This window comes from Algibacter lectus (assembly GCF_900112395.1).
Classification (GTDB): Bacteria; Bacteroidota; Bacteroidia; order Flavobacteriales; family Flavobacteriaceae; genus Algibacter; species Algibacter lectus.
Genome location: NZ_FOLN01000004.1, coordinates 288,358 through 346,028, shown reverse-complemented (window position 1 = coordinate 346,028; position 57,671 = coordinate 288,358). Strand labels below are relative to the sequence as shown.

At 34.4% G+C, this 57,671-nt stretch carries 36 protein-coding genes (2 of these 36 only partly in view); 21 read left to right on the top strand and 15 right to left on the bottom strand.

Annotation, left to right across the window (positions count from 1 at the left end):
- The 4 genes in view from BM246_RS09870 to BM246_RS09855 are tightly spaced (at most 25 nt apart) and all read right to left on the bottom strand, a layout consistent with a single transcriptional unit that may run on beyond the window.
- On the bottom strand, nt 1–827 hold the 5' portion of the coding sequence (locus BM246_RS09870; RefSeq protein ID WP_083415754.1) for a SusE domain-containing protein. Its footprint begins 640 nt before the window's first position; 827 of the gene's 1,467 nt are visible here — the first part of the coding sequence; its start codon is at nt 825–827; its stop codon lies beyond the left edge, outside the window.
- A 25-nt stretch (nt 828–852) separates the two neighbouring features.
- Nucleotides 853–1,980 (bottom strand): SusE domain-containing protein, encoded by a 1,128-nt coding sequence (locus BM246_RS09865; protein WP_074937533.1) that lies wholly within the window; start codon nt 1,978–1,980, stop codon nt 853–855.
- 21 nt (nt 1,981–2,001) lie between these two features.
- The gene (locus BM246_RS09860; protein ID WP_074937531.1) at nt 2,002–3,603 is read right to left on the bottom strand and encodes a RagB/SusD family nutrient uptake outer membrane protein; all 1,602 of its coding nucleotides are present in this window, start codon (nt 3,601–3,603) and stop codon (nt 2,002–2,004) included.
- A gap of 11 nt (nt 3,604–3,614) precedes the next feature.
- Nucleotides 3,615–6,536 (bottom strand): SusC/RagA family TonB-linked outer membrane protein, encoded by a 2,922-nt coding sequence (locus tag BM246_RS09855; RefSeq protein ID WP_074937529.1) that lies wholly within the window; start codon nt 6,534–6,536, stop codon nt 3,615–3,617.
- A gap of 238 nt (nt 6,537–6,774) precedes the next feature.
- Between BM246_RS09855 and BM246_RS09850 the strand changes: the two genes are divergently transcribed.
- The 15 genes from BM246_RS09850 to bglX all read left to right on the top strand — a co-directional run bounded on the left by BM246_RS09850 (nt 6,775) and on the right by bglX (nt 35,131).
- Entirely contained in the window at nt 6,775–7,848 is a 1,074-nt protein-coding gene (locus BM246_RS09850; RefSeq protein ID WP_042499472.1) for a LacI family DNA-binding transcriptional regulator, read from the top strand.
- A 164-nt stretch (nt 7,849–8,012) separates the two neighbouring features.
- Nucleotides 8,013–9,380, top strand: a complete 1,368-nt coding sequence (locus BM246_RS09845) for an MFS transporter (protein WP_074937527.1) — start codon at nt 8,013–8,015, stop codon at nt 9,378–9,380.
- Nucleotides 9,381–9,388: 8 nt separating this feature from the next.
- The gene (gene pgmB, locus BM246_RS09840; protein WP_074937524.1) at nt 9,389–10,045 is read left to right on the top strand and encodes a beta-phosphoglucomutase; all 657 of its coding nucleotides are present in this window, start codon (nt 9,389–9,391) and stop codon (nt 10,043–10,045) included.
- Nucleotides 10,046–10,123: 78 nt separating this feature from the next.
- Nucleotides 10,124–12,430 (top strand): glycoside hydrolase family 65 protein, encoded by a 2,307-nt coding sequence (locus tag BM246_RS09835; protein ID WP_074937520.1) that lies wholly within the window; start codon nt 10,124–10,126, stop codon nt 12,428–12,430.
- 15 nt (nt 12,431–12,445) lie between these two features.
- Nucleotides 12,446–14,557, top strand: coding sequence for a glycoside hydrolase family 97 protein (locus BM246_RS09830; protein ID WP_074937575.1), 2,112 nt, complete (start codon nt 12,446–12,448; stop codon nt 14,555–14,557).
- Between the two features lie 19 nt (nt 14,558–14,576).
- Nucleotides 14,577–16,526, top strand: a complete 1,950-nt coding sequence (locus tag BM246_RS09825; RefSeq protein ID WP_074937573.1) for a glycoside hydrolase family 13 protein — start codon at nt 14,577–14,579, stop codon at nt 16,524–16,526.
- A 2-nt stretch (nt 16,527–16,528) separates the two neighbouring features.
- A complete protein-coding gene (locus BM246_RS09820) occupies nt 16,529–17,500 on the top strand; it encodes an alpha/beta hydrolase (protein WP_074937518.1) in 972 nt (323 codons plus the stop codon).
- 51 nt (nt 17,501–17,551) lie between these two features.
- Nucleotides 17,552–19,432, top strand: a complete 1,881-nt coding sequence (locus BM246_RS09815; RefSeq protein ID WP_042504062.1) for an alpha-amylase family glycosyl hydrolase — start codon at nt 17,552–17,554, stop codon at nt 19,430–19,432.
- Nucleotides 19,433–19,499: 67 nt separating this feature from the next.
- A complete protein-coding gene (locus BM246_RS09810; protein ID WP_074937516.1) occupies nt 19,500–21,161 on the top strand; it encodes an alpha-amylase family glycosyl hydrolase in 1,662 nt (553 codons plus the stop codon).
- A 196-nt stretch (nt 21,162–21,357) separates the two neighbouring features.
- Nucleotides 21,358–24,171 (top strand): helix-turn-helix and ligand-binding sensor domain-containing protein, encoded by a 2,814-nt coding sequence (locus BM246_RS09805; protein ID WP_074937514.1) that lies wholly within the window; start codon nt 21,358–21,360, stop codon nt 24,169–24,171.
- A 375-nt stretch (nt 24,172–24,546) separates the two neighbouring features.
- Nucleotides 24,547–27,561, top strand: coding sequence for a SusC/RagA family TonB-linked outer membrane protein (locus BM246_RS09800; protein ID WP_074937510.1), 3,015 nt, complete (start codon nt 24,547–24,549; stop codon nt 27,559–27,561).
- A gap of 12 nt (nt 27,562–27,573) precedes the next feature.
- Entirely contained in the window at nt 27,574–29,043 is a 1,470-nt protein-coding gene (locus tag BM246_RS09795; protein ID WP_074937508.1) for a RagB/SusD family nutrient uptake outer membrane protein, read from the top strand.
- Nucleotides 29,044–29,055: 12 nt separating this feature from the next.
- A complete protein-coding gene (locus BM246_RS09790; protein WP_139221873.1) occupies nt 29,056–31,149 on the top strand; it encodes a hypothetical protein in 2,094 nt (697 codons plus the stop codon).
- Between the two features lie 12 nt (nt 31,150–31,161).
- A complete protein-coding gene (locus BM246_RS09785; protein WP_042504056.1) occupies nt 31,162–32,835 on the top strand; it encodes a family 16 glycosylhydrolase in 1,674 nt (557 codons plus the stop codon).
- Nucleotides 32,836–32,839: 4 nt separating this feature from the next.
- Complete coding sequence (bglX, locus tag BM246_RS09780) at nt 32,840–35,131, top strand: beta-glucosidase BglX (RefSeq protein ID WP_074937504.1); 2,292 nt, start codon at nt 32,840–32,842, stop codon at nt 35,129–35,131.
- A 118-nt stretch (nt 35,132–35,249) separates the two neighbouring features.
- Here bglX and BM246_RS09775 read toward each other — a convergent pair whose 3' ends face one another.
- The 5 genes from BM246_RS09775 to BM246_RS09755 form a co-directional block, all read right to left on the bottom strand.
- Nucleotides 35,250–35,969, bottom strand: a complete 720-nt coding sequence (locus tag BM246_RS09775; protein WP_042499481.1) for an NUDIX hydrolase — start codon at nt 35,967–35,969, stop codon at nt 35,250–35,252.
- 92 nt (nt 35,970–36,061) lie between these two features.
- The gene (locus BM246_RS09770; protein ID WP_074937502.1) at nt 36,062–36,904 is read right to left on the bottom strand and encodes an alpha/beta hydrolase family protein; all 843 of its coding nucleotides are present in this window, start codon (nt 36,902–36,904) and stop codon (nt 36,062–36,064) included.
- Nucleotide 36,905: 1 nt separating this feature from the next.
- The gene (locus BM246_RS09765; protein WP_231961838.1) at nt 36,906–39,668 is read right to left on the bottom strand and encodes a PD-(D/E)XK nuclease family protein; all 2,763 of its coding nucleotides are present in this window, start codon (nt 39,666–39,668) and stop codon (nt 36,906–36,908) included.
- A 78-nt stretch (nt 39,669–39,746) separates the two neighbouring features.
- Nucleotides 39,747–41,141: an OmpA family protein gene (locus BM246_RS09760; RefSeq protein WP_042504051.1), complete on the bottom strand. Its 1,395-nt coding sequence runs from the start codon at nt 41,139–41,141 to the stop codon at nt 39,747–39,749.
- A gap of 463 nt (nt 41,142–41,604) precedes the next feature.
- Nucleotides 41,605–44,745: a UvrD-helicase domain-containing protein gene (locus tag BM246_RS09755; protein ID WP_074937498.1), complete on the bottom strand. Its 3,141-nt coding sequence runs from the start codon at nt 44,743–44,745 to the stop codon at nt 41,605–41,607.
- Nucleotides 44,746–44,870: 125 nt separating this feature from the next.
- Here BM246_RS09755 and BM246_RS09750 point away from each other — a divergent pair, with 125 nt between their 5' ends.
- On the top strand, nt 44,871–45,479 hold the full coding sequence (locus tag BM246_RS09750) for a superoxide dismutase (RefSeq protein ID WP_042499487.1): 609 nt from the start codon (nt 44,871–44,873) through the stop codon (nt 45,477–45,479).
- Between the two features lie 583 nt (nt 45,480–46,062).
- On the opposite strand, the gene BM246_RS09745 is transcribed toward BM246_RS09750, so the two are convergent.
- The 4 genes from BM246_RS09745 to purN all read right to left on the bottom strand — a co-directional run bounded on the left by BM246_RS09745 (nt 46,063) and on the right by purN (nt 50,412).
- The gene (locus BM246_RS09745) at nt 46,063–47,961 is read right to left on the bottom strand and encodes an amidophosphoribosyltransferase (RefSeq protein WP_074937496.1); all 1,899 of its coding nucleotides are present in this window, start codon (nt 47,959–47,961) and stop codon (nt 46,063–46,065) included.
- A 145-nt stretch (nt 47,962–48,106) separates the two neighbouring features.
- Nucleotides 48,107–49,033: a PfkB family carbohydrate kinase gene (locus tag BM246_RS09740; RefSeq protein WP_042499491.1), complete on the bottom strand. Its 927-nt coding sequence runs from the start codon at nt 49,031–49,033 to the stop codon at nt 48,107–48,109.
- 121 nt (nt 49,034–49,154) lie between these two features.
- Nucleotides 49,155–49,793 (bottom strand): ribonuclease H1 domain-containing protein, encoded by a 639-nt coding sequence (locus BM246_RS09735; protein WP_074937492.1) that lies wholly within the window; start codon nt 49,791–49,793, stop codon nt 49,155–49,157.
- A 52-nt stretch (nt 49,794–49,845) separates the two neighbouring features.
- Nucleotides 49,846–50,412: a phosphoribosylglycinamide formyltransferase gene (gene purN, locus BM246_RS09730; RefSeq protein ID WP_042504042.1), complete on the bottom strand. Its 567-nt coding sequence runs from the start codon at nt 50,410–50,412 to the stop codon at nt 49,846–49,848.
- 185 nt (nt 50,413–50,597) lie between these two features.
- Between purN and BM246_RS09725 the strand changes: the two genes are divergently transcribed.
- The 5 genes from BM246_RS09725 (at nt 50,598) to pyk (ending at nt 54,899) form a co-directional block, all read left to right on the top strand.
- Nucleotides 50,598–50,831, top strand: coding sequence for an acyl carrier protein (locus BM246_RS09725; protein WP_007647141.1), 234 nt, complete (start codon nt 50,598–50,600; stop codon nt 50,829–50,831).
- 12 nt (nt 50,832–50,843) lie between these two features.
- Entirely contained in the window at nt 50,844–52,094 is a 1,251-nt protein-coding gene (gene fabF / locus BM246_RS09720; RefSeq protein WP_042504040.1) for a beta-ketoacyl-ACP synthase II, read from the top strand.
- A gap of 7 nt (nt 52,095–52,101) precedes the next feature.
- Entirely contained in the window at nt 52,102–52,842 is a 741-nt protein-coding gene (gene rnc, locus BM246_RS09715; protein ID WP_042504038.1) for a ribonuclease III, read from the top strand.
- Between the two features lie 129 nt (nt 52,843–52,971).
- Nucleotides 52,972–53,457 carry an IPExxxVDY family protein gene (locus tag BM246_RS09710; protein ID WP_042499498.1) on the top strand — a complete coding sequence of 162 codons (486 nt, stop codon included), beginning with the start codon at nt 52,972–52,974 and terminating at the stop codon, nt 53,455–53,457.
- A complete protein-coding gene (gene pyk / locus BM246_RS09705) occupies nt 53,457–54,899 on the top strand; it encodes a pyruvate kinase (protein WP_074937490.1) in 1,443 nt (480 codons plus the stop codon). The genes BM246_RS09710 and pyk overlap by 1 nt, the downstream gene beginning before the upstream one ends.
- Nucleotides 54,900–54,981: 82 nt before the next feature.
- Here pyk and BM246_RS09700 read toward each other — a convergent pair whose 3' ends face one another.
- Together BM246_RS09700 and BM246_RS09695 are read right to left on the bottom strand one after the other, a co-directional pair.
- Nucleotides 54,982–56,322, bottom strand: a complete 1,341-nt coding sequence (locus BM246_RS09700) for a hypothetical protein (RefSeq protein ID WP_074937488.1) — start codon at nt 56,320–56,322, stop codon at nt 54,982–54,984.
- 14 nt (nt 56,323–56,336) lie between these two features.
- Nucleotides 56,337–57,671, bottom strand: the 3' portion of a protein-coding gene (locus BM246_RS09695; RefSeq protein WP_074937486.1) for a TonB-dependent receptor. Its footprint extends 1,092 nt past the window's final position; the window shows 1,335 of its 2,427 coding nt (coding positions 1,093–2,427); the start codon falls outside the window, past its right edge; it ends in the stop codon at nt 56,337–56,339.

Genomic DNA, 57,671 nt, shown 5'->3' with positions numbered 1-57,671 from the left:
AAGTTAGGGAATGCAGAAAGGTAAGGTGTAACAGAAATGGTTAAAGCATCGGAAATTCTAGTTAATTCACTACCACCAGAATTTGTGTTTTTTGCTACAATTCTAATATCCATGTTGCCAGCAACTTCAGGAGTTAAACCAATGCCAATAGCAACTGCGTTTAATTCTGAATGTGTTGATGATACTGTACTTGCGTTAGTTGTTGTTCCAATAGAAACAGGACTTGCAAAATCAGTTCCTGCTGTAGCGGCTTCAATAATGTAATTGATGTCGGTGCCTAAAGAAGATTCTAGAACAGCGTCTGTCCAATTTACAGTTAAAACCGTGTCGTCAACAGATCCAATAGATAAAACAAAAGTATCGCCAGCCAAAGGGCTAGAAATTACAGGAGCATCGGTTGGATATCTAGTTGCTAGTAATAAAATACTATTAGAAATTTCGCTTCCCGCGGAAACTCTAATGTAAACGGGCACATCTCTAAATGTTGTTGCACCTGAATTTGCAATGGCATTGTTGAACTCAGCAACAGTCATTGAGAAGTTTTTAGCTTCGCTTGTACCTAGAGTGAACGGCGACGTGAATTCGGCGTCGGCCGCCATTTCAACAGTGTAAGAACTGCTTCCGGTTACCTCGTCTTCCCATGACAATGTAAATGCAGGGTTATCTGGCAATGCAAAATTTAAAAACACAGTGCTAATACCTGGTGTGTTTAGAACAAACTCAGCTTCTGGAGCTGTAATTGTTAGGCTTTCTTCTGTTTCGCAAGACGCGAAAAGCATTGTTGACAAAAGCAACAGAAAGCTTATTTTGGTTATATAAAATTTCATATTTTTTCTATTAAAAGGATTAATATTATAAGTTTAAAGGCACAAGAATGTAACGGCCAGTAAGGTCATTAAACCAAACATCGTAATCGTCTTCTACAATTACAGGGATTGATTCGCCACCATCTGTAGCAACTCCAGAAAATCCTGTTGAACCACCCCAAGCAGATCCCGTGTTTGTTACAAACGTAAGGTCTCCAGGTGTTAAATGTAAAGCTGCTGCATACCACATATGTGTGTCTATAGCTAATGCTGTTAAAGCTGTAGTTGTGGTACTTGAGCCTTGAACTTCAATACTAGAAAAACTTGTTGCTCCTGTAGTGCTGTAAGGTGTTAAAGTGTATTTTTTAGTAGAAAAATCTATGCTGAATTGATAGTAACCAGCTGTTTCTACTCCAAAACGTCCTGGGTCTCCAGATTGTGTTGTTGGGTTTCCGGCAATATCGCCAGCTGTTGCTGGTACATCGTCACCTTCATTTGGGGCAACACCCCATTGTGGTTGCCATAAACCTCTACTTTCTAAAATTTTAAATCGACCTTCATCAAATCCTCCAGGTGTTGTAAAATATCCTGTGTAATAGTAAAGGTTTTGGTTGGCAGCGTCTCTAAATAATGGTGGGTTATTCGCGTTGTTATTCCATCCTGCAGATGTACCGTTTCCTACTAAATAGTAATCATCAAATACATAGTTATAATATGGGTATACATCAAATTGTACTGTATTTGATGCTATAGATTCACTGCTTTGTGAACCTAAAGATGCTACAACTCTAGTGTATAAAGTACCCCAAGTAAAAGGATCTAAACCTGCGCTACCTGCAGCGGCGTTTATTTCACTAGTAGATAATGTTAGGTTGTTACGGCCTGTAACGGTAGATGCTGTAACAGGAGTTGTAAAAGCATCGTCGTTCGCAAATTGCACAGCATAATTAATAGCTGTTTGCTGTCCGTAATTAGATTCTACCCAGTTTAATGATAAAGCTGGGTTGTTTGTATTGTTTGCATCGAGTTCAATTTGGCTGAAGTTTAAATCGGCTAAAATTGGTGACGATGGTTCTGAAACAGAATATATATCAGTGGTGTCTTCGCAAGAACTCAGGCATAGTAAAACTAAACCAATAATGCTAAACACTGAAATGTTTTTAAATTTTTTCATGGTCTTAATTTGTTTTTAATTTTAGTACCCTGTGTTTTGAGTAAGGTTAGGGTTTGCTGCAATACTTCCGGTTGGAATTGGATATACATTAAAGTGTGATGGTAAAGAGATACCATTGCTTCCATTACCTTTCCATGCCCAGTTGTAGTTTCCACCAGTAAATTTATTGTAACGAATTAAATCTTGTCTTCGGTGTGCTTCCCAGTGTAATTCACGAGCGCGCTCATCTAAAATAAAATCTAAAGTTAAATCTCCAGAAGAAATAGTATTTGGGTTATGTGCTCTAGTTCTTAAAGCATTTACATAACCAACAGCATCGCTAATAGTACCGCCACCGCCTCTTAAATGTGCTTCTGCATACATTAAGTATACATCGGCCAATCTAAATAAAGGGAAATCGGTATCAACAAAAGTTTGATCGGCACCAGCGCTTCCTGTTGAGGTTGCGTTTGAATATTTTTTAATAATGTATCCAGTATCTTTATCGGATATTTCTGTAATATCAATTGGTCTATCTGCAGAGATAATAGTATTTCTATCATCGTCAGCAAAAGAAGCATCAAATAGATTAGCTAATTGTTTTCTAATTCTAAGTGCACCACCCCAACCAGGTTTACTAACACCAAGTTCTAGTCCGTTTTCTTCTAAACTTCCTACTTGGCCATTAACCATAACCGTTGTTGGTCCGTAATTTTGCGTTGTTGTACCATCTGAAACTATCGGGAAAATAATTTCGTTTACAGCAGAGTTTGTGTTGTTGTCTGCCATAAAATTGTGTAAATAATTAGGTGCTAATGTGTAACCACCGTCCATTATTTTTTCGCAATAGGTTAAGCATTCCGTGTAATGGTTCTCACCAATATAAACTTCAGCATTTAAATACATTTTAGCCAAAACCATATAAGCAACCGATTTATCGGCACGACCATATTCGTTTTGTCTAGAATCTATTAAATCAGTATCGATTGCTATTAATTCCGATTCAATAAAATCGAATAATTGACCTCTTTCATATACAGGAGGAAACGAGTTAAGATTATCATTTTCTGTAACGAAATTTGCTTTTCCAAAAATATCCATCATGTAGTAATAAGCCATGGCGCGCATTAAGCGAGCTTCAGCTCTATAAGCTACAATGTCGGTTCTTGTAGTTGTCGATACGTTTCTTGCATCTAGTTTAGCGTCTGTAGTTTCTCTTAAAAAATTGTTTGCTAAAGCAATAGAAAGGTGTGCTCTACTAAACATACCAAGTAATAATGGGTTTTGAGCTGTCCATGTATTTCTTTGAATTTCTCTAGCTCCAGGATCATTCTCGTAAGACCAAATCATTTGATCTGCCGATAACGTTTGTACATATAAAAGTACACGTCCAAATTGGCTAGTTCCAGCATCAATGTTTTTAAGGTTTGAATTCCCTGCACCATCGGTTCCTGTAAGTGCTAAGTTGGCATAAATACCTGCTAACACTTGTTTGTAAGCTGCTTCGTTAGTAAAAAGCTCTTCGCTTAATACTGTTTGATCGTCATTAGGAACAATATCTAAATCATCGGTACACGAAGTTAGTGTAGCGAATAAAAGTAGAGCGATCCCAATGGTATTTTGTATTTTAAATCTTGGTTTCATAGTTGTGTTTTTTAAAATTTAAAATTAGCTCCTGCCAAAATAGTTCTTGGCCTTGGGTATATATTATTGTCTATGCCTTGGTCTGTACCAACCGATACTTCTGGATCTAATCCGCTATAATTTGTAATAGTGAATACGTTTTGAATTCCGGCCCATAAACGAATGCTTTTTAATTTTTTAGAAACATTAGGAAAAGTGTAACCTAAAGTAATGTTATCTATTTTTAAGAATGAAGCATCTTCTACATAAATATCAGAAATGATAACATCTGCCGTACGTTGAAAGTTATTATCTAAAACCGATGTTGGTAGGTTGCCTAACACCGCATTATCTTGAAGTAATTGGTATTGTGATCGCGATGAGTTTACGTTATTATAAACGTAGTTTCCTAAATTAGCTCTCATATTGAAAGAGAAATCGAAATTTTTATAATTCACGTTAGATTGAAAACCTAAAATAGCGTCTGCACCTGGGTTTTCTTTTAAATAACGGTCGTCTTCATTAATTACGTTATCACCATTTAAATCTACATAAGCACCTTCAATTGGATTTCCAGATGTGTCGTAAAGTTGTTTATAAACATTAAATGAGTTAGGCGAAAATCCTTCGCTTAAGATTTGAATGTTGTTACCTGTACCGCCAGAAATACCACCGGTTTTAACATCCTGGCCTTGGGCAAGTTCTTTAATTTCTCTGTCTAAAAATGTTGCATTAAAATTGAAGTCTATAGTGAAGTCTTTTTGTTTAACCACATCGGCATTAACCGAGAATTCTATACCACGAGTTTGTAATTCGCCAATATTTTGGATGATGTTGTTTGAAAAGTTTGTACCATCGGCAACAGCAGCAGAGAATAATAAATCGGTAGAGTTTTTCTGAAAGAAGTTTAACGAACCAGAAACGCGATTGTCAAAAACACCATAATCAATACCAAACTCTATAGTTGCTGTTTCTTCCCACTTAATATCTGGGTTTATTTCTGAAGCAATAAGCGATTGGATCACTTGGTTCCCAAACTGGTATTGAGAGTTAGCATCGCCGCCTCTATACCTGTTTAAGAAAATATCTTTTTCGCTAATAGATTGTTGACCTGTAATACCATATCCTGCTCTTAGTTTTAAGTTTGAAATGGTTTTAGAATCTTTCAAAAAATCTTCATCACTAATATTCCAAGCTACAGCAGCAGCAGGAAAGTTGCCCCAACGATTTTCTTCGCTAAAACGAGATGTTCCATCGCGTCTGTAAGTTAGTGTTACTAAGTATTTTTCTAAAAATGTTAAGTTGGCTCTACCAAAAAAGCCAATTAAAACCACATCTGGATCTGCGTAAGTGTTAGCAAAAGTTTGTGGATCTCTTAAGTTACCTGTATCGTTTCCGTTAAAGGTGAATTTTTGATAAGAGTAACCTGCCATTAATTCGGTACGGAAGTTTTCAAATTCTTTTTTATAGTTTAAGTAACCATCTAGTAATTTGTTGGTTCTGTTTTCAAAACGACGTAAAGTATTTCCTTTTACTGGGTCGTTTGTTGGTACATTGTACGATGTAGATTGAATTTCTTTTGCCTTAGTTTCATCGTAACCAATATTTATTACCGCTCTTAAGTCTGGTAAAAAATGGAATTTATAATCCAAGTTTAAGTTACCATAAACTCTATTAGAATCTCCTAAATTATTAGTTTGAAGTAATGATGCTACTGGGTTTGTCGTTCCGTTTAAAACCGTTGTACCGTTGCGGTGTTGGTAATAACCATCAAAAGGAGATGTTGTATCGTAAACCGGTTGTGTAGGGTCGTAAGATAATGCAGCGCCTATTTGACCAGAATCTGCAAAGCGGTTATCTTCAAAACTCATGTTTGCATTTAAATTAATTTTTAAATGATCTTTAAAAAGTGAAGGGTTTAAGGCTAAGCCTAAGTTTCTACGTTCAAATTCCGAAGTCATTAAAGCGCCTTCTTGGTTGGTTAATCCAAAAGAGAAACGTGTTGGAATGGCTTGAAATAAAGAACCTTGCATAGAGATGTTGTGTTGAGATGATACGGTGTTTCTAAAAATCTCATCTTGCCAATCTGTGCTTGTTGCGCCTAATAAACTCTCGTCTAAAGTGGTTCCGTTAAGAGGTTGCGATGCAACAAGGTTTCTGTATTCATCTCCAGAAAACACATCAATACGGTTAGCGATTTCACCAAAACTGTATTGCGTATCATAAGTAGCGCTAAATGAAGATTTACCTTTTTTAGTTACAATAATAATAACCCCGTTTGATGCTCTAGAACCATAAATAGCGGTTGCCGAAGCATCCTTCAATACAGAGAAAGAATCAATATCATTTGGGTTAATACTAGCTAAAACTCCACGAGATCCTTTTACACTATTGTTATCTATTGGTAAACCATCGATAATAATAAGTGGGTCGTTAGATCCGTTTATAGACGAGCCTCCACGAATTCTAATTTGAGAGCCAGAACCTGGAGCGCCACTTGTAGTAACACTTACACCCGATACGCGGCCGCTTAATAAGTTTTCTGGAGTTACAATGTTTCCTCTTGTAAAGCCTTCCGAAGTAATAGCTTCTACGGAACCTGTGGCATCTTTTTTAGTTGTAGATCCGTACCCAATAACTACTATTTCGTTAAGTAGTGCAGCATCTTCATTAAGTTGAATATTTAATGTTGTTTGTCCTGAATAGGTGATTTCTTGTGATTGGAAGCCTATGTAAGTAACAACAAATATGTCGCCATTTTTGGCTTCAATTTGAAAATTACCGTCAAAATCTGTTGCTGTTCCTGTTGCAGTGCCTTTAATTACGACATTTACTCCGGGAAGCGGAATAGAAGTTGCTTTTTCTGTTACTGTCCCTTTTACTCTATTTTGCGCGAATATTAATGTAGGTGCAAATAGCAAAAAGAACAACAATCTTTTAATAGTTGTCTTCATACAAATTAGTTTAAATAATGTCTAAATTAGTTGTTTATACTTTCACTTCTCGTGTTAAAATTATGTAAAAGAAATTGTTAAACAGTGATTGTGAGTTACGAAATTCTTAACGAAAACGTTTTCGTGTTGATAAGTTTTCATTATTTAAGTCTTAAATTATCAATTTCACATAATTGAGCCGTGATAAATTATGCCGTAACTTTATGGTGTTAAGTATATTTTTTGTTAATTTACTTCAATGAAAAGAAAAATAACCCTTAAGCAAATTGCCCGCGAATTAGAGGTCTCCATATCTACGGTGTCCAAAGCTTTAAGCGGAAGCAAAGAGATTAGTGAAGATACCACGCAAAAAATACAAGCATTTGCTAAACTTTATAACTACCGGCCCAATAATATTGCGCTGAGTTTAAAAAATAGAAAAACAAAAACCATAGGGATTTTAATACCTGAGATTGTACATCATTTTTTCTCAACCGTTATTTTTGGTATTGAGCGTGTGGCCAATAAACGAGGTTATAATGTAATTGTAGGGCTATCTAACGAGTCGTTTACCAAAGAAATTATAAACATGGAAATGCTTGCCAATGGTAGTATTGATGGGTTTATTCTTTCTATTTCTAAAGAAACATTACTTAAACAAGATTATCACCATTTTCATGCTACCATTAACCAAGGCATGCCCATTGTTATGTTCGATAGGGTGGTGAGTGAGGTGGATTGTGATAAGGTTATTGTTGATGATTTTAACGGTGCAGTAAAAGCGGTAAACATGCTTATTAATAAAGGTTGCGAGAATATAGCGCTTTTAACAACTATGGATTATGTAAGTGTTGGCCGACTTAGAACACAAGGATATTTAGAAGCTTTGGAGCGTAATAATATTGAGCCGAATTCCGATTTAATTTTAAAAATTAACGATAGTTTGAATTCTGCAGATCATCTGGAGTTTTTAGAGAATGAAATTAATAAGTTTTTCGAATTAAACCCTAATATTGATGGTGTTTTTGCAGTAAACGAACTGTATGCTATTACAGCCATGAAGGTGGCAAAAAAAATAGGATTGAAAATCCCGGAAGATATTCAGGTTATTGGTTTTACCGATGGTGTACTTTCTAAACACGCCACACCAACTTTAACAACAGTGAGTCAACATGGACAAAGAATAGGGGAGCAAGCCGCTAATTTACTGATAGATAGATTGGAATCTGAAGATGTAGAACCAGACTCGTTTATTGTAAATAGTAACCCTAAATCGGACTTTATAAAACTAGTAATTGAGACCGAAATAATTGAAAGAGAATCTACTAAATAATTTTTTTTCTTTGAAAATTTAAAATCTTTCATATCTTTACACCGAAATCAAAACTTATATTTTCACTTCTCACTTAAGTTTTGATAAGTTATATCGATATCCTTTTTTATTGAAATTGGTATAAAACCGCTTATCAAATAGTATTAACTTTAATATACTATTTAATGGAAAAGCGTAAATTAAGTTTCTGGCAAATTTGGAACATGAGTTTCGGATTTCTAGGGATACAATTTGGATTTGCACTTCAGGGAGGCTTTATGTCTCGAATTTTTCAAACATTAGGCGCTAGTCATGATGACATTCCGTTGTTATGGATTGCTGCACCTTTAACAGGTTTACTTGTACAACCAATTATTGGTTATATGAGTGACAGAACATGGCATTCAAAATTAGGCCGCCGACGCCCTTACTTTTTAGTAGGTGCTGTGTTAAGTTCTATTGCTTTGTTTTTTGTGCCACATTCTTCTGCACTATGGATGGCTGCCGGATTTTTATGGATTTTAGATGCTTCCATTAATATTTCAATGGAACCCTTTCGTGCTTTAGTAGCCGATAAATTACCGGAATCTCAACGATCTTATGGTTTTGTAGTACAAACGCTTGTTATAGGTATTGGTACTTGGGTAGCTAGTAATTTACCTTGGATGGTTTCTCAGTTAGGAGTTTCCGATGCTGCGCCACAAGGTGTTGTGCCTATGTCGGTGAAAGTTGCTTTTGCTATTGGTGCTATTATCTTTTTGTTGAGTGTTTTGTATACCATTTTTACAACTTCAGAATATCCTCCTGAAGACATGGAAGCCTTTGAAAAGGAAAAGCAAAAGAAAAACCGGTTTATTCCAGACATTGTAAACAATATTGGTAACATGCCATTAACTATGAAGAAGTTGGGTGTTATCCAGTTTTTTTCTTGGTTTGCGTTTTTTACCATGTGGAGTATGGCAAACCCGGCATTAACCGAGCATGTTTTTAATGCACCTGCTCCCATCGAATCGAGTTATGATATGAGTGTTCTTGCTCAAGAAGAAGCTTTTAATGTCGCAAACACAACATTTCAAAAAGCATCGAATTTAGTAGGTTCCGCCATGGGGATTTACGGATTAACTTCTATGGTTTTTGCTTTGCTTTTAACGTTTTACACATCAAAAAGAAATATTAACCGAAAGTACGTGCACATGGGGTCTCTTATCTTGGGAGGCCTCGGTTTTATTGGTATGTATTATATTTCGAGTCCCGAAAATTTAAAGTATTGTTTCGCTTTAGTAGGTGTTGCTTGGGGTAGTATTCTCTCCATGCCTTATGCTATGCTGTCTAGTTCGGTAGATCCAAAAAAAATGGGAGTGTTCATGGGGATTTTCAATATGTTTATTGTTATCCCACAAATAATTGCAGCTCTTGGAGGCATCAATTATGTGTCGAGTTTAATTGGCGATCAAGCCATAAATGCCATGCTTGTGGCAGGAGGAAGTTTAATAATTGCAGGCTTATGTAATTTTCTAATTACAAACAAATCGGCCATTTCATATCAATCTTAAATATAAAAATGAATACAGTAGGAGTAATATTCGATTTAGACGGTGTTATTGTAGATACCGCGAAATATCACTATTTAGCATGGAAAAGCCTTGCCGATAGTTTGGGTTTTGAGTTTACAGAAGCAAGTAATGAACTGCTAAAAGGTGTGAGCCGCGTACGTTCTTTAGAAATTTTATTAGGACTTGGAAACGTTACGCTTTCCGAAGAAAAAAAACAAGAAGTTTTATTAAGTAAGAATGAGCATTATCTCAAGTATATCCATAAAATGGGAGCTGATGAAATTTTACCAGGTGCCGAAAAATTATTGGATAGTTTAGATGAACTAGGTGTTAAATACGTGCTAGGTTCTGCAAGTAAAAATGCACCATTAATTTTAAAACAAGTTGGCTTGTTTGATCGCTTTAAAGGTATTGTTGATGGAAATAGTGTTTCTAAAGCCAAACCAGATCCTGAAGTATTTTTAATTGGAGCCGAAAAACTAAACCTAAAGCCAGAGCAATGTATTGTTTTTGAAGATGCCATTGCAGGAGTAGAGGCAGCAAATAGAGCGCAAATGGTTTCTGTTGGTATTGGTGATAAAGACACGTTAAGTGAGGCCGATTATAACTTTAATGATCTTACGGAAATCCCTGCAGATTTTATTGAAAGTATAAGCAATAAGTAGTAAAATATAATTTAGAAAGAAGACAAAACAGAAAGGTGATACATTGCGGTTAAGCCTTTCTCTTAAAATATAAAACAGATGAATCAAGATTATATAAAACCAGATAATTGGTCCGTTATAGAAGAAGGTTTCAATGCCGAGCGCGTAAAATCTTCAGAAAGTTTATTCAGCATAGGCAACGGTGCTATGGGGCAACGTGCTAATTTTGAAGAGCAATATTCTGGACCAACGTTTCAGGGAAGTTATATTGCTGGCGTGTATTATCCAGATAAAACGCGTGTGGGTTGGTGGAAAAATGGATACCCCGAATATTTCGCAAAAGTATTAAACGCACCAAACTGGATTGGTATTAATGTTTCTGTAAATAGAGAACAATTGGATTTACATACTTGTAAAGTTGTTGATAATTTCAGGAGAGAGCTTAACATGAAAGCTGGTTGGTTGTCGCGTAGTTTTACAGCAACACTACAAAATAATGTGGTAATTGAGGTAGAAGCCAAACGTTTTTTAAGTTTGGAATTAGACGAAGTTGGAGCAATTGAATATAGTGTAAAACCAATAAGTACTGATGCAGAAGTGGTGTTTCAACCTTATTTAGATTCTGGAATTACAAATGAAGATACCAACTGGGATGATAAATTTTGGGATACTTTAAAGGTTTGTAATGAAAACAATCAGGCTTTTATCGAGGCTAAAACTATGAAAACCGAATTTCATACCTGTACTTTTATGGAGTCGGAGGTTTTTGTTAATGGAACTAGTGTTGCTATAAAACCAATAATTGAAAGTGATTCTAATAGTATTTCTTTTAGTTATTCTAATCAGGTTAAACAAGGTGAAACCTACGCTATCAATAAGTTTGGTGGTTATGTTGTAGATACTAATCACGATAAAAATGAACTTATTTCTGCTGCAATAAACGTATTGAATTTAGCAACAGAAAAAGGGTTTGATGTTTTGTTAGACGAACAAAAACAAGCTTGGGAGCGTATTTGGAGCATGTCTGATATTTCAATCTCCGGAGATGTGAAAGCGCAGCAAGGTATACGTTTTAATATTTTTCAACTAAATCAAACTTACTTAGGTAAAGATTCTCGATTAAATATTGGACCAAAAGGTTTTACCGGCGAAAAATATGGTGGTAGCACGTATTGGGACACCGAGGCGTATTGCATTCCGTTTTATATGGCTACCAAAGATCAAAACGTGGCGAGAAGCTTGTTAGAATACCGTTACAATCATTTGGAAAAAGCGATTGAAAACGCCGGAAAATTAGGTTTTACAAACGGGGCGGCTTTATACCCAATGGTAACCATGAATGGTGAAGAATGCCATAATGAATGGGAAATTACTTTTGAAGAAATACATAGAAATGGTGCCATAGCATTTGCTATTTTTAATTACCATCGTTACACGGGCGATTATAGCTATATCCCAGAAAAAGGTTTAGAAGTTTTAATTGGAATTGCTCGTTTTTGGCAGCAGCGCGCTACGTTCTCTTCAGCTAAAAACAAATATGTTATTTTAGGAGTAACAGGTCCGAATGAGTACGAAAACAACGTAAATAATAACTTTTACACCAATTATTTAGCACAATGGTGTATTAATTATGCTTTAGAAAATATCTCAAAAATTGAAAGTGAATATCCTTCAGATTTTGCTAGAGTAATGAATAAAGTAAAACTAGAAGAAGCGGAATTAAACAAATGGAAAGCGGTTGCTGAAAATATGTATTTTCCTTTTTCAGAAGAAAAACAAATATACTTACAGCAAGATGGTTTTCTAGATAAAGAATTAATTACTGTAGATCACTTAGAGAAAGCACAACGACCAATAAATCAAAAATGGAGTTGGGATCGTATTCTGCGTTCACCATACATTAAGCAAGCCGATACCTTACAAGGTTTTTACTTTTTTGAAGATCAGTTTTCTAACGAAGAGTTGGAGCGTCATTTCGATTTTTACGAACCTTTTACGGTTCACGAAAGTTCATTATCACCTTGTGTACACAGTATTCAAGCCGCAAAGTTAGATCGTATGGAGCAGGCGTACACGTTTTATTTAAGAACGTCTCGTTTGGATTTAGATGATTATAATAATGAAGTTCACGAAGGTTTACATATTACATCTATGGCTGGTACATGGATGAGTATTGTAGAAGGTTTTGGCGGTATGCGTGTTAAAGATGACATGCTTTCTTTCACTCCAAAAATCCCTAAGGAATGGGATGAATATTCATTTAAAGTGAATTTTAGACACCATATTTTAAAAGTGAATGTTAATCAATCGGGTGCTAAATTCGAATTAGAAGGCGATTCAGATTTACAAATTTTAGTAAATAATTCACCGGTAACCATTTCTCGAAATAGTTTGTTAACAGTTTAATTGAATAAAGAAATTATGAAGTTATTTATATTGATATATGCTGTTTTGTTTTCAGTAATAGAAGGGAATTCTCAAGAACTTAAATCGCCTAATGGAGATTTGGTGATGCAGTTTTCTTTAGAATTAAATGGTGTGCCAACTTATAAGTTAGCATACAAAAATAAAGCAGTAATAAAGCCAAGCCACTTAGGATTGGAGTTGAAAAATGATGAAAAATCGTTATTAAATAGCTTCGAAATTTCGAATACAGAAACAGTAATTTTCGATGAGACTTGGCAGCCTGTTTGGGGAGAAACCAAGGATATTCGCAATCATTATAACGAATTGGCGGTAGAATTAACTCAAATAGAAACGGAGCGTAAAATAATTATTCGTTTTAGGTTGTTTAATGATGGTTTGGGCTTTCGTTACGAGTTTCCTTCGCAAGAAAATCTGGTTTATTTTGTTATTAGAGAAGAAAAAACTCAGTTTGCTATGACGGGTGATCATACAGCATTCTGGATTCCGGGAGATTACGATTCTCAAGAATACGATTTTACGGAATCTAAATTATCAGAAATTAGAAGTTTGTTTGATACGGCTTTAACCGATAATGCCTCTCAAAAGCAGTATTCTAAAACAGGAGTACAAACGTCTTTAATGATGAAAACAGCCGATGGTTTGTATGTTAATTTACACGAAGCTGCGCTTGTTAATTATTCTTGTATGAATCTTAATCTAGATGATGAAAACATGATTTTCGAGTCTTGGTTAACACCCGATGCTAATGGAGATAAAGGTTATATGCAGGCGCCATGCACTTCACCCTGGAGAACCGTTATGGTAAGTGATGATGCTCGCGATATACTAGCATCTAATATCACTTTAAACTTAAATGAACCTTGCGCCATTGAAGATACATCTTGGATTAAGCCAGTAAAATATATTGGAGTTTGGTGGGAAATGATTACCGGAAAAAGTTCTTGGCAATACACCGATGAATTACCAAGTGTAGAGCTCGGAATTACAGATTATACTAAGGTTAAACCAAATAAAACGCATGCAGCAAACAATACCAAAGTAAAGAGATATATAGATTTTGCTTCGGAACATGGTTTTGATGGTGTTTTAGTTGAAGGTTGGAATGAAGGTTGGGAAGATTGGTTTGGAAAATCGAAAGATTATGTCTTCGATTTTGTAACACCATATCCAGATTTTGATATAGAGGCTATACATAGTTATGCGAAATCTAAAGGGGTTAAAATGATAATGCATCATGAAACTTCTGGCTCGGCACGAAATTACGAACGTCATCTTGATCAGGCTTATCAATTTATGAAAGATCATGGTTACGATGCCGTTAAAAGTGGATATGTTGGTGATATGTTACCAAGAGGAGAGCACCATTATGGACAATGGACGGTAAATCATTTTCAATATTGTGTAGAAAAAGCTGCAGATTATGAAATTATGGTTAACGCTCATGAAGCTGTAAGACCAACTGGAATTAGTAGAACTTATCCTAATTTAATAGGAAACGAGTCTGCACGTGGAACCGAGTTTCAGGCCTTTGGAGGCTCTAAGCCAAACCATGTTACGGTTTTACCGTTTACACGTTTAATTGGTGGCCCTATGGATTATACGCCTGGTATTTTTGAAATGGATATTAGTAAACTTAATCCTGATAATAATTCGCATGTAAATAGCACTATTGCTAATCAATTAGCGCTTTATGTTACTATGTATTCACCGTTGCAAATGGCGGCAGATTTACCGGAACATTACCAGCAATTTATGGATGCTTTTCAGTTTATAAAAGATGTCGCTTTAGATTGGGATGAAAGCACATATTTAGAAGCTGAACCAGGTTATTATGTTACTATTGCTCGAAAAGAAAAAGGAACAAATAATTGGTTTGTTGGTAATGTAAATGGTAACGAATCTAGAGTTTCAACCATTAAATTCGATTTCTTAGAAAAAGGAAAAAAGTATAAAGCTACTATTTATGCCGATGCTAAAGATGCGCACTACAAAACTAATCCGCAGGCATATAAAATAACTACAAAAACAGTAACAAGTAAGTCTAAATTATCACAGCTATCAGTTCCTGGAGGTGGTTATGCTATTAGTGTTATGGAAATTAAATAGTTTTAAAATACATGTTATTATGAATTGTCTAAATATTAATAAATGGTGTTCTGCACTTTTAGTGGTTTCTTTTTTCGTTTTAAATACATCGTGCAAACAAAACAGGGAAGTTTCTGTTTTAGAAGTAGATGAGGTATCTAGTGTTAAAATTAAAAATGAAATTGAACGGGTTGAACCAATGCATTGGTGGGTAGGTTTTAAAAATACTGAATTGCAATTGTTGGTTAAACATCCAAATATTTCCGGAGCTACTCCAGAAATTTCATATAAAGGAGTTTCAATTAAAAAAGTAAATAAAGCCGATAGTCCAAACTATCTTTTTATCGATTTAGATATTTCAAAAGAAACTAAAGCAGGACAATTTAATATTGTTTTTAAGTTTAAAGATGGGAATGAATTAACTCAAACCTATCAATTAAAAACTCGTGAAACTCCAGCGGAAGATTTTGTTGGTTTTGATAGTAGTGATGCGGTTTATTTAATAACGCCAGATCGTTTTGCAAATGGTGATACGAGCAATGATATTGATGAAACGCTAAACGAGAAAACAATTAATAGAGAAGATAATTATGCGCGCCACGGTGGAGATATAAAAGGCATAACACAGCATTTAGATTACATAAACGATATGGGGTTTACTGCTATTTGGCCTTGTCCATTACTTACCAATGATATGGCAAACTCTTCGTATCACGGTTATGCAATGACCGATTTTTATCAAATAGATCCGCGATTTGGGAGCTTAGACGATTATCGAGAATTGGCTGATAAAAGTAGGGCTCGTGGTATAAAGTTGATAATGGATCAAGTTGCTAATCACTGCGGAAGCGAGCATTGGTGGATGAAAGATTTACCTTTTAAAGATTGGCTTAACTATCAAGAAAATTTTGAAAATGGAGGAGAATTAAAAACATCTAATCATAGACGTACTAGTAATCAAGATATCTATGCCTCTAAAATTGATAAAGAAGAAATGACGAATGGTTGGTTTGTGTCGGCTATGCCAGATCTTAATCAGCGTAATCCATTTATGGCAAAATACATTATTCAAAATAGTATTTGGTGGGTAGAAACAGTTGGTTTGGGAGGTATTCGTCAAGATACTTATCCATATCCGGACAAAGCGTTTATGAGTGAGTGGGCTGGAAGTATTATGACGGAATATCCTAATTTTTCAATAGTTGGCGAAGAATGGAGTGCAAATCCATTACTTATAGGTTATTGGCAAGATGGTGCTAATAATCGTGATGGATACGATTCTAATTTAAAATCACCAATGGATTTTGCTATGCAGAGTTCTATTGTGAAGGCTTTAAATGAAGAAGAGACCTGGGATCAAGGTTTAATAAAAATGTATGAAGGTTTGGCGAACGATTTCTATTACCCGTCACCTAAAGATTTAATGGTGTTTCCAGATAATCATGATATGAGCCGCATTTTTACACAGCTTAAAGGTGATGTTGCGAATACAAAAATGACACTGAGTTATATTTTAACCATGCCTAGAATTCCACAAATTTATTACGGTACCGAAATTTTAATGAACGATTTCGATAAACCAGGTGATCATGGTTTGATCCGTACCGATTTTCCAGGTGGTTGGGATGGCGATAAAGTTAATGCCTTTACAGGAACAGGTTTAAGCGATGATGAAAAAGACATGCAAACCTTCCTTAAAACGGTGTTAAACTACAGAAAAAATAGTAAAGCAATTCACGATGGTAAAACTATTCATTTTGCTCCAGATAATAATATTTATGTATTGTTTAGAACGTTAGGAGATGAAACCATAACTCATATTATGAATAAAAATAATAATACAGTCGAATTAGATTTATCAAAATTTAAAGAAATAGGGTTAAAAGGAAAAACCGTTAAAAATCTTATTTCTGGAGAACAATTTGTGTGGCACGAAGGTGTGTTTACTTTAAAAGATAGAGGCAGTATAATTTTAACTACAAAATTGTAATCATGAAAAAGTTAGTATACATTTTAATAGCTGTTGGTTTAATGTCTTGTAAAAACGAAGCTTCAAAAAAAGAAACCGAATCTATAGAAGCACCTAAAGAAATCGTTTTTATACCTTTTTCTGAAGCTACTTTATTTTCAGGGAGCCTTTTAAGATATAATCTCATAGAATCCCAATACATAAAACCGCGTCCCGTAGATGTTTGGTTACCTGAAGGTTATTCAGAAAGTAAAACATATGCAGTGCTTTACATGCATGATGGGCAAATGTTATTCGATTCTACAACGAGTTGGAATAATCAAGAGTGGAAAGTAGATGAATGGGCTTCTAAATTAATAGAAACCAATAAAGTTAAAGATTTTATAGTTGTTGCAATTCATAATCTTAATGGGCAACGTTGGCAAGATTTATTTCCAGAGAAATCGTTTTCAAACCTTTCGGAAGCGGATCAAGATCTAATCAATAAGCAGTCTAACGCAATAAAAGAAGGTAGCGACCTTAATGGAGATAACTATCTTAAATTTTTAGTTGAAGAGTTAAAGCCACTTGTAGATGCTCAGTTTTCAGTATATACAAACAAAGAAAACACTTTTGTTATGGGGTCTAGCATGGGCGGTTTAATGAGTATGTATGCTATTTGCGAATATCCTGAGGTGTTTTCGGGTGCAGCTTGCTTATCTACGCATTGGGAAGGAGCAAATCCAATAGATAATAATCCGCTTCCAGAGGCTATTTTTAAATACCTCGAAGCATATGCACCTAATCCAGAAAACCATAAGATTTATTTCGATTATGGAACAGAAACATTAGATGCCTATTACCCTAAATTTACACCCGAAATAAATAGAATTTTAAAAGCTCGTGGTTATACTAGTGATAATTCGGCGAATTTAGAATTTAAAGGAGCAGATCATTCAGAAAATTCATGGAATAAGCGTTTAGATATTCCTTTAACTTTTTTATTGAAAAAATAACATTAGAAAATCTTGTATAATAGTCCGTTTTATTCAAAAAAAAACATTGAAATGAAAGCCATAAAACATATCATATTTGTACTTTTATTACTCGTAATGAGTTGTAAAAAGGAAGAGAAAATGGATGTTGAGACCATGGAGCCACAAGAAGTTGTAACGAGTGGAAAACAAGTGGTTTATCAAGTGTTTACGCGTTTGTTTGGTAATACAAATACAAATAATAAACCTTGGGGAACTATTGAAGAAAATGGAGTTGGTAAGTTTAACGATTTTACGGATAAAGCTTTATCTGAAATTAAAAAGTTGGGTGTTACTCATATTTGGTACACAGGTGTGCCACATCATGATGTAATTACCGATTATACTGAATATGGTATTTCTAACGACGATCCCGATGTTGTAAAAGGAAGAGCCGGTTCTCCATACGCTGTTAAGGATTATTATAATGTTAATCCAGATTTGGCGGTAAATGTAGAAAATAGATTAGAGGAATTTCAAGCTTTAATTAAGCGCACCCACGCTGCAGGTTTAAAGGTCATTATCGATATAGTACCTAACCACGTAGCTAGAAATTATAAAAGTATTTCTAAACCAGAAGGTGTGCAAGATTTTGGGGAAACCGATAATAAAACGGTAGTTTACGATGTAAATAACAATTTTTATTATAACCCAAAGGAAAACTTTGAGGTTCCTAATTGGGAGCATCATTATGTGCCTTTAGGTGGCCGCAGTACGGAATTGGTCGATGGTGCGTTTTTAGAGTTTCCTGCAAAATGGACTGGTAACGGAACGAGTGCATCTAGACCAAATATGAATGATTGGTACGAGACTGTAAAAGTTAATTATGGTATTTCGCCAGAAGGCGTAAAAGGTTTTGATGAATTGCCTAATGGTTTCGAGAATGAAACATACAAAAAACACTTTGAGTTTTGGCAAGATAAAACGGTGCCAAACTCGTGGATGAAATTTAGAGATATTGCCTTATATTGGTTAGGTTTCGGAGTCGATGGATTCCGGTATGATATGGCCGAAATGGTGCCTGTGGAATTTTGGAGTTTTATGAATTCGTCTATAAAAATGAAAAATCCTGAGGCGTTTCTATTGGCTGAGGTTTATAACCCGAGTTTATATCGCGATTATATTAAAAAAGGAAAAATGGATTATCTGTATGATAAAGTACAGTTCTATGATACCTTAAAACATGTGGTGCAAGGATATGGCAAAACGGATTATATCCCACCAATTTTAGACGATTTGAAAGATATTGAGCATCATATGCTTCACTTTTTAGAGAATCATGATGAACAACGTTTGGCGAGTCCAGATTTTGCTGGTAATGCTGAAAAGGGACGACCTGCAATGGTAGTTTCAGCAACATCAACTACAGCACCAACCATGATTTATTTTGGACAAGAAGTAGGTGAAGATGCTTCTGAAAATCCTGGCTTTGGTGATTCTACTCGAACATCTATTTTTGATTATGTTGGAGTACCTGCACATCAACGTTGGGTAAATAACAAGCAATTTGATGGTGGACAGTTAACAGATTCCGAAAGGGAATTAAGAGATTTTTATAAACGCCTTTTAAATTTTACAATACACAGCTCTGCATTAATGGGTGATTATGGCGATATTCATCAATATAATCGTGAGCATACTGAAAACTATACAGATAAAGTCTTCTCTTTTGTGCGTTGGAGTACTTCTGAAAAGCTTATTGTGATTTCAAACTTCGATGCTGAAAACAGTTTTGAATTTCAATTAAAAATTCCAGAGAATATATTGAAGCATTTGGATTTAGAAGACGGAACGTATCTGTTAAAAGATCAATTATACAATGAGTTTTTATCACAATTAATAATTGAAAACAGAACCGGTTCTGTCGAAATTAAGTTGAAACCGCTAGAGTCTTTCTTATTAAAAATGGAATAAATATCAGTAGAAAATAATTTGTAATTCATATAAAATAAATAGGTTTAAAATTAAAACATCAACTAAAATGAAACATATTCTTGCCAGCATTATAGTCCTATTTATTTTAACAAGTTGCAATAAAACTGTAAAAATGGAAGCTGTTACATCTAAAGAAAAAGCACCGTTTGTATGGGAGGGTGCAAACGTTTATTTTTTACTTACCGACCGTTTTAATAACGGAGATACTAGTAATGATGTTAATTTTGAAAGGACGGAGCAAGCGAGTAAGCTTCGTGGTTTCGAAGGTGGAGATATAACGGGTGTTACTCAAAAAATTAAAGATGGTTATTTTACTGATTTAGGTATTAATGCCATTTGGATGACACCTATTGTTGAGCAAATTCATGGTGGTACAGATGAGGGTACGGGTTTAACTTATGGATATCATGGGTATTGGACACGTGATTGGACGGCTATAGATCCTAATTTTGGAACTAAAGCAGATTTGCATGAGTTGGTTGAAACGGCTCATAAAAACGGAATTCGTATTCTATTGGATGCTGTAATAAATCATACAGGGCCTGTGACCGATAAAGATCCGGTTTGGCCAGAAGATTGGGTGCGTACCGGTCCGCAATGTAGTTACGATAATTACGAGCATACTGTGGCTTGCACGCTCGTTAAAAACTTACCAGATCTTAAAACGGAAAATAATAATAGTGTAGATTTGCCACCGCTTTTAACTCAGAAATGGAAAGATGAAGGGCGTTATGATGAAGAAATAGCCGAGTTAGATGCGTTTTTTGAACGCACAGGACACCCAAGAGCGCCTAGATTTTATATTATGAAATGGCTAACCGATTATATTACCGAATATGGTATTGATGGTTACCGCGTAGATACCGTAAAACATACCGAGGAATATGTTTGGCAAGAATATAAGGCAGAGTGCGATTACGCTTTTGCGGAATATAAAAAGCAAAATCCAGAAAAAGTATTAGATGATAATCGGTTTTACTTAGTTGGGGAGGTTTATAATTATGGTATATCTAACGGAAAAGCATTTGATTTTGGTGATAGAAAAGTAAATTATTTTGATAACGCGTTCGAGGCTTTAATTAATTTTGAAGCCAAATGGAACTTAGGTCAAAGACCAATGGAGCAGGTTTTTAAGCGTTATTCCGATGTGTTGAATGGGGATTTAAAAGGTTATGGCGTTTTAAATTATTTAACCTCTCACGACGACGGACAACCATTTGATGCTAATCGTAAAAAATGTTTTGAAACGGCAACCAAATTATTATTATGTCCAGGTGCATCGCAGGTTTACTATGGAGATGAATTGGCAAGACCACTCGTTATAGAAAACACAGTAGGCGATGCTACATTGCGTTCTTTTATGAATTGGAATGATTATGAAAACAATACAGAAACGCAATCTATTTTAAAGCATTGGCAAAAATTGGGTCGCTTTAGAGCTAATCATCCTGCTGTTGGTGCAGGTGTGCATAACATGATATTAGAGACGCCTTATTTGTTTACTCGTAGTTTTGAAAAAGGCGATTTTAAAGATGTTGTTATGGTAGGTTTAAACTATCCAGAAGGAGAAAAAACTATTGATGTTTCGGGTGTTTTTTCAAATGGCGCTAAAATCCGTGATGCTTATTCTGGAGTTTTATCTGAAGTAATTAATGGTGAAATTTCTATTAAATCTAGTGATTCCGTATTGCTTCTAGAGCAGATTTAGTAGTTTTTACCTATACCAAAAGTTATATTGTTTATTTTTTTTTATTTATATTGAAAAGCAATTTTTGTTTTATTTATAAGGTGTTTAAGCGGTTTTGTTGTCTTGGTAAGGGTGCTTAGATACCTATACAATATTATTTAAAAGTCTTTATTTAGTAGATATTTATTACCTTGTTAACCCAACACTAGTACTAAAAATGAAAAAGGGTTATCATTTCCTATTTTATGTCTTCTTAAGCTTCGTTTTTACATCGAATTCCCAAGAATTTCCACCAATACAAACATACACCCCCGAAGATTATGGTGGAGAAAACCAAAACTGGTCTATTTCTCAATCTTCAGATCGATATATTTATGTTGCCAATAATAAAGGGTTGTTGGAATTTAATGGTGCTAAATGGAATTTGTATCACTCACCAAAAGAAACCATTATCCGGTCGGTGAAAGTTATAGATTCTTTAGTTTATACAGGTAGTTTTCGTGGTTTTGGTTCATGGAAAAGAGATCGTTTAGGGTTATTGAAATACACCTCACTTTCCGAAGCGCTTCAGGTTGAATTTTTAGAAGATGAAGAGGTTTGGAATATTTTAAGATTAGAAGACTGGATTCTATTTCAATCTTTAGATCGTATTCATATTTACGATCAAGTTAAAAAAACATATAGTGTAGTCGACTCTAAATCGAAAATGTCCAAGTTGTTTAAGGTTGGTAAGCGTTTATATTTTCAGAATGTAAATAAAGGCTTGTATCAAATTGAAAATGGGGTTGATGTTTTGGTTTCTAGTGATGTTATTCTTCAAGATAATTTAATTGTAAATGTTTTTAGGCAAGACGAAGCGTTACTCATTCTTACACAAGATCGTGGTTTTTTCAAATATAGTAATGGTGAATTAGAACCATGGACCATTCCGTCGGAACATGTTTTAGATGGTGTAAGTGTATTTAGTGGTATCCAACTTCGGGATCAAAGTTTTGTGCTTGGTACTATTTCTAACGGTTTAATACATTTAACAAATGAAGGGCATGTAAAATATAGTATTAACCAGTCTAATGGGTTAAGTAATAATACCGTATTGTCTCTCTTTGAGGATGAAGATCAAAATATTTGGCTGGGTTTAGATAATGGCATTAACTGTATAAATAGTAAATCGCCTTACCTGCAATATTTTGATAATGATGGGATGATAGGGAGTGTTTATGCTTCTAAAGTTTACAAGGGTATGTTGTACTTGGGTTCTAATCAAGGTTTGTTTTGTAAGCCTGTTAATAGTATTGATAAATTTGAGTTTGTCCCTAAAACGCAAGGACAAGTATGGTGTTTAGAGGTGGTTGATGGTAAGTTGTTTTGTGGTCATAATTCTGGTACGTTTCTAGTTGAAGATAAGCAGGTAGAAAAAATATCTAATGCGCAAGGAACCTGGCAAATTAAAACGGTACCAGGTAGGAAAGATTTGTTGATGCAAGGGAATTATGATGGTTTCAATATTTTAGAGAAAGTTGATGGAAATTGGACGTTTAGGAACAAAATCGAAGGTTTTGATATTTCTAGTCGCTATTTTGAGTTTATCGATTTACAACATATTTTAGTTAGTCATGAATACAAAGGTGTTTTTAAGGTTGAAGTTGATAGTGCGTTACATAATGCCTTAAGTTTTAAGAAGGATGAATTAGTCGAAAAAGGATTAACCTCTAGTTTTGTAAAGTTTAATAACGAATTGTTGTACACTACAAAAAATGGTGTTTTTAAATATCATAATACGAGTAATGCATTTAAAAAAGACACGCTTTTAAGTCGGTTAATTCATTTTGATAGTTATTCTTCTGGTAAGTTAATTCCGGACTTAGAAACCAATAAATTATGGAGTTTATCAACCACAGGGTTAGATTATTTAACAGTATCAAAATTAACTGGAGAGCAGAAAATAGAAAGCATAATATTTCCTTCAGAAGTTAGAAAAGACATTACAGGTTTTGAGAATATTACCCATATTGCCGAGGAGCAGTTTTTAATAGGTTCGGCTACAGGTTATTTTATTTTCGACTTAAAGAAAATTGAAAGTTATCCTTCTGAAATAAGCATAAATCAAGTTGAAGTGAGTTCTTCTAAAGATGAAAACACCTTTAGGTTTGTTGATTTAAATAGCTCGCAATCTTTTTTAAACAACGATAATAATTTAAAATTTAGCTATAGTATTCCTCAGTATTTAAAAATACAAAAGCCCGAATATCAATATAAGTTAGATGGGTTTTATGATACATGGAGTAACTGGAGTAGTAGTGGAGAGGTGTTGTTTGAAAACCTGCCTTATGGCGATTATACCTTTGTGGTTAATGGCAGAGTGGGGAAATCTGAAACGCAAAATTCGGCATCGTATACATTTAGGATAGAGCGTCCATTGATTCTCTCCAATATGGCTTTATTAGGCTATGTTGTACTCATAATGTTGTTCTCCTTTTTCATGCATATGGTTTATAAGCGTTATTATAAAAAACAGCGTGAACGCTTATTGAGAAAAAAGACGAGAGAATTTGAGTTGAAAGAACTCGAAAACAACCAGAAACTTATGCGTTTTAAAAATGATAAATTACGTGAAGATATTGAGGCTAAAAATCGAGAGCTAGGCATGTCTACAATGAATTTAATAAAAAAGAATGAGTTTTTAAACAGTTTAAAGAAGGAACTTACTAGTGTTGAAGATGGAAAAGCACTAAAACACGTTATAAAAATTATTGATAAAAACATTAATAATACTGACGATTGGAATCTGTTCCAAGAAGCTTTTAATAACGCAGATAAAGATTTCTTAAAAAAAATAAAGCAACTACACCCGAGTTTAACCGCCAACGATTTACGTTTATGTGCTTATTTAAGGCTAAACTTATCTTCTAAAGAAATTGCTCCTTTATTAAATATCTCACCGCGTAGCGTTGAGGTAAAGCGATACCGATTAAGAAAGAAAATGGAACTCGCTCACGAAACAAGTTTAACAAATTACATTTTAGAGCTGTAGTTTTATAGTGTTTTGTTTATGTTGATTAAAGGTTATTGGCTAGTGTTATTCATATAATATCAAGAGAAAATGCTACATCTTTTTAGTTAAAAATACGTTTGTAGTCTAAATTCCACGAAAATCTCATTTTTTTAGTCTAAAAATAGCACAACATTTTAGTTTATCACCTATACATTACCACAACATCGTTGAATTTAGCATGGTTTTAACAGTTTATATCAAAAGAGAGGTTGAACTTTAAAAGCTTGTATTTATTGGTGATTTAGTAAAATTAACCACCTTTTTTTTACGATGTATGTTTTTTGTTGAGGTGATTTTTATTAATACGTTAATTTGTTAACTTAACTTTATGATAAACAAAAACTAAACAAATTTATGAGACACACGCTATTCAAAATTTTAGCTTTATTCTTCATGGCATACTCAGGTGCACAGAATATAGATATAAGCGGAAATGTACAGGACGGATCTGGATTTCCAATTCCTGGAGCGAACATCATTGTTAATAATTCCACTAAAGGAACTACAACAGATTTTGATGGTAACTTCGTATTATCAGGAGTGAAAAACGGAGCAACTATTTCAGTTAGTTATATAGGATATATAACGCAGGAACTAGTAATTACAAGCAACAAAAGTTTAACCATTCAATTAAAAGAAGATTTAGCACAACTAGATGAGGTAGTTGTTGTGGGGTATGGTACGCAGAAAAAGAAAGATGTAACGGGAGCAGTTTCTATTGTAAGCGCTGCCACTTTAGAAGATTTACGCCCAGTAGATGCTGCACAAGCTTTACAAGGCACTTCGGCCGGGGTTTCGGTAACATCACCTTCTGGCTCACCAGGTGGAAATTTTAATATTTTAATTCGTGGTGTAAGTTCTAACGGAGATAATGGTCCATTAGTGATTATCGATGGTTATAAGGGTGATTTAAACTCTATTAATCCAAGCGATATTGAAACGTTCTCTATTTTAAAAGATGCCCAAGCTGCCATTTATGGTATTCAGGGAGCAAATGGGGTGGTTTTAGTAACTACAAAACAAGGAAAGAAAAACTCTGCAGCTAAAATTAGCTATAATGGTTACACAGGAATTCAAGAAACCACGCGCGAATTACCTTATTTAAACGCTACAGAATATGCTTTAATTTTAAACGAAAGTTATGCAGCCAATGGCCAAGCATTGCCTTATCCAAATATTAGTGGTTTAGGTACAGGTATTAACTGGCAAAGTGAGCTTTTCGATCAAGCACCAATAACAAGTCATAATTTATCTGTTACGGGTGGAGGAGAAAAGAGTACGTATTATTTTGGTGGTTCTGTTTTAGAACAAGATGGTATTATTGCTAGCGATAAATCAAATTTTAGTCGTGCAAATGCTAAAATTAAATTAGGTTTCGATATTACTGAAAAATTGAAATTCACCACGTCGGCTAACTATTTCAATAATAACAGAAAAACAATTGGCGAAAACGCTTTGGGTACACCACTATTTAATGCTCTTAATTATGCGCCAACATATAGCATAGATCAACAAGATACTTCTGGATTTTTAGGGAATGAGGTTGTGAATCCAATTTCTCAAATATCAAATACTTTTAATAAGTATTCTGGAAATTCTATTGAGGGTACATTTCAGTTAGAATATGAAGCTTTCGAAGGTTTTAAAGTAACATCTCGTATTGGTTTAAAATCTTATAATGATAACAAAAAGGAATTTTTTCCAATTGTAGGTTATGGTTCTGGTAAGGTTTTTAATAACGACAGAAGTAGTGTAATACAAACTCAAAACACCAACAACTCTTATACTTGGGATACTTTTGCGACTTACAATAAAGTATTTAACGAAAAGCACAATACAACTTTTACATTGGGTACTAGTGCGCAACGTGCATGGGGAGATAATTTGCAAGGTACAGGTTTCGATGTGCCAAACAATTCTTGGGAATTTGCCGATATTTCTTTAGCCAATGGTTTAAGTGAAGCAAAATCTACAAGCTCTTATATTTACGATTCTAGATTATCATCTTACTTCGGAAGATTGCAATACGATTATGATTCTAAATATTTACTATCTGCTATGGTACGTCGTGATGGTTCTTCAGATTTTTCACCAGAAAACAGAATTGATTACTTCTATTCGGCTACCGGTGGTTGGAAAATTTCTGATGAAGATTTCTTAAAAGATTCCGAAGTTATAAACTTCTTAAAACTTAGAGCAAGTTACGGTACATTAGGTAATAATGTTGGAGACGATTTATACCGCGCTTTATTAAGTGGTGAGGCTACTTATGTTCTGGATGGAACTTTAGTAACGGGTACGGCTAATGGTAGAATACCTAATCCAGAAGCTTCTTGGGAAACTGCAGAGAAACTGGATATTGGTTTAGATATGAATTTGTTTAATAACAAGCTTGAAGTTGTAGCCGATTATTTTATTGAAGACAGAAATGATTTATTAATAGAAAACTTCCCTATTTCAGGAATTTTAGGAGGAGGTGCGCCAGGAGCAGGTTTGCCAACAGTTAATGCTGGTACAACACGTAATAGAGGTGTTGAGTTATTTTTAAACTATAAAGAATCTGTATCTGATGATTTTTCATATGGTGTAAGCTATAATGTTACTAAAATTAATGGAGAAGTAACAGCAGTTAGTAACGGTGTTGTTTCCGAAGGAGGTTCTTTTAGTGTAGGGCAACCATCAATTGCTAGAATGGAAGTAGGGCAGCCAATTGGTTATTTCTACGGACTTAAATCTGACGGTATTTTTCAGAATCAAGCAGAAGTAGATGCAGCACCTTCGCAAGTTGGTTTAGGGTCTGCAGCAGCTCCAGGAGATATTCGTTTTGTAGATGTTAATGAAGATGGAGAAATTACAATAGACGATCGAACTTATATAGGTAAGCCTCAAGCAGATTATATTATGGGTTTAAACTTTAATTTCAACTATAAAAATTTCGATTTCAGTGCATATATGTATGCTGAGCTAGGTAAAGAAACAGTGCGTAACTACGAGCGTGACCAACCTAACGTAAACCGCTTAAGTTTATATTTAGATCGCTGGACTGGCGAAGGAACAAGTAATTCTGTGCCAAGAGCTACTACTGGGGCAACAACTAATAAATTGTTTTCAGATTTCTATGTCGAAGATTCTTCATTCTTAAGAATGCAAAATATACAATTAGGCTACTCGTTACCGCAAGATGTTATCGATAAATTAGGGATTAGCAAATTCCGTATTTATACTAAAGTAAACAACGCTTTTACGTTAACTAAATACCGCGGTTACGATCCTGCTGCAACTAATGGCGACGCTATTGGTGGTGGTATCGATTATGGTTTCTACCCAATTTCAAGACAATTCATTTTAGGCTTAAACCTATCTATATAAAATATTTAAAAGATGAAAAAATATATAAATAAACTTAAAGGATTCTTCTTGTTGGTTTTAGTGTTAGGCGCTAATTCTTGTGGAGATTCTTACTTAGAAGAAGTTGATAGATACAGCATAGATTCTGAAAGCTATTTCAACTCCGAGACCGATTATTACAACGCCCTTGTTGGTGCTTACGATTTATTGCAATCTACTTACTTAAATGTTATTTTAGGTGAAATAGCTTCAGATAACACCCTTTGTGGTGGAGAAAGTGCAACTGATGTTGTGGCTTGGCAGCAAATTGATGATATGATACATACACCAGTTAATGCTGAATTAAAAAAGCTTTGGGAATGGATGTACGCAGGTGTAAACCGTGCTAACTTTATTTTGGAGTTTCAAGATAAAACAGATTTTGAAGGCAAAGAAATTATTTTAGGTGAAGCTCACTTTTTAAGAGCTTACTATTATTTCGAATTAGTAAAATGGTTTGGTGATGTGCCGTTAAAAGAAACACGTTTTGTTTTAGGTGATGAAACAAGTGTTCCACGTTCGCCAGCTGCAGATGTGTATGCTTTAATTGAAGCCGATTTAAAATATGCCGTAGATAATTTAAACTATACAGCTCCACAAGTAGGTAGAACAACAAAAGGTTCTGCACAAGCTTTGTTAGGTAAAGCGTATTTATACCAAAATAAATTTACTGAGGCTACAACAGTTTTAGATCAATTAATTACAGAAGGTCCTTATGATTTAGTTAGTGATTACGATACAATTTTCGAAACCGATGGAGAGAATAATATAGAATCTGTTTTTGAGGTTCAATATTCCGATGCTGAAGGAGCTGGTTTTGAGTGTTTACAATGTAGTGAAGGTAATGTGGCTGTTGGATTTAATGGTATTAGAAATTACACCGGACCAACTTTCGATTCTGGTTTTAGTTTTAACGTGCCAACACAAGAAGTTGTAGACGAGTTTGAAGCTGGAGATTTACGTAAAGATGTTGCTATTTTAGATATTGAAGCTTGGGCAACAGCAAATAATGCAACTTATGGAGAAGGAAATGAGCATACTGGATATTTCAATAGAAAATATATTGCACGTAAAGGAGATTTAAACACAGGCGATCAAAACTTAACAAATCCAAATAATTATCGTGCTATTCGTTTTGCAGATGTGCTATTAATGGCTGCTGAGGCTTATAACCGTGGAGAAATTAGTGATAGTAAGGCGCAAGGTTATTTAAACCGTGTGCGTGAAAGAGCGTTTGGAACAGCAAACGATGTAACATCTACTGGAGCAACACTTACCGATGCTATTGCTCATGAACGTCGTGTAGAATTGGTAGGTGAAGGTCATCGCTTTTTCGATTTAGTGCGTACAGGTAGAGGTGCAGAAATCGACGGGTTTACAGCAGGTAAAAACGAAGTATTTCCTATTCCTATTGAAGAAATCCAATTTTCAAACGGAAACTGGGTGCAAAACGATAATTATTAATAAAAACAGAACATGATGAGATTTATAAAATATGCATTCAGTTTATGTCTTTTTACACTAGTAGCTATTAGTTGTGCAGAAGATGATAATTTAGATTATGCCGATAAAATCACCGCTCCAACAAACGTTACGGCAGCAGTAAGCGTAACACAAGATAACACGGGTATGGTAACTATTACGCCATTGGCGGAAGGAGCTGTAAGTTATAACGTTAATTTTGGCGATGGTTCGGAAGAAGTAACTGAAATTACACCAGGAAATGGTATCGAACACGTTTACGAAGAAGGAACTTACGAGGCTACAATTACAGCAGTAAGTCTAAACGGATTAACTACAATTGTTACACAAAGTGTTGTGGTGTCTTTTAAGGCTCCAGAAAATTTAGTGGTAACTATTGAAAACGATGCGGCTATTTCTAAACAAGTAAACCTTTCTGCTGTAGCAGATTTTGCTACCATGTACGAAGTTTATTTTGGAGAGTCTACAGATGAAACTCCAATGGCTTTAAATTTAGAAGAAACCATTTCATATCAATACGCAGAGGCAGGAACTTATACTATTAAAGTTATTGCAAAAAGTGCGGCTATTGATACTACAGAATATAGCGAAGAGTTTGTGGTTACAGCAATATTACAGCCTTTAGAAGGTGCTCCAACGCCAATTAGATCAGAAGCCGATGTTCTTTCAGTTTTTAGTGATTCTTATACAGATCCTAGTCCAATAGATTATTATCCTAATTGGGGGCAAACTACAACGTACACACAAATTGAAGTAGGTGGTGATAACATTATTCAATACGGAGATATTACTTACCAAGGAATTGATTTTAGCAGTGTGCCTTTAGATGCTTCTACAATGGAATTTATACATGTAGATGTTTGGACAGCAAATGCAGATTTTGATGCTAAAATGTCACCTATTAGCGCAGGGCCTAATGAAACTGCTGTGACTTTAGAGTTGAATCAGGATCAATGGACTTCTTTTGATATTCCATTATCTACCTTTACAGATCAAAATCCAGCAGTTGATTTTTCTAATATTATTCAATTTAAATTTGAAGGTATAAATTCAGGAGAGGGCACTATTTTTATAGATAACCTATATTTCTACAAAGTACCTTCGGATGTTGAAACAGGAATTGTGGGTACATGGAAGGTAGCTTCAACAGCTGGCGCTTTAGGCGTAGGTCCAGCCGCAGGAGATATTTCTTGGTGGAGTTGTGATGACGCTTGCGTTGCGGAAAGAGCATGTTATTATGATGATACTTATGTGTTTAATGAAGATGGTTCATTTGAAAACGTTTTAGGTTCAGAAACTTGGGTAGAAGGCTGGCAGAATGGATCCGATGGTTGTGCTGCTCCGGTTGCACCACATGATGGTTCTAATGCTGCTACTTATGTTTATAATGCAGATGAAAATACAATTACCCTTAATGGTATTGGAGCTTTTATTGGGCTTCCAAAAGGTACAAATACTGGTGAGATTTCAAATCCTGCGGATGCGCCAGAATCAATTGTTTATAGTGCAACATTTATAGATCCGAACACAATATCAGTTGTTATAGAGACAGGAACAGGTTCTGGAACATTTTGGCAATTTACTTTAGTTAGAGAAGGCGTTGTAGCGTCACCATTAACGGGAACATGGCAATTGGCTCAAGAAGCTGGTGCTTTAGGTGTTGGTCCATCAGTTGGCGATATTTCTTGGTGGAACTGTGATGATGCTTGTGTTACCGACAGAGCTTGTTATTATGATGATGCTTATATTTTTGGCGCTGATGGTTCTTTTAAAAATGTTTTAGGTTCAGAAACTTGGGTTGAGAGTTGGCAAAATGGAGCCGATGGCTGTGCAACACCTGTTGCGCCTCACGATGGTTCAAATCCTGCAACATTTACATACGATAATAATGTTTTAACCTTAAACGGTTTAGGAGCTTATATTGGTTTACCTAAAGGGACAAATACAGGAGAACTTTCTAATCCTGCAGATGCACCAGATTTTGTTACATACAATGTATCTTTTATAGATAATAATACAATAAGTGTAAGTATTGAAACAGGTACTGGATCAGTAACATTTTGGCAATTTAAACTGGAAAGAATTTAAAACTTAAGATATATGAAAAACTTAAAATATTATATAGGATTTATTCTGTCGCTAACATTTCTCTTTACAAGTTGTCAAGACGACGATGCAGCGATAGGTAATATTGTAGCTCCAACAGGGGTAACAATATCTGCGGAAATTGTTGGGCAAGATGCCGATAATCCTTACGGAGATGGTAGCGGAATTGTGAATTTTACATCTACTGCAGATAACGAAATTACATACCAATTTAATTTTGGTGATGGTAAAACAGGCGTTGCTCCATCTGGAGAAACGGTGCACAGGTTTACACAAACAGGTATAAATACATATACGGTTGTAGCTAGTGCTGTTGGTACTGGAGGTGTAATGTCTAGTACGTCTATGGAAGTTGAAGTGTTTAGTTCATTCTCTGATGTAGAAGCTGAAAACTTTTTAGCAGGCGAATTAGTGGGCGATTCTAAAACTTGGTATTGGGCAGCAAATATTCCGCTTCATGTTGGTTTAGGTCCAGTTGAAGATGATTATGGAAATGGTGAGTTTGCTTATGAGGCTTGGTGGAATGGAATTCAGCCTTGGGATGAAGAGAAATATTGTATGTACGCTAATGAATTTGTATTTACTCGTGGTGAAAATGGCTTAACCTTTGAACAAACTGTTGGTCCTGCTTTTGTGCCAGGAACTTATGCCGATGATTTAGGGGTAGATGGCGATACTTGTCACGATGAAACGGTTGCAACAACTATGTTTGGTGTCAAAAATGTATCATTTTTACCGTCAACATCAAAAGCAGCTTTAGAAGGTAGTTATAATGATGAGCCTTATAGACAATCAGCTTTCGAAATTTCGGATGGTGGTTTTATGGGATGGTATGTTGGTGCTAGTACTTACGATATTATTTCTATAAGTGAAGATGAGTTACGTGTTAGAATTATTCAAGTAGGTGGTGGTGAAGCATGGTATCATGTATTTACATCTAGTAAACCGGTAGAAGGAGAAGCCGATTTCGAATCGGAATTTAATACACTAGCATGGTCTGATGAGTTTGATACTGATGGAGCGCCAGATGCTGCTAACTGGACTTATGATTTAGGTGCAGGAGGCTGGGGAAACCAAGAAGTACAAACATATACTGAAGATGCTAGTAATGTCATTGTTGAAGATGGTATGCTTAAAATTACTGCCAAAAAAGATGGTACAGATTACACATCTGCACGTTTAAAATCTATCGACTTATACGAGTTTAAATATGGTCGTGTTGAGGTAAAAGCTAAACTTCCAGCAGCACAAGGTACATGGCCTGCTATTTGGATGTTGGGTGCTAATTTTCCAGAAGTTGGTTGGCCAATGTGTGGAGAAATTGATATTATGGAACAAACTGGTGCTGATAAGAACACATCTTTAGGTACATACCATTGGTTCGATACGGGCACAAATGCTAATGCGAGTTACGGAGAAACAGTTTCTGTAGAAAATGCGTCTTCAGAATTTCATCTATACACTTTGGAGTGGACAGAGGCAAAAATCACTGTTTTATTAGATAACGTTGTGGTTGTTGCCATGGATAACAATGCCGATTTACCATTTTACGATAAAGATTTCTTCTTAATCTTAAATGTTGCTATGGGCGGTACATTAGGTGGCGATATTGATCCGGCATTTACTGAAGATACAATGGAAATCGATTATGTAAGAGTTTACGAATAATAATATGAGAGCACATAAATTAATTTTTTTAACGATAGTTTCAGTCGTTTTTATGTCGAGTAGCGCCATTGGTCAAAATAAAACTTTGGCGCAAAAGTTAACAAGCAAAGAAACCACTGTAGACCAAAAAGTTGTCGAATTACTTTCAAAAATGACTTTGGAAGAAAAAATTGGGCAAATGAATCAGTACAACGGATTTTGGAATGTTACCGGTCCAACGCCATCTTCTGGCGATGCGGCCCATAAATATGAACATTTAAGAAAAGGCTATGTTGGTTCTATGCTTAATGTTCGTGGAGTAGAAGAGGTACGTGCCGTTCAGAAAATTGCGGTTGAAGAAACGCGTTTGGGTATTCCGTTAATTATTGGTTTCGATGTTATTCACGGTTATAAAACATTGAGTCCAATTCCATTAGCTGAAGCGGCGAGTTGGGATTTAGAAGCTATTAAAAAATCGGCAGAAATTGCAGCTTTAGAAGCTTCTGCAGCCGGTATTAACTGGACGTTCGCTCCTATGGTAGATATTTCTAGAGATGCTCGTTGGGGGCGTGTTATGGAAGGTGCAGGAGAAGATACTTATTTAGGTTCTAAAATAGCGATAGCTAGAGTCCAAGGTTTTCAAGGTGAAGATTTATCTCAACCAAATACCATTGCTGCCTGCGCCAAACATTGGGCAGGTTATGGTTTTACCGAATCTGGAAAAGATTATAATACGGTAGATGTTGGAACTTCAACCTTAAATAATATTATTTTTCCACCATTCAAAGCAACCGTAGATGCTGGCGTAAAAACCTTTATGAATTCCTTTAACGAGTTAAACGGAATTCCTGCTACAGCGAATGCATTTTTACAACGTGATGTTTTAAAAGATAAATGGAAATTCGATGGGTTTGTAGTATCCGATTGGGGGTCTATGTCTGAAATGATAAACCATGGTTATGCCGAAAATGTAAAACATTCTGCCGAACTTTCAGTAAAAGCGGGTTCGGATATGGATATGGAATCTTATGCGTATGTCAATGAGTTGGCTAATTTGGTAAAAGAAGGAAAAGTTAATGAAGATCTAATTAATGATGCAGCTTCTCGTATTTTAAAAGTGAAGTTTGAATTAGGGCTTTTCGATAACCCTTATAAATATTGTGATGAAAAAAGGGAGAAAGATATTATTGGAAGTCAGAAAATAAATGAAGCCGTTTTAGATGTTGCAAAAAAATCTATTGTACTTCTTAAAAACGAAAATAACGTATTGCCTTTAAAAAAGAAAGGACAGAATATTGCTGTTATTGGTGTTTTGGCTAACGATAAAACAAGTCCGCTCGGAAGTTGGAGAATTGCTGCAGACGATAATACAGCGGTTTCTGTTTTAGAAGGCTTAGCTAAATATTCTGGTAACAAGGTTACATATGCAAAAGGAGCCGATGTGGCACTTGGAGAGGCTTCTTTTCCTTTTGAATTAGAAATTAACACCACAGATAAAAGTGGTTTTGAAGAAGCTAAGGAAGTTGCTAAAAACGCCGATGTTGTAATAATGGTGTTAGGTGAACACGGTTTTCAGAGTGGAGAAGCACGAAGCCGATCTAAAATAGGTTTACCTGGCGTTCAACAAGAGTTATTAGAAGCTGTTTACGCTGTTAATAAAAATATTGTTTTAGTATTGAACAATGGAAGGCCGTTAACTATTTCTTGGGCAGACGTACATATTCCTGCTATTGTAGAAGGATGGCAATTGGGTACGCAAAGTGGTCATGCAATTGCACAGGTATTGTATGGTGATTATAACCCGAGTGGTAAATTACCAATGACATTTCCTAGAAGTGTTGGACAAGTGCCTATTTATTACAATTATAAAAACACAGGACGTCCAGCGGCAAACGAGCCAAACAGCGTATTTTGGTCGCATTATATAGACGAAAGTAATACGCCTCTTTATGCTTTTGGACACGGATTAAGTTATACCTCGTTTTCATATAGTGATTTAAAAGTTAACAAAATTTCAGATAACCATGTTGAGGTTTCCGTTGATTTAAAAAATACCGGAAAGTATAAAGGTAAAGAAGTTGCGCAATTATACATTCGCGATTTATTTGCTAGCGTTACACGCCCAGTAAAAGAATTAAAAGGTTTTGAGTTGGTAGAGTTAGAACCAAATGAGGCTAAAACGATAACATTTCAATTAACAGATAAAGAACTTGGGTTCTATAATAATAGTGGTGATTTTATTGTAGAATCGGGCGATTTTAAAGTCTTTGTAGGTGGAAGTTCAGTTACTGAGCTAGAAGCTAAATTTAAATTATAGATATTGAGGTATTAGATTAATAGTAACTATAATAACGAAGACTAAAAACTGTGTTTATTAGTTTAGATTATTTAAAAGAGTTAAGTTTTTTACTTAGCTCTTTTTCATTTTAAAGTGATTAGTTTTTAAACAGTGAAAAATTAAATCCCTTTTCTTCTAGTCTTTTATATTTTTTGTAATCGAATTTATATAAGAAAGCACCTTTTTTAGAGCCCGATTTATCCTTTTCATTTAATGGTATAAGTAACTTTAAAGACATTAATTTTTTTCTGAAATTTCTAGTATCAAGAGTTTTCTGGAAAATCGCTTCATATAAATTTTGAAACTGTGGGATAGTAAATTTTTTAGGAAGTAACTCAAATCCAATAGGGTAAAATCTAGCTTTTCTGCGTAATCTATTTAATGCATCTTCAATCATTAAATCATGGTCTAAAACAAGTTTAGGAAGCTTATCAACCTCACACCAAATGGCATCATGTTTTGCAACCAATTCCTTATCATAATCATCAATACGAATTAAGGCGTAGTGGGCTATGGAAATGCATCGTGCACCAGGATCTCGGTCGATATTAGAGTAGGTTTTTAACTCTTCCATAAAGATGTTTTCTAAACCCGTAATTTCTTTTAAAACCCGTCTAGCGGCTTCATTTGCGGCTTCATTAGGTTTTACAAAACTGCCAATTAAAGATAAAGTGCCTTTAAAAGGTTCTACACGTCTTTCAAAAACTAATAATTTTAAAATGCCTTTATCAAAACCAAAAATGATACAATCTGTAGCCACATAGATGCGGTTTTCAGGCGCATAAATATCATTTAATGGTAAGTTATTATGATCCATAAAAACAAATTTAAAAAATACCTTTAACTAAATAAGCCTAAATGAGGTATTTAAAGGTTTTTAATTGAGTAGGGTATACTTTATGTGCTCTATTAGTTTTTTATAAATGAAACAGAACAATCTATAACCTTTTGAAGTTCTTTAGGTAGTGTATTCGAATCCCAAGGGTGTTTGGCATTAAATACATGATTTGCATCTGGTATAATTTCAAGTTGGCTTTGCGGATTCCATTCATGAAGTTGATTAGCCTCATCAATAAGGACGCTGGTATCGCTACCACCATGAATAATTAAGTGAGGTGTTTTTAAGTTAGAAACCGCACGTTTTATGGTTAATCTTTCTTCATTTTTAATGAAATCTTCATAAAACTGATAAAAATGTGGCATTTGTTGTTTTGTTCGTCCATTTAAAACATATTTTACTCCGGTATTTTTCCAATCATTCAAACCGCCAGTTGTTGCTGTTCTTTTTCCAAAATCACAAACACCAGCTAAGCTTATTACAGTTGTAACTCGTTCATCTTCTTCAGCTTTAATTAATACAATACCACCCCCTCTACTGTGGCCTATTAAATGTAGACTGTTTAAATTTACTATAGGTTTAAGTTCTTTATTATCTGAAATCCAATCGATAACTGATTCTAAATCATCTAATTCTTTTGTGTAATTATTGTTTCCGAAGGCATCTAAATCAGGGAAATCAATGGGGTGTTCCATAGTGCCACCATTATGCGAAAAATTGAATTTTATAAAGCAAAATCCTGCTTCCGCGAAGGTGTTTGCCATTAAATTCCAAGCACCCCAATCTTTAAAGCCTTTGTAACCATGGCAAAAAATAATAATAGGAAGATTTGTTTTTTCGGCAACAAAACTAACATCAATTAAAATCGATTTTTTGTGCTTTCCGTTTATAATATAGCTTTCTTTGGATATCATATTATACTTCCTTTTCGGTGAATGGTATGTTAGGATTACAGATTTCTAAAATTAGTGTTTTTAATTCAACATAGAAATCATCTAGTGTTTCTTGAGTAATTAGAGCATCTTTTTTAGCGCCATTGCCGGCTTTATCTTTTTTAGAAAACTTTAAAAATCCTGCTTTTAAGTTTTTGAATGAAATAATGCCAGCTTCTACCGGAAGCGTAATTTCATTAGATAATAACATCATGTAAGCATAGGTTAACACCTGAAAGCTTTTGCTGTATTTGGTGTAGTCGGTCGTGATATCTTCCCAACTTACAATTTCAACTTTATTGGCATCAACACGGCCTGTTTTGTAATCTACAATTCTAGTTACACCGTTATATTCGTCTACACGATCTACTTTTCCTGTAAGTTTTACAGGGAAATCTAGTTCTGGAATTTCGATTAAAACATTATTGTTTGATTCTATTTTGATTATTTTTATTTCATTCCCGGCCTTTAAATTTTCAATTTCTAAATCTAAAAAGTTTGAAACATAACGTTTTGCAATTTCATAAATAATAAGATTTTTGCCTTTTGTAATATCACCCTCTTTAAATTCATTTTTAAAATGAAAAGTAACTTTTTCGTTAATTTGGGTTTTAAGCTTTTTAACAATATCAACCGATAAAAAAGAGTTTTCTAATGGTTTGTAAAAATCCTCTAGCGTATTATGGACAACAGTTCCTAGAGTGTTTGCTGCAACGGTTTCTTCAACTTCATCATGCTCCTTAATTTTTAAAATTTTTTGATAATAAAAATCTATCGGGTTTCTAACATAGTTGGTAAGGGACGATGGAGAAAATCCTTTCGAGGCTATCTCTTTTAATCTGGTTTGCGAATCTTCAGTTTTTTGTACCACTTTTAATTCGGGAGTAATTACAGGTACATGTGGCGCTATAATTTCGTGGTGTATGTTATGGATGTTTTCTAATTCTAGTTGTGTAATAAAACGGCTTTTTTCGCCACCTGTTAGCACATCTGCTTCTGTGTTATAAAGTATGTAAACATTTTTTGCACGTTGTAGTAACCTATAGAAGTGATAGGTGTAAACGGCATCTTTTTCTTTATAAGTGGGTAGTTTGTTTTCTATTTTAACATCAAAAGGGATGAATGAATTATTGCTTTTTCCTGAAGGAAGAATACCTTCATTTACTGAAGAAATAATTACGGTTTCAAAATCTAAAACACGCGATTCTAGCATTCCCATAATTTGTAAACCTTGCAAAGGTTCACCTTGGAAATCTAAGGTTTCCGAACTCAGTAATTCTTTGTAAACACCAAACAATGTTGAAATATCTTTGATGTGTTTGTATTTCGAGTTTAACAAGGAAAGTGCATTGAACAGTTCGTTAAAACGATACAGGTATTCTAAAGAAAGTAAATTAGCATCTTTGTTTTGGTCTAAATAGATTTTTATTTTTGAAATGATTAGAGCGCAATTCTTTAATGCTAAATCTATAGATGTATTCCAGTTTGAAAATAGTAAGTCTAAAATCTTGTTGGAGTGTTTGTCTATTTCTTTTAAACGGTTTAGAGTAAGATATACTAGGTTATTACTGTCTATGGTTTCAATAATTTTGGAGGCGTAATCAATGTCGTCTATGTAAAATAACGGACGAACAAATTGATGTGATAAAACCTTAACAACGTCTTTAAAATAAAAGGCATTGCCCGATGTTTTATGAATATGAAATAAGCTTTCAAAAAGGGATGCTAATGGAATGGATTTTAATGGAAATCCCATGGTGATATTAAGTGCTTCTACCGAGGGTGGTATGGAGTTTAATACCGGAATCAATAGATTTTCGTCACCTAAAACCACAGCAGTACTTTGTAGTGATTTGGTTTCTGCTTCTATATTTTTTAAAAGGGTACCAATATATTTGGCTTGTCCGATGTTTTTAGGAACACCGTAAATGTTTATGTTTTTTTCTTTGGAATAGTTTTCGGTTACCCATTCAAATGGGTGTTTTTCAAAATGTTTCCAGTTTTTTTTGTGCTGCCTTGTAAAGAGCGCAGCATCATGTTTCGGATTGTTTATAAAAACACTATCAATATCCCAATAAACCTTCGCTAAGCCACTTTTTAAAAATTGTTGAATAATGTTCTCTTCAGCAGTGTTTAAGGCGTTAAAACCTAAGAAAACATGTTGCTTGTCGGTAAAGTTGTTTATGTAAGTATCACAATGTTCTGCAGCCTTTCTGTAAATTAAACCTTGGTAGCCAATGCTTTTGTCTAACAGTTGTTTGGTAAAGTGTTTGTAGTAGGTATAAAGCTTATTCCAAAACTGTAAATATTTTTTAACAAATTCGGTTTGGTTGGCTTCAACAGACCAATGTGTTAATTCTTGAATGTCGCTTAAATAGTTAAATATGTTTTCCTGAGGAATCAGGTAACGATCAATTTCGTTAAAATCTTGAAGTAATATTTGGGCCCATTTAGAAAAAGATTCAAAAGTATCTTGATCTTCCTTTTTTGTAAGTGCTAAATAGCTATTGTAGAATTCGAAAAGTAATTCCGTATTCGATGTGGTTTTAAGTCCAGAGAGATCTTCGACAAACTCCTCGATACTTATAATGTCGGGAACAAAGATTGTGTCTTGAATAACATGAACTAATTGATGTTTTAAAAAGAGACCGGCTCTTTTACTAGGTAATACAAAAGTGACTTTAGAAAGATTGTAGTTGTTCTTTTTTAAATCGTTTAAAACATCTAAAATGAAAGTTGTTATCATTTTATAAAAATAAAAAACGCTTCGGATATCCGAAGCGTTTTTTGTAAACTTATTTTATTTAAAGTTAACTTTATCTAATTACTTAGCTAAGTTAATTTCAACACGTCTGTTGTTTGCTCTACCAGCTCTAGTTTTGTTAGAGTCGATTGGTTTAGATTCACCGTAACCAAGTGCAGATAATCTAAATGCATCAATACCGTTTTCAATTAAGTATTCTTTTACAGAATTAGCTCTTGAATCAGATAATCTTTGGTTAAGTTTTTCGCTACCAATACTATCAGTGTGCCCTTCAACTGTAAATTTAGAAGTTGGGTATTCTTTTAAGATATTGATGATATCACTCAATACAGTAGCAGATTGTGCTTTGATTGTAGATTTACCAGTATCAAATAAGATAGTTTTAGCATACTCGTTTAATTGTTTTTGAACAGCAGCAGTAACTTCTGGACAACCAGCGTTTGCTACAGTACCTTTTACTTTAGGACATTTGTCATCTTTGTCTAAAACACCATCACCATCAGTATCAGGGTAAGGACAACCTTTGTTAGCAGCAGGACCTGCAACATTAGGACATTTATCATCAGCATCAGTTACACCGTCACCATCAGCATCAGGACAACCAGCTAAAGATTTTAAACCTGCAACAGTTGGGCAGTTATCATCTTTATCAGCTACACCATCACCATCAGAATCAGGACAACCGTTAAATTCAGCAGTACCAGCTTCGTTTGGACAAGTATCTTTGCTATCTTCGATTCCGTCACCATCAGTATCAGGACAACCGTTGAATGCAGCTAAACCAGCAACATCTGGACAAGCATCATCTTTATCAAATATACCATCACCGTCAGTGTCAGTTCCACCAAATTTGATAGAAATACCAGCAGAATGTTGGAAGTGAGTATCTAAGTAATCTTCAAACGCATGTTTGTAAGAAGTTTGTAATGTTAAACCGATGTTGTCGTTAAACCAAACGTTTAAACCAACAGTACCATTTACAGTACCAGCACCAATTTCATCAATCCAAGTGTAACCACCACCAAGTCCTACGAAAGGATCAATTGTAGTTCCATCTAAAAAGTTGTACTTAATTGTACCATCAACACCGTAGTATGATAAATCATCAACGCTGTTCTCTACATCTGGGTTAGAGCTAATATCTCCCCATTTCTCGATTTTATTTAAAGATCCAGTTACTCCAAAAGAGAAACCATCGCTTAAATATTTCGATACAGAAATAGTTGATAAAGAAGGTAAAATGTTCCAGTGATCAGAAGCATTTCCGAATTCATCTCCAAAAGAGTCACTCGCGAAACCGCCTCCAGCAAAAAGACTACCGTCTCCAGAAGGATAAGCATCAACTGCGTTTACACCAATGGTAATTTGCCAAGGATTGTTTTTGTCTTGCGCATTAGCGTTGCTATAACCAAGTACAAGCAACATAGCGAACAATAATCTGCTAAGATTTTTCATATTCAAAATTTTAAATTTTAAGTGTTAATTGTGAACAAAAGTAAGTTGTTATATGTTATTAACAAAGACAAATATATAAAAAATACATGGAGAAGGGTAATTCGTCGGCACTACAGGTATGTTTTGGTTAAATTTTAACAATTTTCTATCGCTTGCGATTGCTGTATTAACATTGTCTCGCCTTGTTTTGGTAACTAAAATTTCATATTTTTTATAAATGCATACTTTTTTTTGTGGTATCTCAAAAAAAGTAGCAAAAAGTGGTGAATTTTAATTTTTTATAGCAAAATGAGATAGTTTGAGGTCTTTTCAAGATGCATAACATCAATTAAAACATGCTGTTATTTTCCTCTATCTGAATAAAATAAGTATTAAGATGCTAAAGTGTGTTTTGATTATACTAAATAAATAGGACTTGTTAAATTAACATAAATAGTCCATTTATTAATTTAACATTTGTACCTTAAAAAGGTAAGGATCGGACTTCAATTCCTTCATTAATGTATATTAGGTATTTCTGTTTTACTGTAAAATTCATACTCTTTAATACGTCTTGATAAACCTGTAATTGTTGTGCGTATTTTTTGTCTTCCAAACCAGTTTTGTAATCTAAAATCACAGCATCGTTATTTGGGGTAATTACAACTCGATCTGGTCTTAAAATCACACCTTCTTTGGTTATAATATCGCGCTCGTTGTATATAGTGTTTTCCTTTGTGAAAAAGGTTTTTAGCGCCGTGTGGTTTACTATTTGTAAAACAAGTTGTTTTAATTCTATGGCTTGCTCGGGGTTTATGGTTGATGATGAAATAAAATCCTGAATTACCTCGTTAACATCATTTTTTGTTTCAATATGCGACATAATATCGTGAATTAAATTTCCTTTTTCAATAGCTTCTTCTTGTGTAGTATCCCATAAAAAACCAGATTTTGTTACCACCTTTATATTATGTTGTTCCTTTGAAGTTGAAATGAATTCATGCTGAATATTGGTTTCTTTTAAAGATGTAGTTTCTTTAGAAGTCTTTTTGCTATCTCCAAAACTATAGGTTAATTCGCTATCACTCCAAAGGTTGTTGTGTTCTAAATAGTTAATGAGGAGCCCAGAATATTTTTTGGATTTGGCGTCTTCTTTTAAAGCACTGTCATTTTTAGATATAATATAGAGCTGCTCTACAGGGCGTGTAAGTGCTACATACAATAAGTTAATATTATCTAACTCTTGTTCCGCTTTATGATTTTCAAATATATGCTGGCCCTGTTCTCCAAAAAACTCAAAATCTTTATTGAAATTTAAAAGTGTATGAGAGAAGCCGTTATATTTTTCCTTGTCAATTTCGAGCCATTCTTTAGGTTCTATTTCTTTGTAGATGTCTAAATCGACATAAGGGAAAATAACCACCGGAAATTCTAAACCTTTAGATTTATGGATAGTCATGATCTGTACGGCATCTTGCCCTTTCGGGGAAATAATACTGAGGTTTTCTTTTTTCTTGTCGAAATATTCTAAGAAAGCCGGGATGTCCGAGCCTTTTTTATGTGAAAAGTCGAGAACGATATCTAAATAGAACTGAACATAAGCGTTAGATGTTTTTACTAAATTGAAATTTCTAACAATAGTTTCTGCTAAATCATAAAGCGGTAATTGTAATAGGGTATCGCCGTTTATAAAGATATTAAAGGCTTCAAAACTTTTAAAGAAATCTGAAACACTTAGTTTAATGTGCTTAGAGAAAAATCCGTGTTTATCATCAACTTTAAAAAGCTTGGCCAAATAGTCTAAAATTTCAATTTTGAGCTCATCGTTTTTAGGTTGCATTAAATAGCCTAAAACTGCATTAACAAAAACAACTTCTGGCGCATTATTAATAAGTAACGTTTCCGAAGAAATAATAGGAATGTTGTGCTGGCTTAAATAGTTTGCAACGGCAACACCTTCTTTTTTCTTTCTAACTAAAACACAAATATCCTCTAGTTTGTAACCGTTATCTAGGCAGTTGTTTATGTTTTCTAGAACTTTTTCTGGAAACACTTCATCTTTATCGTCTTCCTTGTCGAGATCAAGAAAAGAAAGTTCTACATAGCCAGTTTCGTCTTTTTTGATGTTTTGACTAGCGTTTTCATATAGATCTTTATAATCTTCCTTCTTAAAAATTTGATTAGAAAGAAATTTAAAGAAGCTATTATTAAAATCAACAATGGCTTGGAAACTTCGGTAATTATCGGGTAAATTGTCAACAAATTGCTCTATTGGAAATGGATGATCTTTCTTGTTAAATAAATCTATAAATTGCTCTGCTTTACCTCCGCGCCAGCGATAAATTGCCTGTTTAGCATCACCTACAAGCATTGTGCTTCCGTTTTCTGATGCTACTGAGTTTTCTAATAGCGGAATTAAATTATTCCATTGACTTTCCGATGTGTCTTGAAATTCATCAATAAAATAATGATTAAATTTTTCTCCAATACGTTCGTAAATAAAAGGTGTAGGTTGGTTTTTTATTTCCTTACTTATAATGCTGTTAAATTCAGAAATCAACATTTTGTTTTGATCTTCTTTTAGTAAAGTAAGCTCTGTGTTAATGGCATTTAAAACCGATAAAGGTGTAATGTTTTTATAAAACGCATTTAGAAATTTATGATTAAATATAGCTTGCTTTGTTTCATTAAAAACTAAAAATATTTGTGGTTGCAAACTGTCAATGGTTCCGGCTGTTTCTGGGGTAACCCTTTTTGGGTACAAGGTGCCATTTTCTATATTGTCTTGCCATTTACTTCCGAAGGCAACGTTAAAATTATTGTTAGATAGTTTTTCAAAATGTTTTGGTAAATATGCTCCAGAAAAATCCTTAAATTCTAATCCCGATGTTTCAAATTGAGTTAAAAGTTGTTTAGCTTTTTCTGCAATTATGGCCTCTTCGTTATTAATATCTTTTTTTAGCTTACTTTTTAGTGCTTTAAAATCGTCTAATGTTTTGTCTTTTATTTTTTCAAAAAAAGGAATATCGTTTTCGTTAACAAGGAGTTTTGCTATTTTGTTAAAATCGAAGGCTACATCGTAACTCTTATCATGATCTGCTTTTTCAATAGCAAAATCTACCAATACTTTGGTAAGTACGGCATCGGTTCCTGCTTTAGAAATTAAACTATCTACAGCTTCGCGTAAAAGAGATTCTTGGTCTAATTCTACTTCAAAATTTAACGGTAATTTTAAATCGTGTGCAAAAGTTCTTATTAATTTATGTGTAAAACCATCAATAGTAGAAATATCAAAGGCTGCATAGTTGTGTATAATACTTTCTAGTAGCGTTATGGCTTTTTTATGTAGTTGCTCTGGGCGAAGGTTTAATTCATCACAAATGGATAAAAACATCGGGTTGTCTAACTTCAGGATGTCTTTGTCCGAAAATTGCTTTAAAGTATCTATAATACGGCCTTTCATCTCGGCAACCGCTTTATTTGTAAATGTAATTGCTAAAATATTCTTAAATAAATAAGGTTTGTTTGAGCTAAATAAAATTTTTAAATAAGCTTTTACTAGAGTAAAGGTTTTTCCGCTGCCCGCTGAGGCATTGTAAATAGTAAAAGGTTGGTTGCTTTGCATGAATTTAAATTTGCATACAAGATAAAAACTATCAATGAGTTGATAACAATTTATTATTTTTAATTGACCCGATTTATGTGTAAATTTGAATTAAATTAAATATTAATTAAATAAAAATAAAAATTATGGCTTTTGAATTACCAGAATTAGGGTACGCTTACGACGCTTTAGAACCACATATGGATGCACGTACTATGGAAATACACCATACAAAGCACCACCAAGGATATACAAACAATTTGAATAACGCTATTGCTGGAACCAATTTAGAAGGGAAATCTATTGAGGATATTCTTGCAAATTTAGATATGGATAATGGCGCTGTTAGAAATAATGGAGGAGGATTTTTTAATCACTCTTTATTTTGGAGCGTAATGAACCCAGAAGGAAAAGGATATTTATCTGGAGAGTTAAAAGATGCTATTGAGGCAGCTTACGGATCTGTAGACGATTTTAAAGATGCTTTTGCTAAAGCAGCAGCAACTCGTTTTGGATCTGGATGGGCATGGTTATGTGTACATAAAGGTGGTAAAGTAGAAATTTGTTCTACTCCAAACCAAGACAACCCATTAATGCCAGGTGTAACTTGTGGAGGAACACCAATTTTAGGTTTAGATGTTTGGGAACACGCATATTACTTAAACTACCAAAACCGTCGTCCAGATTACATTAAAGCATTTTTTAGTGTAATTAACTGGAATGAAGTTGAAAAACGTTATGCTGAAGCGAAGTAAGTAGACAACATTAAATATTTTAAAAGCCGTTTCTGTTTAGCAGAAACGGCTTTTTTATTTATATAAATAAAGTTAATTAGGCACTGATGTCGATAACGATATCACGTGGTTTAATTATGGTGAATGAATGAGAATTATTGAGAGGCTTAATTAAGAAAAGCTGTTTAAGGAAATACGAAATGTTATAAAATGAAAAAGGTGAACAGATGTTCACCTTTTTGCCCCAAATCTACCATGAACTTAACCTACTTATGTTATGGTGAGACAAATATATGTTTGTTAGTCAGTTTGTTAAAATTTTTTAGTTAAACGACTTATATCTTGGTTTAAGCGGAGTCTTGATTATTTGTGGGGTTTAATTGCTGTTTAATAAAGAAAAATGAAAATAATGCGCATAAAAAAAGGCGAACAGAAGTTCACCTTTTTTTGCCCCAAATCTACCATGAACTTAACCTACTTATGTTATGGTGAGACTAATTTATGTGTATTTACTTTAAAGTTGTTATATTTTAGATGAAATACATTTTTTTAAGATGAAATACATTTTTACTAATTAAACCCCTGAAAAATAGCAATTTCAAAATTAATATGCACGTTCATTATTGCCTTCATAAAAATTGATGAAAGCACGATTTACAACGCGATTTCCTCCGTTAGTTGGATAATTTCCTGTAAAATACCAATCACCTAAATGTTCTGGGCAAGCTTTGTGTAAGCAATCAACTCCTTGAAAAATAACCTTAACCTCAGTTTTAATAGTTTCATCGCTTAATAATTCTGAAATTTTATCTGAAATTTGCTCGTCTGTAAACGGATCGTAAACTTCTTTTACAAAGTTTTGTACATGTTTATCTTTTAATTCAGTTTGCTCAATACATTTTTTGTAAACATCATCAATAATATGATACATGTTGTTTTCTTTCAATAGTGCTAAAGCTGCTTGAAAAGCAACTAAGCTCTCTAAGTTTGCCATATCGATTCCGTAGCAATCTGGATAACGAATTTGCGGTGCAGATGATACAACTATAATCTTTTTAGGATTTAAACGATCAAGCATTTTTAAGATACTTGTCTTCAATGTAGTACCTCTTACAATACTATCATCAATAATTACTAAGTTATCTGTAGGTTTAATAACGCCGTAAGTAACATCGTAAACGTGTGCAACTAAATCATCACGACTACTATCTTCTGTAATAAACGTTCTCAGTTTTACATCTTTAATAGCTATTTTTTCTACACGAGCACGTTCCGATAAAATTTCGGTAACATCTTCAGCAGATATTGATCGTTGTCCGTTTAGAATAGCTTCTGTTTTCTTTTTGTTAATAAAGTCTTCTACAGTTTCAATCATACCAAAAAACGAAGTTTCGGCTGTGTTTGGAATAAAAGAGAATACCGTGTTTTTTGTATCGTTATTGATAGCTTTTAAAACTTTTGGCATAAGTAATCTACCAAGCATTTTACGCTCTTGGTAAATTTCTGCATCACTTCCTCTTGAGAAGTAAATACGCTCGAATGAACAAGATTTACGTTCTAAAGGTTCTAATATTTGTTTTAATCTAACTTCACCAGATTTTTTAGTGATAATAGCTTGTCCTGGTTCTAATTCTTTAACATCTTCAAATTTTACATTGAAAACAGTTTGAATTACCGGACGTTCTGATGCAACCACCACAATTTCGTCATCTTTATAATAGTATGCTGGTCTAATTCCTGCAGGATCGCGTAAAACAAAAGCATCACCATGACCAATTAAGCCTGCCATAGCATAACCACCATCCCAGTTTTTTGCAGCGCGTTTTAAAATTTTACCAACTTTTAAACGTTCGGCTATTAATGGAGAAGCTTGTTGTTTGTTGTAGCCTTCTTTCTTTAAATCACGGTATATTTTACTAACCGCATCGTCAAGGAAATGACCAATTTTTTCCATTATAGTAATGGTGTCTGTATACTCTTTTGGATGTTGCCCTAGTTCAATTAAGTTTGAAAATAGTTCTTTAACATTTGTCATGTTAAAGTTTCCAGCCATAATAAGGTTACGGTGCATCCAGTTATTTTGTCTTAAAAATGGGTGTACACTCTCTACACTATTTTTTCCAAAAGTTCCATATCGTACGTGCCCAAGTAACACTTCTCCAATGTATGGAATGTTCTTTTTTTGCGCAGCCACATCATCCATATATTCTGGATGCTCTTTGAATTCTTTATTAACGCGGTCGTTAATTTGTGCAAAAATATCCTGAATAGGTTGTTGTGCTATAGAACGTACTCTACTAATGTAACGTTCTCCAGGTTTTGTATCTAATTTAATACTTGCAAGACCAGCACCGTCTTGACCACGATTGTGCTGCTTCTCCATCATTAAATACATTTTGTTTACGCCATAAAATGCGCTACCGTATTTTTCTTTGTAAAATTCTAACGGTTTTAATAGTCTAATAACTGCTATTCCACATTCGTGTTTTAGGGCATCACTCATAGTCTAAATTATTTTATGCTTTGCGGTGTTTCTTTTTTTAAACCCCTTGGTTTCCAAAGGAATTATATTTTAATGGTGGTCTCGAGATTTGGTCTCAAGAAAATATATTCAATTAAAAACGCGCCCAAATTGTGGGCGCGTTAGTTTATGTTAATTCTATTTCAAATTGCGTTAAGTGTTTAAACTGCATCAGTCGTTGTTGCACTTCGCTGTGCGACAAATTCTCCATGCGCTCGGTGCCAAATTTTTCAACACAAAAGGATGCTAAAGCAGAACCGTAAACTACAGCGTTTTTCATGTTCTCGAAAGATACATCGCCTGTTTTTGCTAAATAGCCAGCAAAGCCACCAGCAAAGGTGTCTCCTGCACCAGTTGGGTCAAAAACTTCTGCTAGAGGTAAGGCTGGTGCGTAAAACATTTGTTCGTTATGGAACAATAATGCGCCGTGCTCTCCTTTTTTAATAACAACGTACTTTGGTCCCATTTCATGAATTTTTTTCGCAGCAACAACTAGCGAGTATTCGCCGGTTAATTGTCTTGCTTCTTCATCATTTATGGTAATCACATCAATACGTTTTATAACGTTTTTTAAATCTTCTAAAGCGATATCCATCCAGAAATTCATAGTATCTAAAACTACTAATTTCGGTTTAACCGTCATTTGATCTAAAACACTAGATTGGACGAGTGGATGTAAGTTTCCTAACATAACCACTTCTGCATCTTTATAATTTTCTGGTACAACTGGGTTAAAATCTTCTAAAGTATTTAGCTCTGTTATTAAGGTATCGCGAGAATTCATATCGTTATGATATTTTCCGCTCCAAAAAAACGTTTTACCTTCTTTAACGATTTCAATACCTGAAATGTCGATGTTTTTACTAGAAAGTAAGTCTAAATATTTTTGTTCAAAATCGCCGCCAACAATAGAAACAATGGCAGAGTCTACATCGAAATTAGATGCAGAAAGACCGATATAAGTACCTGCTCCACCTAAAATTTTATCGGTTTTACCGAATGGTGTTTCAATAGCATCATAAGCTACTGTACCAACTATTACTAATTTACCCATGAAAGTTCTTGATAATTTTCTGCAAATATAGGTTATTTATATGCTTAATCCTTATTATTTTTAATGTTCAATTTGAATGAAAATTGCTAAGATAAATGTTTTAAAAGAAGAATAATTGCTTTTACTTACGTCCAAAATCGGCTGGAATTTCTCCCCAAGCCTTCGTTTCCCATTTTACAATTACGGTGTTGTAACTGTTGTTTTTAAGCCAGTCTACGGCGCGATCTACCAAATCGAAAACCGGTTTGTTTTTAGAATTACGATCTAATTTAGTGTTGCACGTTTTTTTACGCACCCAACTCATTGCTGTTCGCGAATCGGTATATAAAATACGATCGCTATTATTTTTTTTAAGAATAGCCAAGCCGTGAACAAGGGCCAAAAATTCGCCTATATTATTGGTGCCTTCCGGAAAAGGACCTTGTATAAAGAGTTGCTTTTTTGTTTTAGTGTCTACACCGCGGTATTCCATAATACCTGGGTTTCCGCTAGAGGCAGCATCTACCGAAATAGAGTTATAGTTTGGTTTGCCTATTTTTTTTAGTTGCTCGTGCGAGAGTTCGCTTTTAAAAGCTTTGCTTTTCCCAATGTAATCAAAATAATTGCCTTCCAAAGCTTCTTGAGCGGCTTCTAAGGTTGGGAACGATTTATATTGTGCGCCGGGATAGTCTGTTATTTGTTTTTTACAAGTATTCCATTTTTCGAAAACCCCTGTTTTATGACCTTTCCAAACGGTGTAAAATTTCTTTTTTTTCGACATACTTTGGCATTTTTCACGAAAGTGGTAATTGTTTAAAATTGAGTTTTTAAAGTTATTTAGATAATATATCGTTAACAACCTGTGGAAAGTGCTCCATTTCTAATTGGTGAATTTTTGCAGCAACATCATTGGCTGTGTCGGTTTCCGTTATATTACATTTTGCCTGAAAAATAACAGCGCCTTCATCATAATGTTCATTTACATAATGTATGGTAATACCAGTTTCTTTCTCTTTATTAGCTATAACAGCATTGTGCACGTGCATGCCGTACATGCCTTTTCCTCCGTAATTTGGCAGTAAAGCTGGGTGCACGTTAATTACCTTATTAGGGAAGGCTGCTAATATATTGTCTGGGAATTTCCATAAATAACCTGCTAGTACAATTAGGTCGGGTTTGGCGGCTTTTAATATGTTTAAAACGTCTTCGGTCTCAGATATTGCTATTTTGTTAAAAGAAAGTGCGCTAACCTTTAGCTTTTTTGCACGATCTAAAACTTTGGCATGAGGATTGTTAGTTAACACTTGAATAACAGAAGCATTTTCTCTGTTGTGAAAAAACTTAATTAGATTTTCAGCATTAGTACCACTCCCGGACGCAAAAATTACAATTCGTTTCATTTACAGACAATGTGTTTAATAATTATTCAAACAAAAAAAAGAATAAATATTAACAATTAGAAGGTAAAAGAGAAATACTTAAAACTATTTTTAGTAAATTACACACACATTTTTAAGGTAAAGGTGTGTTTTAAAAATAAAGTTTTTTATTTTTGCCAACTAATTAAAACTTAAAATTAAAAATTATGTCAGACATTGCATCAAGAGTAAAAGCTATTATCGTTGATAAATTAGGAGTAGACGAGAATGAAGTTGTAACTGAAGCTAGCTTCACAAACGATTTAGGAGCAGACTCTTTAGACACTGTGGAATTAATAATGGAATTCGAAAAAGAATTCGATATCCAAATTCCAGATGATCAAGCTGAAAACATTGCAACAGTAGGTCAAGCTATATCATACATCGAAGCAGCAAAATAAGCAAAATATTTTATGGAATTAAAGCGAGTTGTAGTCACAGGATTAGGGGCTTTAACACCAATTGGCAATACCAAAGACGAATTTTGGGAAGGTTTAATTAGTGGTAAAAGTGGTGCTGCGCCTATAACATATTATGACGCCGAAAAGTTTAAAACAAAGTTCGCTTGCGAATTGAAAAACTTTAACGCAACAGATTTTTTTGATAGAAAGGAAGCTCGAAAAATGGATCGATTTGCACAATACGCTATGGTAGCTGCAGATGAAGCCATTGAAGATGCTAAATTGAATCTAGATGAAGTTGACAAATTAAGAGTAGGCGTTATATGGGGAGCAGGCATCGGTGGATTGGAAACCTTCCAGAACGAAGTATTAAACTTTGCTGCTGGAGATGGAACGCCACGTTTTAACCCTTTCTTTATTCCTAAAATGATTGCTGATATTGCACCAGGAAACATCTCTATAAAACATGGTTTTATGGGGCCAAACTATACAACGGTTTCGGCATGTGCATCTTCGGCTAACGCTATGTTTGATGCTTTAAACATTATTCGTTTAGGGCATTGTGATGTGGTTGTTACAGGCGGAAGTGAAGCAGCAGTTACTATTGCAGGTATGGGCGGGTTTAACGCTATGCACGCACTATCGACTAGAAATGAAAGTCCAGAAACAGCCTCACGTCCATTTGATGGAACGCGTGATGGTTTTGTTTTGGGAGAAGGTGCTGGCGCACTGATTCTAGAAGAATATGAGCATGCAAAAGCTAGAGGCGCAAAAATTTATGCGGAATTTGTTGGAGGAGGTTTATCTTCTGATGCTTACCACATGACGGCGCCACATCCTGATGGTATTGGTGTTGTAGCGGTTATGAAAAATTGCTTGCAAAATGCAGGACTTAAACCGGAAGATATAGACCATATTAATACTCATGGTACATCTACGCCTTTAGGTGATGTTGCAGAATTAAAAGCAATTTCAGAGATCTTTGGAAGTCACGCTAAAAACATAAATATTAATTCAACAAAATCTATGACTGGGCACTTATTAGGTGCAGCAGGTGCTATTGAAGCAATTTCGGTTATTTTGGCAATGGAAAACGGAGTTATACCTCCAACCATTAACCATACTACTGTAGACGAAAGTATAGATCCTGAATTAAATTTAACCTTAAACAAGGCACAAAAGCGGGACATAAAAGTAGGAATGAGTAATACATTTGGATTTGGCGGTCACAACGCCTGTGTAGTATTCAAAAAATTAGATTAAATCCCGAATGAAATACATTCGTAACATATTAAATTCCCGTTTTAAACGCAGCGGGAATTTTTTTATGGAAATAAATCAAATCCTTGGTTTTAAACCTAAGGATATAAAATATTTTAGAAAGGCTTTTACCCACCGTTCTATGAACATAAAAGATAGCGAAGGCAATGCTATTAATTATGAACGATTAGAATTTCTGGGAGACGCTATGCTAAGTGCTGTTATAGCATCTCATTTATATCTTGAAGTTCCAAGTGGTGATGAAGGATATTTAACCAAAATGCGCTCTAAAATTGTAAGTAGAGAGCATTTAAATGAGTTGGGTAAAGATTTAGGGTTAATTACTTTAGTTGAAAGTAAAATACCTAAAGGCCAATTTGGCGATAATATTCATGGTAACTTATTTGAAGCTTTAGTAGGCGCTATTTTTTTAGATAGAGGCTATAAGTATTGTGAAAAGTTTATCTACACTCGAGTTATTCTACCTTATGTAGATATTGCAACCTTAGAAGGGAAAGTAATAAGCTATAAAAGTTTACTGATAGAGTGGTGCCAAAAAGAAAAGAAAACTTTTGGGTATAATGTTTATGAAGATACAGGAAATGACGATGTTAGGCATTTCTCGGTAAAACTATCTATAGACGATAAAGTCGTTGCGAAAGCACGAGGGACTTCAAAGAAAAAAGCAGAAGAGAAAGCTTCTAAACGTGCTTTTTTTGTGTTTCAGAGTAAAATTTCAAAATCAGTTTAGCGAAACTTCAGCTTAACTGAAAAAAACAATTAACTATAACGTTTTAGTATCGATTCTTATTAAGATTCGTTAAAACATGTATTTAGTAATTGTTATAAATACTATATTTACAAATAATAATAGGAAGTTATGGCTGTTCATAAACTGATGCTTGATGATGTTTTTGACGATGTGGCATACACATTAGTAGCAATGCATTGTACACTTGAGGACTACAGATTGGCCTTTCTTCTTAATAAACATTTAAAGATCAAGCTTGCTAGGAGATCTAAAGATTTAGATTTTAACAAGGGAAAATCTAACTATTCTATATTTGAATGGGAAGATGAAAAGCAACTAACTACTTGGAGTTTAGTTTCTAATACTTGTAAAACAGAGAGTTTACAAGAAATTAGTTTTGGGTCTTTATTTGAAAATCAAGAAAAAATAACAAAAACAACTCATTTAATACCAGAATATAAGCGTGTTAACTACTTTTTGAAAATAGAAAACGAGTTCAGTTCGAGTAAAGAAAAATATATTTTAGACACTATATTGGAAATTCCTCAAATTGCAACAGCTTATAGTATTGATACATTTCAATTAAAATCAAAAGACAATTTAATTTTTAGCTAATGGCAACAAGAAAAAAAACCAAAATAGTAGCAACTCTAGGACCAGCTACAAGCACAAAAGAAGTATTAAAAGGCATGCTTGAGGAAGGTGTTAATGTATTTAGAATTAACTTTTCTCATGCCGATTATAAGGATGTAGCCGAGCGTATCACCATGATTCGTGAGTTAAACGAAGAGTTTGGTTTTACTGCCGCTATTTTAGCAGATTTACAAGGTCCAAAACTTCGTGTAGGAGTTATGGAGGAAGATGTTGTTGTAAATCCGGGTGATGAAATTATTTTTGCTACAGGCGAACGTTTTGTTGGAAATAAGGAACGTGTTTACATGACTTATGATAGATTTCCACAAGATGCAAAACCAGGAGAGCGTATTCTTTTAGATGATGGAAAATTACTTTTTACAGTAGTTTCTACAAATGGAAAAAACGAGGTTTTAGCCAAAGTTGTTCAAGGTGGACCATTAAAATCTAAAAAAGGGGTAAACTTGCCTAACACAAATATATCTCAGCCTGCACTTACAGAAAAAGATATCGAAGATGCTATTTTTGCCATTGGGCAAGATGTAGATTGGATGGCCTTATCTTTTGTGCGTCATGCTGAAGATTTAATGCAATTACGTGATTTAATTGCGGAACACGGAACTCATAAAATTCCAATTATAGCTAAAATAGAAAAGCCAGAGGCTGTTGAGAATATCGATAAAATTGTTACACATTGTGATGGTATTATGGTTGCCCGTGGTGATCTAGGTGTAGAAGTTCCTGCTGAAGAAGTTCCGTTAATCCAAAAACAATTGGTTTTGCGTGCTAAAAAAGCTAGAATTCCGGTAATTATTGCGACGCAAATGATGGAGACTATGATTGATAGTTTAACACCAACAAGAGCTGAAGTAAATGATGTTGCCAATTCTGTTATGGATGGTGCCGATGCTGTAATGCTTTCTGGTGAAACTTCAGTTGGTAAATATCCTGTGGAAGTGATTAGACAAATGAGTAACATTTTAAAGAATGTTGAAGATTCTGATTTAATTCAAGTACCACAATTACCTCCGCATATTAGAACTAATAGATATATTACTAAATCAATTTGTTATCATGCTGCACTTATGGCAAACGAAATTGATGCAAGTGCTATTTCTACGTTAACAAATAGTGGGTATACAGCGTTTCAAATTTCGGCTTGGAGACCTTCATGTCATATTTTAGTATTTACATCAAATAAGCGAATCTTAACGCGTTTAAGTTTACTTTGGGGTGTTCGTGCTTTTTATTATGATAAGTTTGTTAGCACCGACGAAACTATCGAAGATGTTAATGCTATAGCTTGTAAGCAAGGTTATTTAGAAGTTGGAGATATGTTAGTGAGTTTAGCTGCTATGCCAATTCAAGATAAAGGAATGGTTAATACGTTAAGAGTTTCAGAAATTACAACTTGTAGTCTTTAAAAACTTAAGTTTTATATATTAAAAACGGCCAATAGATTTAAATCTATTGGCCGTTTTTGTTTGTAAATATGTGTTTTGTTTATTAGAACGTTCCAATAAAGTGACTTCCTTCTACATTAACTAATTCTGCACCTTTTGTTACAACACCTGTTTCGGTATCTACAACGTAGATGTTTCCATTTTGTCCAACAGGGGCTTGAGTTAGGTATATTTCTGTTCCATCCACTACAAAACCTTGGTATTGGAATAAGTAGAAATCTTCGTGATATGGAATGTCTTCAATTTTTTGAGCCGTTTTAGCATCTAAATCAACAAGAGCAAAAAATCCTTGGGCTCCAGCAACACCTTCGGCAGAACCGTTGTGACGATAGGCTAGTACAGCTTTTCCGTTAGATGCTGGTCTCCATGCAAGAATGTAAGCGCCTTCAACACCAAGAGCATCATCTAAATTAAAATCGTAAGAGTTATCATATTCATTATCCGAATTAATTTTTAAAATATGAGAACCTTCTGGGTCACTTTGGTTAGCTTGATAAACACTTCCGTCATAAAGAAAAGCATTAATACTACGGTATCCGTTAGTATTACCGTGTCCTACAGTCGATGTAATAACTGATGGATTTAAAAGTGATGGATAATCTAAGACAATAGTTTTCGATCCTAAAATTTCATAATCGCTATCGCCTTCAGTAGTGGCAGGGTCAACTTTACTTAAACGTGCACCAATATATAATTTATCGCCAGCAGCATTTAAAGTTGGCATATCAATTCTAGAAATATAGTATCCTAGTGCTTCTTCTTCATCAGTTAATGCCACATCGTGCTCTTGGAAGTTATTAATTAAAGAGTTTTCTAAATCTAAAGTTACCACACCAATGGTAGCGTTAGTTCTAGTATAGTTACCATCAGCATCAGCTTCATGTTCTGTAGAAACGTAAACGGCAGCACCTGTTTGATCGCCATCGAATAATTTAATCCATCTTGGAGCTGTTCCTACGTAAGGCGCAATGCTAATTTCTGTTCCGGTTTGTGTAAAGGTTTGTCCGCCTTCTACAAGGTATTTGGTATAGTTGCCACCAGTGTCACCGGCGTAGCTAATGTTAAAAATAGTACTACCATCTTCAGATGATTGTAAACGTGCCGTTCTATTTGATGGTGCAATAAATCCATTTTCAAAAGCTTCAATAGAAACGGTTGGGTCTTTAGCATCTTCACTGCTAATAGAGTAAATTAAAGTTCCACCATTTCCATCGCCTGGGTTTTCTCCCATTCTTGCGGCAGCAACAGTTATCCATCTGCTAACGTCTTCAGTTTCTTCATCTACAACTTCTTTTGGAGCATCATCATCACTACAACTAAAGGCTAGTAATAAAACACTAAATAGCAAGGCTAAGGTTTTAAGGTTTAAAATTTGTTTTTTCATGTTTTTAGAGTTAATTAAAATTTATTGATTGTATAATTCAGTTTAAGATAAAAAGCACGTCCTGGTTTTTGTACCGAAAGGTTGTCGTAAACGGGTTCGTCGAAAATGTTTTTAATATCGAAGCTCATCGCTAATCTTCTATTAGGAAAAGAGTAGGTAAGGCCTAAATCGTGAACTAATTGCTCCGGTACTTTAAAGAAATCGTCGCCAACGGTGTTAGAGCCTTGAGACACTAAGTATGAAAACTCGTCTGTGAAATACACGGAGTAGAAAAGGTTTAATAAAGATTTTTTCTGAATAAGCTCTTTGAATGAATATCTTAAACTACCATTCATTGTAAAAAAAGGTGTGTTCGGAATATCGAACTCTGTTCCGTTGGTAGTTTCGCTTGTTAAATCGAAACGAGATATATTAAAATTAAAACCTAAGTTTTTATTGTACGTATAGTTAAGTTGTGCATCTATACCTTTAGATTTTGCATTACCCTGATTAACATATAGAATTAATTCGTCATCCACGTTTAAAGATGTTTCTATAGGTAATCCAATTCTATCTTTTATATCTCTTATAAAAGCATTGGTTGAAATGGTAAAAGCATGTTTTTTTATTTTGAATCTACCAAATCTAAAACCTATATTGAAATTATTACTAACCTCTGGGTTTAAGCTTGGGTTTGCAACAACATTATCACCATCGTTACCAAAAACTTCCGTTTCGTTAGGTAATCTAATCGCTTTTTCGGCCGATGTTAATAAGCTAACTGTTGGTGTAATGGCATAAGAGGCTGCAAAACCAAAACCTTCGTATTTGTTGTTGGCCTTTACAGTTTCATCAACTACGGTATCATTTCCTTCACTATCTGTTGCAATGGCAGGATCGATACTCAAAGTTTTTTGGCTATAGTATTTACCAAATATGCTCGTTTTTAATTGGTTGTTAATAGCAGATAACTCGTAGGTTAAAGCAAAAATATTTTTATATAAATCTCTAGTACCCATGAAGGTGTTTTCTAAAACCGTCCTTAAGGCATCGCTATCTTCTCTTTCAATACTAGAGTATGCATGGTTGAATAATACTTTGTGATGTTCGTTTATGGTATAAGATAGTCCGGTTCTAACAGCAGCGACGTTCCTTTCTATTTTTGCTAGAGTTGGTCCGCCTTCTTGTTGAGAGCCCCAAGTATATTCGTATTCATCTCCTCTAAAATCTATGGCTCTTTCTCCATTCCAACTGTATGCAGCCGCTACAGTATCATTCACAATTCTATTTCGTTTACCGTACAAAGCATTTACATTTACATCAAAGCCTTCAGTAAATAGGTCTCTTTTTTTGTAGATTAAATTACCAAG

What these genes read in the sequence shown, in the direction of transcription:
- BM246_RS09765 (WP_231961838.1), bottom strand. Translation starts at nt 39,668, where the DNA reads ATGATAACAACTTTCATTTTAGATGTTTTAAACGATTTAAAAAAGAAC.
- BM246_RS09820 (WP_074937518.1), top strand. Translation starts at nt 16,529, where the DNA reads ATGAAAAAGTTAGTATACATTTTAATAGCTGTTGGTTTAATGTCTTGT.
- BM246_RS09795 (WP_074937508.1), top strand. Translation starts at nt 27,574, where the DNA reads ATGAAAAAATATATAAATAAACTTAAAGGATTCTTCTTGTTGGTTTTA.
- BM246_RS09855 (WP_074937529.1), bottom strand. Translation starts at nt 6,536, where the DNA reads ATGAAGACAACTATTAAAAGATTGTTGTTCTTTTTGCTATTTGCACCT.
- BM246_RS09750 (WP_042499487.1), top strand. Translation starts at nt 44,871, where the DNA reads ATGGCTTTTGAATTACCAGAATTAGGGTACGCTTACGACGCTTTAGAA.
- BM246_RS09700 (WP_074937488.1), bottom strand. Translation starts at nt 56,322, where the DNA reads ATGAAAAAACAAATTTTAAACCTTAAAACCTTAGCCTTGCTATTTAGT.
- purN (WP_042504042.1), bottom strand. Translation starts at nt 50,412, where the DNA reads ATGAAACGAATTGTAATTTTTGCGTCCGGGAGTGGTACTAATGCTGAA.
- BM246_RS09710 (WP_042499498.1), top strand. Translation starts at nt 52,972, where the DNA reads ATGGCTGTTCATAAACTGATGCTTGATGATGTTTTTGACGATGTGGCA.
- BM246_RS09850 (WP_042499472.1), top strand. Translation starts at nt 6,775, where the DNA reads ATGAAAAGAAAAATAACCCTTAAGCAAATTGCCCGCGAATTAGAGGTC.
- bglX (WP_074937504.1), top strand. Translation starts at nt 32,840, where the DNA reads ATGAGAGCACATAAATTAATTTTTTTAACGATAGTTTCAGTCGTTTTT.
- BM246_RS09735 (WP_074937492.1), bottom strand. Translation starts at nt 49,793, where the DNA reads ATGTCGAAAAAAAAGAAATTTTACACCGTTTGGAAAGGTCATAAAACA.
- BM246_RS09825 (WP_074937573.1), top strand. Translation starts at nt 14,577, where the DNA reads ATGAATTGTCTAAATATTAATAAATGGTGTTCTGCACTTTTAGTGGTT.
- BM246_RS09865 (WP_074937533.1), bottom strand. Translation starts at nt 1,980, where the DNA reads ATGAAAAAATTTAAAAACATTTCAGTGTTTAGCATTATTGGTTTAGTT.
- BM246_RS09745 (WP_074937496.1), bottom strand. Translation starts at nt 47,961, where the DNA reads ATGAGTGATGCCCTAAAACACGAATGTGGAATAGCAGTTATTAGACTA.
- BM246_RS09770 (WP_074937502.1), bottom strand. Translation starts at nt 36,904, where the DNA reads ATGATATCCAAAGAAAGCTATATTATAAACGGAAAGCACAAAAAATCG.
- BM246_RS09830 (WP_074937575.1), top strand. Translation starts at nt 12,446, where the DNA reads ATGAAGTTATTTATATTGATATATGCTGTTTTGTTTTCAGTAATAGAA.
- pgmB (WP_074937524.1), top strand. Translation starts at nt 9,389, where the DNA reads ATGAATACAGTAGGAGTAATATTCGATTTAGACGGTGTTATTGTAGAT.
- BM246_RS09740 (WP_042499491.1), bottom strand. Translation starts at nt 49,033, where the DNA reads ATGGGTAAATTAGTAATAGTTGGTACAGTAGCTTATGATGCTATTGAA.
- BM246_RS09835 (WP_074937520.1), top strand. Translation starts at nt 10,124, where the DNA reads ATGAATCAAGATTATATAAAACCAGATAATTGGTCCGTTATAGAAGAA.
- fabF (WP_042504040.1), top strand. Translation starts at nt 50,844, where the DNA reads ATGGAATTAAAGCGAGTTGTAGTCACAGGATTAGGGGCTTTAACACCA.
- BM246_RS09805 (WP_074937514.1), top strand. Translation starts at nt 21,358, where the DNA reads ATGAAAAAGGGTTATCATTTCCTATTTTATGTCTTCTTAAGCTTCGTT.
- BM246_RS09810 (WP_074937516.1), top strand. Translation starts at nt 19,500, where the DNA reads ATGAAACATATTCTTGCCAGCATTATAGTCCTATTTATTTTAACAAGT.
- pyk (WP_074937490.1), top strand. Translation starts at nt 53,457, where the DNA reads ATGGCAACAAGAAAAAAAACCAAAATAGTAGCAACTCTAGGACCAGCT.
- BM246_RS09790 (WP_139221873.1), top strand. Translation starts at nt 29,056, where the DNA reads ATGATGAGATTTATAAAATATGCATTCAGTTTATGTCTTTTTACACTA.
- BM246_RS09815 (WP_042504062.1), top strand. Translation starts at nt 17,552, where the DNA reads ATGAAAGCCATAAAACATATCATATTTGTACTTTTATTACTCGTAATG.
- BM246_RS09785 (WP_042504056.1), top strand. Translation starts at nt 31,162, where the DNA reads ATGAAAAACTTAAAATATTATATAGGATTTATTCTGTCGCTAACATTT.
- BM246_RS09775 (WP_042499481.1), bottom strand. Translation starts at nt 35,969, where the DNA reads ATGGATCATAATAACTTACCATTAAATGATATTTATGCGCCTGAAAAC.
- BM246_RS09755 (WP_074937498.1), bottom strand. Translation starts at nt 44,745, where the DNA reads ATGCAAAGCAACCAACCTTTTACTATTTACAATGCCTCAGCGGGCAGC.
- rnc (WP_042504038.1), top strand. Translation starts at nt 52,102, where the DNA reads ATGAAATACATTCGTAACATATTAAATTCCCGTTTTAAACGCAGCGGG.
- BM246_RS09725 (WP_007647141.1), top strand. Translation starts at nt 50,598, where the DNA reads ATGTCAGACATTGCATCAAGAGTAAAAGCTATTATCGTTGATAAATTA.
- BM246_RS09845 (WP_074937527.1), top strand. Translation starts at nt 8,013, where the DNA reads ATGGAAAAGCGTAAATTAAGTTTCTGGCAAATTTGGAACATGAGTTTC.
- BM246_RS09860 (WP_074937531.1), bottom strand. Translation starts at nt 3,603, where the DNA reads ATGAAACCAAGATTTAAAATACAAAATACCATTGGGATCGCTCTACTT.
- BM246_RS09760 (WP_042504051.1), bottom strand. Translation starts at nt 41,141, where the DNA reads ATGAAAAATCTTAGCAGATTATTGTTCGCTATGTTGCTTGTACTTGGT.
- BM246_RS09800 (WP_074937510.1), top strand. Translation starts at nt 24,547, where the DNA reads ATGAGACACACGCTATTCAAAATTTTAGCTTTATTCTTCATGGCATAC.